Source organism: Pseudomonas sp. A6 (genome assembly GCF_052367875.1).
In the GTDB taxonomy this organism is placed as follows: Bacteria; Pseudomonadota; Gammaproteobacteria; order Pseudomonadales; family Pseudomonadaceae; genus Pseudomonas; species Pseudomonas citronellolis.
Genome location: NZ_CP198970.1, coordinates 336,578 through 392,954 on the forward strand (window position 1 = coordinate 336,578; position 56,377 = coordinate 392,954).

Sequence of the window (56,377 nt, forward strand, 5' to 3'; positions counted from 1 at the left end):
GTCAGTGATAGAGACCATGAGCCTGCCACCCTGCCCCAAATGCAATTCCGAATACACCTACGAGGACGGCGCGCTGCTGGTCTGCCCGGAATGCGCCCATGAATGGTCGGCCGATGCCGCCGCCGAAGGCGAGGGCGATGCCAAGGTGATCAAGGACGCCGTCGGCAACGTGCTGCAGGACGGCGACACCGTCAGCGTGATCAAGGACCTGAAGGTCAAGGGCTCGTCCCTGGTGGTCAAGGTCGGCACCAAGGTGAAGAATATCCGCCTGGTGGACGGCGACCACGACATCGACTGCAAGATCGACGGCATCGGCGCGATGAAGCTGAAGTCGGAGTTCGTGAAGAAGGTCTGAGCCGCTCGGGCTTCTCTTCTTCTTTTGTAGGAGCGGATTCATCCGCGATCGCCGTGCCTGGGCCCGGCCCATCGCGGACGGAGTCCGCTCCTACGTCATTTCCGGGCTCCCGTAGGATGGGTTGAGCTTGTGTTCTGCCGGGAGACATGGGTAACAGGTGTCGGGAGACATAGGTAACGCATTTAGGATCACGGAATTGCCGTATCGGGAGATCGAGCGATGCCGTGGAAGGAGTGCACACCTGTGTCCAGTCGATATGAGTTCGTTCTCCTGGCAGAACAGCCTGATGCCAACGTGCGGGAGCTGTGCCGGCGCTTCGAGATCAGTCCGAAAACAGCCTACAAGTGGCTTCGACGCTACCAAGAGCAAGGCGAACCGGGATTGCTGGATAAGTCCCGGCGTCCCTTGAGTTGCCCCCGCCGTAGCAGCGAGGACCTGGAGCACGCTGTCCTGGCCTTGCATGAGGCCTATCCCGCCTGGGGCGGCCGCAAACTGCGCAGCCTGATGTCGGGTGACGAGTCTGCACGTCCGCATCACAGCACGCTCGATGCGATTCTGCGCCGGCATGGCCGGCCGTTGCGTTATGGGGCCGACGCCGGCCCTGCCGCGACATCGCGCTTCGAGCACGAGGCGCCAAACGACCTCTGGCAGATGGACTTCAAGGGGCACTTTGCGCTGTTCGGCCAGCGCCAGCATTGCCATCCATTGACGCTGCTCGATGACCACTCACGCTTTGCCCTGTGCCTGGCGGCCTGTGCTGACGAGCGGCGTGAAACGGTCCGCCAACAACTGATCAGGGTATTCCGGCGCTATGGCCTGCCCCGGCGCATTACCAGCGACAACGGCCCACCCTGGGGCTCAACCCGTCGCGGCGGCCTCTCGGCTCTGGAAGTCTGGTTGATGCGCTTGGGCATCAAGGTCGGACACAGCCGGCCTCACCATCCGCAGACCCAAGGCAAGCTCGAACGCTTCCATCAGACGCTCAAGCGCGAGCTGCTGCACGACGCGCACTTCCGCACCCTGGAGCAATGCCAGGCGGGTATGGACCGCTGGCTGGAACAGTACAATCAGCAACGTCCGCATCAGGCGCTGGGCCAGAAGCCGCCCTTGACGCGTTACCGGAGCAGCCCCAGGCCATACCCGGAAAAGTTGCTGGAAGTGGAGTACGAGCCCGGAGAGCGGGTGCTGACGGTACATACCAAGGGCCAGATTCGCCTCGATGGCCGAATGGTATTCGTCAGCGAAGGTCTGGCGGGTGAGCGAGTCGCCATCCGCCCCGCCAAGGAGGATGGCGTACTCGACATCATTTTCATCAACAAAACGGTCCGGCAGGTCGACCTCAGGCAGCCGGAGTGACCATGGGAAACCGTTACCCATGTGTCCCGACAGGCGTTACCCATGTGTCCCGACAGGCGTTACCTATGTGTCCCGGCAGAACACTTGCGAAACCCATCCTACGAAAAGCGCCTCGGCGCAGTCGTGTAGATACCGTGTCACCTAGCCTCGAGCAAGGGCCAGTTCCACATTGTATGGCTGGCCCGACTTGAGGACGCCATAGGCGATCTGCAGCAGCTTGCGCATGGCAGCACAGATGATCTGTTTACCCGCTTTGCCTTTCTCCTCGAGCCGTAAACGCAGTGCCCGTATCGCCTGGTTATGGCTCATGGCACAGATGGCTGGCATGAACAGGCCTGCCCGCAAGAGGCGTGAGCCGATCTTTGAGATCCTCACCTGGCCCTTGTGTTGGCCGGATTCCCTGAGCCTCGGATTGAGTCCTGCAAAAGCCACGACCGCCCGGGCACTCTCGAAGCGGCTGATTGATCCAAGTTCGGCCAGCAACAGGGCTGCAGTTTTGTCGCTGATACCCTCGATACTCGTCAGCAGATCGCGCTTGCCCCGCAAGTCAGGATCGTTGTCGATATGTTGGCGAATCGCTTCCAGCGTCTGTTCAATCTGCTGTTCCAGATGGGCCGAGACCGACAGGATCGACTCTTTCACCACGTCGCTCTTGGCGGTTTCCAGGCGGTTGATTTCCATCTGGAACAGCTCCTTGAGCTCTTCGTAGCGCCGTACCAGCGCACGGAGTTGCCGCACGCTCACCGGGTCCGGCTGCCAGAGCTGGAGATCCTCGGCATGCCGAGCGCCGTAGAGGGCGATCAACTTGGCGTCGACCTTGTCGGTCTTGACCCGTTGCAACTGGCTTTGCGCATAGCTGGCGATACGTGCCGGATTCATCACGCAGACACGATATCCCCGGGCCAACAGATAATCGCCCAGAGCTTCGTGATAGATGTTGGTGGCTTCCATCACCACCCACGCCCCTGGCTCGGCATGTTTTTGCAGCCACTGGTCAAAGACGCTGAAGCCCGACTGATCGTTGCTCAGATTGCCTTTGGTGCGGTATTTGCCATTGCTCTGCAGAACCGCAATGTCGAAAGTTTTCTTGGCGATATCCACGCCAACTACGATGGCCATAACTCCTGCTACCTCTTACAGCTTTACATCATCAGCACTCCACTCCATCCAACCTTGCCTATACGAGCTACCACCGGGGTGGGGCTCCAGATACCGTTCGGACTCACGAGTGGATTGGGAAGGCAGGAGACTATCTACAGTGCAGGCTCGTAGCCTAGGAGCGGACACGTCTTCCTGGTCTTCCTTCCGGTGATCAGCCGGAGACTACCCGCCGTTATGGCGGGTCGTCGACATACAAGGAGCGGGCCCTGCCCGCGAATCGCGCGCAGGGCGCGCTCATACATGGGCGCGGTTACGATCATTCCGCCGGCTGCAGGTCCTGGCGCAGCAGCTCCAGGGCTTCGCGCGGGCCGCCGGAGACGATCTGGGTGGGCACCGCCAGCATCAGGTTCAGCGGCAGGCCGAAGGCTTCCAGGACGTTGCCGTCGCGGTCGCGGCCGGGCTGCTGGCCGAGCCATTCCGGGTACTTGCGGCGCATGCGCTCGACGTAGCTGCCGGCGTCCGGCAGGTAGCCGTACAGCGGCTTGCCCAGGGCCGCGGCGTAGCCGACCTCGAAGCAGGTGCCGCTGTCCGGCTCGCTGCCGCGGAACGACGCCAGGTTGGCCAGCACGCAGTCGGCCTCGGCGATCAGGCGCAGGTTGGCGCGGTAGATCCAGATCGCCTGCTGGTGCGGCTCGGTGATTTCCGCCGGCACCTGGACGTCCAGCGGGAACAGCCCCTCGAACCCGTATTCCGCGCACAGCGCCTTGAGCTGCGCGCCGTGCCCGGCGGCGTCGGGGCGGAACACGTCGGGGCCGGCGAGGTAGATCTTCAGCATGGTCACAACCCCATGAACGACAGCATCAGGAAGGTGGCGAAGAGCACGAAGTGAGTCATGCCCTCGATGGCGTTGGTCTTGCCGTCGTGCAGGTTGAAGCCCGCCACCATCAGGGTGATGAACATCATGCCGGTCTGCAGCGGCGTCATCGCCATCTGGATCGGCTGGCCCTTGAACAGCGCCAGGGCCTCGATCACCGGCACGGTGAGGATCACCGTGGACAGCGAGGCGCCCAGGGCGATGTTGACCACCGGCTGCATGCGGTTGGCCAGCGCGGCGCGCAGCGCGGTGAGGATTTCCGGGCTGGCGGAGATGGCCGCCACCAGCAGCGCCGGGACGATCGGCGGCACGCCGCTGCCTTCCAGGCTGACGTCCAGGGCCTTGGACATGACCTCGGCCAGCGCGCCGATCAGCACCACCCCGGCTACCAGCAGGGCCATGGACTGGCGCGTGCTGCCCTGGGCCTCGTGGCCGTGCTGCTGCTCGCCGTGCACCGCGTAGTTGTAGGCGAAGAAGTAGCTGTGCTGGCCGGTCTGCATGCGCAGGAACAGGCCGTAGAGCATGACCATGCAGCCGATGGTGAACAGCGAGTAGAGCTTCCACTGCGCCGCCGGGATCAGCTCCGGTACCACCATGGAGATGCCTACCGCGGTGAGGATCATGGTCACGTAGGTCTTGCCCGAGTCGTCGTTGTACGACTGCTCGCCGTGCTTCAGGCCGCCGAGCAGCGCGGCCAGGCCGAGGATGCCGTTCATGTCCAGCATCACCGCGGCGTAGATGGTGTCGCGGGCCAGGGTGGGGGAGTGGTTGTGGCCCATCATGATGGCCAGGATGACCACCTCCACCAGCACCGCGGCGAGGGTCAGGATCATGGTGCCGTAGGGCTCGCCGACCTTCTCCGCAAGAATCTCGGCATGGTGCGCCACGCGCAGCGAGACGCTGATGATCGAGGCCAGCAGGACAGTGGCGACCACCCCGGCCAGGGTCTTGCCGCCTTCGAGCAGGCTGTGTTCCAGGGGGTAGACCAGCACCGCCAGGAGCAGGGCGAGGAGGAGGAATTTCTCGTCTTTGAGCAGGCGCAGCATCGTCGGGGGACATCCGTTCCATGGGATAGAGGCGCCCATCTTAGGCCTTGCCCGGGGCCTTGCCCACCGTCGCCGGGGCGCACCAGCAGGTGGCATGGGCGCACCAATGCAAGACGCGCATGGGACCGCCGCACAGGGCGCGGCCGCCTGGCGCGCGGCACCTGTCCACCTGGTCAGGTTATTGCATTGGGCGAAGCGCCCCGGAGGGCCATGCACCTTCCGGCCCCGACACTGCATCGACAGGAGCGTCCCCGCACCATGAAGAACAAGACCCTGAACACCCTGCTGCGTGGCCTGGCGTTGGCCATGGGCCTTGGCGCCAGCCTCGGCGCGGCGGCGGCCGAACCGCTGAAGGTCGGCTTCGTCTACGTCGGCCCGGTGGGCGACCACGGCTGGACCTACCAGCACGAGATGGGCCGCCGCGAGCTGGTGGAACACTTCGGCGACAAGGTGCAGACCAGCTTCGTCGAGAACGTCGCCGAGGGCGCCGACGCCGAGCGGGTGATCCGCAACATGGCCAAGGACGGCTACGGGCTGATCTTCACCACTTCCTTCGGCTTCATGAACCCCACCGCCAAGGTGGCCAAGCAGTTCCCCAAGGTGACCTTCGAGCACGCCACCGGCTACAAGCGTGACAGGAACCTCGGCACCTACCTGTCGCGCTCCTACGAGGGCCGCTACGTCGGTGGCTACCTGGCGGCGAAGATGACCAAGACGCACAAGATCGGCTACATCGCCTCCTTCCCGATCCCCGAGGTGATCCGCGACATCAACTCCATCCAGCTGGCGCTGAACAAGTACGACCCCCAGGCCGAGCTGAAAGTGATGTGGGTGAGCACCTGGTTCGACCCGGGCAAGGAGGCGGACGCCGCCAACGCGCTGATCGACCAGGGCGTGGACGTGATCTTCCAGCACACCGACAGCCCGGCGCCGATCCAGGCCGCCGAGCGCCGCGGCGTGTACGCCGTGGGCTATGCCTCGGACATGCAGCACTTCGGGCCGAAGACCGTGCTGACCTCCATCGTCAACGACTGGGGCCCGCACTACATCAAGGCCACCCAGGCGGTCATGGACGGCAGCTGGAAACCGCAGGACTTCTGGGGCGGCCTGGCCGAGGACACCATCGTCCTGCCGCTGAACAAGGACGTGCTGCCGGCCGACGTGCAGACCGAGGCGAGCAAGCTGATCGCCGACATCAAGAGCGGCGCCTTCCATCCCTTCACCGGGCCGATCAAGGACCAGAGCGGCAAGGAACGCATCGCCGCCGGCGCCGTGGCCAGCAACGCCGACCTGGCCGCGATGGACTACTACGTAGAAGGCATCAAGGCCGAGCTGCCGAAATGACCCGGTGAACCCCTTCTGTAGGAGCGAGCTTGCTCGCGAACAATCCCGGCCATGGCACCGCCGGTTGATTCGTTCGCGAGCAAGCTCGCTCCTACGAGAGGCCTGCACGAGACCGACCATGGACCGCCTACCCATCATCGACATCGCCCCGCTCTACGCCGCCGACCGCTCCGCCTGGGCCGAGGTGGCCCGGCAGGTCGACGCCGCCTGCCGCGAATGGGGCTTCTTCTACATCCAGGGCCACCCGATCCCGGCGCAACGCTTCGCCGAGCTGCTGGAGGCCGCGCGTGGCTTCTTTGCCCAGCCGGCCAGCGAGAAGCTGAAGATCGACATCACCCAGAGCAGGAACCACCGCGGCTACGGCGCCATCGCCACCGAGCAGCTGGACCCGGCTCTGCCCAGCGATTTCAAGGAAACCTTCGACATGGCCCTGCACCTGCCGGCCGACCACCCGGACGTGGTCGCCGGCAAGTCCTTCTACGGGCCCAACCGCCACCCGGACCTGCCGGGCTGGGAGGCGCTGCTGGAAGGGCACTACGCTGACATGCTGGAGCTGGCCAGGACCGTGTTGCGCGCACTGGCCATCGCCCTGGAGATAGAGGAAGACTTCTTCGACAGGCGCTTCGAGCAGCCGGTCAGCGTGTTCCGCATGATCCACTACCCGCCGGCCGCGGCGCGGCAGAGCGCCGACCAGCCGGGTGCTGGCGCACACACCGACTACGGCTGCGTGACCCTGCTGTACCAGGACGACGCCGGCGGCCTGCAGGTGCAGAACCGCCAGGGCCAGTGGATAGACGCGCCGCCCATCGAGGGCACCTTCGTGGTCAACATCGGCGACATGATGGCGCGCTGGAGCAACGACAGGTACCGCTCGACCCCGCACCGGGTGATCAGCCCCCAGGGCGTGGACCGCTATTCGATGCCGTTCTTCGCTGAGCCGCACATGGACATCGCCATCGAGTGCCTGCCGGGCTGCTTCGACGCCGACAACCCGCCGAAGTACCCGCCGACCACCTGCGGCGAATGGCTGACCTCGCGCTTCGCCGCGACCTACGCCTACCGCCGCGGGGAAGAGGTGAAGGCATCGTAGGGTACAAGCGGACACGGCTTCCCGTAGGAGCGAGCTTGCTCGCGAACGGATTGACCGGCGGCGTCATGGCCGGGATTGTTCGCGAGCAAGCTCGCTCCTACGAAGAGCAGTTGCCCCGTAGGATGGGTTGAGCGAAGCGATACCCATCGCCACGACTTGGTTCCGCATTGTTCGGAACTGGCCTTGGCATTAGCGAGGCTCGAGGGAGGAAACGGCCCGGATCAACCGTGGCGCCGGGCACGAGGCCGGTGTATCGGCGTATAACCGCGAACGGTTATACGCCCTACGCCACGGGCGGGCTGGGTGTAGGGCGGATAACGTTCGACGTTATCCGCCGTTTGACCGTGATCCCACGCGTGCTTCGGGTTCGGCTTCGGAGCACCTGTTTCCGGGCGCTCGGGGTTCGGCTGAAACGCCGGGCCGACCTGCCGCGTTACCTCAGGCTGGCTCGACCAACAGCACCGCGCCATCCTGCCCGGTGACCTTCACCTGGGCGCCGGCCGGCAGGTCCGGGCCGCTGACCAGCCACAGGCTGTCGCCGACGCGGATCTTGCCGCGGCCGCCGATGATGGCGTCATGCAGGGCGAACTGCCGGCCGACCAGCTCGCTGCCGCGGCGGTTCAGGCCGCTGGCGGCTTCGCCGGCGCCCGGGCGGTGCTGGTAGCGCCACCAGAAGGCCACGGTGAGCAGCGCCAGGATGCCGAAGGCGAGGAACTGCCAGGTCCAGGCCAGGCCCGGGGCGAAGAAGGCGAGCACGCCGGTGGCCGCGGCGGCGATGCCGATCCACAGCAGGTAGCCGCCGGCGCCGAACACCTCGAGGATCAGCAGCAGGGTGCCGAAGGCCAGCCAGTCCCAGAAGCTCAGGTGCTGCAGGTAATCCCACATGGCTCAGCCCCGGCCCTTGGCGCCGGGCGCCCCGTCGCCGAAGGTGGCCTTGACGATCTCGCCGATGCCGCCCACCGCGCCTATCACCTGGCTGGCTTCCAGCGGCATCAGCACTATCTTGCTGTTGTTCGAGGCGGCCAGCTGGCCGAGGGCGTCGACGTATTTCTGCGCGACGAAGTAGTTCACCGCCTGCACGTTGCCGCTGGCGATGGCCTCGGAGACCACCTGGGTCGCCCGCGCCTCGGCCTCGGCCTGGCGCTCGCGGGCCTCGGCTTCGAGGAAGGCGGCCTGGCGCTGGCCCTCGGCCTTGAGGATCTGCGCCTGCTTCTCGCCCTCGGCGGTGAGGATTTCCGCGGCGCGCTTGCCCTCGGCGTCGAGGATCTGCGCGCGCTTGAGGCGCTCGGCCTTCATCTGGCTGGCCATGGCTTCCACCAGGTCGGCCGGCGGGCTGATGTCCTTGATCTCGATGCGGGTGACCTTCAGGCCCCAGGGCGCGGTGGCCTCGTCGACGGTGCGCAGCAGGCGCTCGTTGATGGCGTCGCGCTGGCTGAGCATGTGGTCCAGCTCCATGGAGCCGAGCACGGTGCGGATGTTGGTCATCACCAGGTTGCGGATGGCGTTCTCCAGGCCGCTGACCTCGTAGGCCGCGCGCGCCGCGTCGACCACCTGGTAGAAGCACACCGCGTCGATCTGCACGATGGCGTTGTCGGCGCTGATGGCTTCCTGCGGGGGGATGTCCAGCACCCGCTCCATCATGTTGATCTTCTGCCCGACGCGGTCCATCACCGGGACGATGATGTTCAGCCCCGGCTTGAGGGTGCCGGTGTAGCGGCCGAAGCGCTCCACCGTCCACTCGTTGCCCTGGGGTACCACCTTGAAGCCCATGAACACGATCGCCACCGCGAGGATGACGAAGAGGATCAGGACACTGCCGGTTTCCATTTGCTGCACTCCTTGGTCGATTCGGACTTCCGTGGCGCCCGGCCCCCGGAGGGGCGGGGCAAGCGGGCAAAGCTAACGCTTTCCCGTGTCATCCCGCGAGCACATCGGACTCGGAGATTTCCTATTTCTGCTCGCTCTGCGGCGTCACCCGCAGCACTTCCTCGATGGTGGTCAGGCCCGCGGCGACCTTCTGCGCGCCGGACAGGCGCAGGCTGCGCATGCCTTCCTTGAAGGCCTGGCGGCGCAGCGGGATGAGGTCGGTGTCGGCGGTGATCTGTTCCTTCAGGCTGTCGGTCAGCAGCATGATCTCGTACACCCCGGCGCGGCCACGGTAGCCGGTGTCGCGGCACTCCAGGCAGCCCACCGCCTGTTGTGCGCCGGTGGGCAGCGGGGCGTTCCAGGGCCGCGTCAGCTCCTGCCAGTCGCTCTCTTCCAGCTCCAGCGGCGCCTTGCAGTGCGGGCACAGGGTGCGCACCAGGCGCTGGGCCATGACGCCGAGCACGGTGGCGCGGATCAGGTAGTAGGGCACGCCCAGTTCGAGCAGGCGGGTGATGGCCGTGGGCGAGTCGTTGGTGTGCAGGGTGGAGAGCACCAGGTGCCCGGTCAGCGCCGCCTGGATGGCCATCTCGGCGGTCTCCAGGTCGCGGATCTCGCCGACCATGATGATGTCCGGGTCCTGCCGCAGCAGGGCGCGCACGCCGCTGGCGAAGGTCAGGTCGATGTTGTGCTGCACCTGCATCTGGTTGAACGAGGGCTCGATCATCTCGATCGGGTCCTCGATGGTGCAGACGTTCACCTCGTCCGTGGCCAGTTGCTTGAGCGTGGTGTAGAGGGTGGTGGTCTTGCCCGAGCCGGTGGGCCCGGTGACCAGGATGATGCCGTTGGGCTGGTTGGTCATGCTCTGCCAGCGGCGCAGGTCCTCGGGGGAGAAGCCCAACTGGTCGAAGCTCTTGAGCAGCACCTCGGGGTCGAAGATCCGCATCACCATCTTCTCGCCGAAGGCGGTGGGCAGGGTCGACAGGCGCAGCTCCACCTCGGCGCCGTCCGGGGTCTTGGTCTTCACCCGGCCGTCCTGGGGCTTGCGCTTCTCGGCGACGTTCATGCGGCCGAGGGACTTCAGGCGGCTGACCACCGCCATGGTGACCTGCGGCGGGAACTGGTAGACGTTGTGCAGCACGCCGTCGATGCGGAAGCGCACCGTGCCCTGCTCGCGCCGCGGCTCGATGTGGATGTCGCTGGCGCGCTGCTGGAAGGCGTACTGGAACAGCCAGTCGACGATGGTGACGATGTGCGCGTCGTTGGCGTCCGGCTCCTGGTCGCTGGCGCCCAGGTTGAGCAGCTGCTCGAAGTTGCCCACGCCGCTGGTCTTCATGTCCTGGGCGGAGGCGCCGCTGACCGACTTGGCCAGGCGGTAGAACTCGGTGGTGAAGCGCTGGATGTCCTGCGGGTTGCACACCACGCGCTTGATCGGGCGCTTGAGCACGTGGGTCAGGTTGCCTTCCCAGCTGTGCACGAAGGGCTGGGCGCTGGCGATGGTGACGCTGTCCGGCGCCACCGCCACGGCGAGGATCCTGTGGCGCTGGGCGAAGGCGTAGGACATCAGCGGGGTGACCGCGGCGACGTCGATCTTCAGCGGGTCGATGCGCAGGTAGGGCTGGCCGGAATACTCGGCCAGCCAGTGCACCAGGGTGTCGAGGTCCAGGTGGCGGCCGGGGCGGTGCTGGTCCGGCACCTGCTGGGCGGCGAGGAATTCCAGGGGATGCTGCTGGTTCTTCACCGCGCTGCGGCGGATCGCCAGGCACTGCTCGGCGTCGTTCTGCGCGACGCGGCCCTGGGCGACCAGCTCGTGGAGGATATCGGCCAGGTCAAGCCAGCGATCCTGGGCGGGCGAAGCGAAGACGGACATTCGGACTCCCTGCGTTCGTGTGTGCCGCGGACGGCTGCGGGTGGAGCTGGTCTGAGTCCGGCCCGCGCCGTCGGGTTCCCCAGCTTATTTCAAAAGCGCCTTCCAGGGCTTGAGGGTCAGCACAGTATGGGCCTGGGCGGCGAGAGCATCCAGGTCCGCGCTGTCGCGCCGGTGCAGGGCCTGTTCCAGCTTGGCCAGTTCGCCGTAGAGGCGGTCGGCCTCGGGCAGGTCGAGCACGCCGCGGGCCAGGCGCAGCCACACCAGCAGGCGTTGCAGGCGCGGCAGTTGCTCGGCGAGCAGTTCCGGCTGCTGCTGGGCGCGGGCCAGGGGCAGGCCCTCGGCCTCCTCGGCGAGCAGGCGCGGCAGCCATTTGCCCAGGGCCGCGGCGCCCTGGCGGTCGCCGCGCTCGTTGCGGCCTTCCTGCCAGGCGCGGGCCAGCAGCCAGCGCGAGGCCTGCAGGGAGAACAGGCCCCAGCGCGTCTGGCCGAGTTCGGCGCGGAAGGCTTCCGGCGCCTGCTGGCGCGCGGCTTCGTCGGCTTCGCCCTGTTCGATGCGCGGCCGCCAGTCGCCGATCAGCGCGTCCAGCGCGGTGCGCAGCTCGCGGCTGCTGGCGCGCGGCGCGGCCTGGCCGAGGCTGCCGAGCAGGGCGCGCAGGTCCACCAGCTGCTGCAGCCACTCTTGCAGCAGGCGCCAGTGGCCGTTGAAGCGGTACTGCTCGGCCAGGCGCTGGCTGCTGCCCAGCAGCGACCAGGCGATGGCGGCGAAGGCGCCGTCCAGCGGGGTTTCCGCCAGCAGCTTCTGGGTGTCCGGGTGCACCGTGTAGCTGGCCGGGTCGAACAGCCGGTAGCCGCGCTCGGCCTTGCTGATGTCGCAGGGCATCAGCGGCAGGTCGGCGGCCAGCTCCGCGGCCAGTTCCAGCAGCGCCGCGGGCTCGCCCTGGCGCAGTTCCAGCTCCAGCTCGCAGATTTCCTCTTCCTGCTGGTCGGCGACGACCTTGCCCAGGTCGAGGGCGGCTTCGATCGCCACCTTGGTCTTGCCGCGGCCCCAGGCGATCTCGGCGCGCTGGCGGGTGAAATCGGTGCTGAAGATCGGCTGCAGCTGCTGCTTGTCGAGGTCGGCCAGGGCCGCCGGCCAGCAGCTGTCGTCGAGCTTGCCCAGGTCCAGCTCGGGCTTGTCCAGGTACCAGTCCCACTCGTTGCGCTCGGACAGCCCGGCGACGCTGTGGCCGCGGCTCTTCAGCGTCTGAATGTACTGCTCGCCGTCGCGGCGCAGGCGCAGCGCGACCTTGGCCCGGGCCAGGTCGCGGCCGGGGGTGTCGTAGTACTGGTTGTACAGCTCGCTCTGCTGCCAGCCGGACTTGTTGCGCTTCTTCAGCAGCGGGTGGTCGCGCAGCGCCTCGAGGGTCTCGCGGCTGGCGCGCAGCTTGATTTCGGTTTCTTTCTGCATGGCGGAGTCCGGGAAGGAAAGGGTAGACGGGCCCGCAGGGCCTGGCGCGGGGGCGTTCGTCGAAGCCCGTTAGTGTACAGGACAGCACCCCGTCGGCGCTGTTCCGGCGAAGGATGGCGGTTCAACTGACGGCCATCCTGGGCCATGATGGGCACAACGCTTCCGGAGACGCCCATGCCCCTGCCGAGCCTGAAAGACCGTTTCGCCCAGTTGCTCGCCCTGCCGTCGGTGAGCTGTACCCAGCCCGCCCTGGACCAGTCCAACCGCCCGGTGGTGGAGCTGCTGGCCACCTGGCTGGGCGACCTGGGTTTCGCCTGTGAACTGCAGGAGATCGCCCCGGGCAAGTTCAACCTGCTGGCGAGCCTGGGCAGCGGCCCTGGCGGCCTGGTGCTGGCCGGGCACACCGACACCGTGCCCTACGACGAGTCGCTGTGGAAAAGCGACCCGCTGCGCCTGGACGAGCGCGACGGCCGCTGGTACGGCCTGGGCAGCTGCGACATGAAGGGCTTCTTCGCCATCGCCATCGAGGCGTTGCTGCCGCTGCTGGAGAAGCCCCTGCGCCAGCCGCTGCTGATCCTCGCCACCTGCGACGAGGAAAGCTCCATGGCCGGCGCCCGCGCTCTGGCCGAAGCCGGCCGGCCCCTGGCGCGCGCCGCGGTGATCGGCGAGCCCACCGGGCTGCGGCCGATCCGCCTGCACAAGGGGGTGATGATGGAGCGCATCGACATCCTCGGGCAGAGCGGCCATTCCTCCGACCCGAGCCTCGGCCACAGCGCCCTGGAGGCCATGCACGCGGCCATCGGCGAGCTGCTGGCGCTGCGCGCGCAGTGGCAGAAGGAATTCAACAACCCGCAGTTCGGCGTACCGCAGCCGACGCTGAACCTGGGCTGCATCCACGGCGGCGACAACCCCAACCGCATCTGTGGCCAGTGCGCCCTGGAGTTCGACCTGCGGCCGCTGCCGGGGATGGACCCGCAGGCCCTGCGCCGGGCCATCGGCGAGCGCCTGCGGCCCCTGGCCGAGCGCTTCGCGGTGCGCCTGGACTACCAGCCGCTGTTCCCCGCCGTGCCGCCCTTCGAGCAGGCCGCGGACAGCGAGCTGGTGCGCCTGGCCGAGCGCCTCAGCGGGCATTCGGCGGAAGCGGTAGCCTTTGGCACCGAAGCACCGTATCTTCAGCAGCTTGGTTGCCAGACTCTGGTCCTGGGCCCCGGCGACATCGCCTGCGCCCACCAGCCGGACGAACATCTGGAACTCGCTCGCATCCCGCCGACCGTGGAACTGCTGCGCGGCTTGATCCAGCATTACTGCCTGTAACCGCCCTGAAGAGGAGAAACCCGTCGATGTGCATGCGACGACGATAACCGCCGCTCCCGCCGCCCTTGCCGGCCATTCGCACTCGACAATCCTTCATCGCCCGCTCACAGGCCACCTGGACAATGCAAGACTACGTCACCTGGTTACGTCACGCTTCTCCCTACATCAACGCCCACCGGGACTGCACCTTCGTGGTCATGCTGCCCGGCGAGGGCGTGGAAGACCCGAACTTCGGCAACATCGTCCATGACCTGGTGCTGCTGCACAGCCTGGGCGTGCGCCTGGTGCTGGTCCACGGCTCGCGCCCGCAGATCGAGGCGCGCCTGGCCCAGCGTGGGCTGGCGCCGCGCTTCCACCGCGACCTGCGGGTGACCGACGCGCCCACCCTGGAATGCGTGATCGACGCCGTGGGCAGCCTGCGCATCGCCATCGAGGCGCGGCTGTCCATGGACATGGCCGCCTCGCCCATGCAGGGCGCGCGCCTGCGCGTGGCCGCGGGCAACCTGGTCACGGCGCGGCCGATCGGCGTGGTCGAGGGCATCGACTATCACCACACCGGCGAGGTGCGGCGCATCGACCGCAAGGGCATCGGCCGCCTGCTCGACGAGCGCTCCATCGTGCTGCTCTCGCCGCTGGGCTACTCGCCCACCGGGGAAATCTTCAATCTCGCCTGCGAGGACGTGGCCATGCGCGCGGCCATCGAGCTGGACGCCGACAAGCTGATCCTGTTCGGCGGCGAGCGCGGCCTGCTCGACGAGGACGGCAAGCTGGTCCGCGAACTGCGCCCGCAGCAGGTGCCGACGCACCTGCTGCGCCTGGGCAACAGCTACCAGGCCGAACTGCTCGACGCCGCCGCCCAGGCCTGCCGCGCCGGGGTGCGGCGCAGCCACATCGTCAGCTACACCGAGGACGGCGCGCTGCTCAGCGAGCTGTTCACCCGCACCGGCAACGGCACCCTGGTGGCCCAGGAGCAGTTCGAGCAGCTGCGCGAGGCGGGCATCGAGGACGTCGGCGGCCTGCTGGAGCTGATCCGCCCGCTGGAAGAGCAGGGCATCCTGGTGCGCCGTTCGCGCGAGGTGCTGGAGCGCGAGATCGAGCAGTTCAGCATCGTCGAGCGCGAGGGGCTGATCATCGCCTGCGCGGCGCTCTACCCCATCGCCGATTCCGACGCCGCCGAGCTGGCGTGCCTGGCGGTGAACCCGGAATATCGCCACGGCGGGCGCGGCGACCAGCTGCTGGAGCGCATCGAGAAGCGCGCCCGGGCCCTGGGCGTGAAGACCCTCTACGTGCTCACCACCCGCACCGCCCACTGGTTCCGCGAGCGCGGCTTCCAGCCCAGCAGCGTCGAACGCCTGCCGGCGGCGCGGGCGTCGCTGTACAACTACCAGCGCAATTCGCAGGTGTTCGAGAAGAGCCTGTAGTTCAGCGCCCTCTGCCTTTCGTAGGAGCGAGCTTGCTCGCGAATGAACCCCGCTGCGGAATCCGTTCGCGAGCAAGCTCGCTCCTACAGGGGAAGGGCGTGGTTAGGGCGGTGTAGGAGCGGATCTTATCCGCGAATCGCGCCGGGATGTCCGGCTATCGCGGACAAGGTCCGCTCGGGGGAGGAATACCGTGCCTCCCGGCAATCTGTAGGAGCGGGCCCTGCCCGCGAATCGCGCGCAGGGCGCGCTCCTACAGGGAATGACGCGGGTGGGGGGGTAGGAGCGGATCTCATCCGCGAACCGCGCCGGGACGTCCGGCTATCGCGGGCAAGGTCCGCTCCGGGGGCTTAAACGCCGATCACCCCGAGGATACTTGCCTGGTAGGCCGCCACGAAGGTGTCGAAATCCCCTTCCGGCTGGCGTTCCAGTTCTTCCTGCTCGGCCAGGGAGATCTTCGCCATGGCCTCGAAGGCTTCCTGCTCGATGGCCGGCAGCGGTTGGGCGAGGGTTTCCGCGTGTTCGCGGCTCTTGCGCAGGGCGAAGGCGGTGAAGCTTTCGCCGCGCTCGCGCATTTCCGCCAGGACCTGCGCGGACGGCGTGCGCTCCGGATCGGCCACCTTCTCGCGCTGCTGCGCCAGGCTCTGCGCGTGGGCGTCGCCGCCGGTGGCGCGGTCGAGCAGTTCGGCGATGGGCGCGATGCGCTCCAGCAGCTCGCAGGCCCAGGCCTGCAGCGCCACGGTCTGCCCGCCGCGCTGCAGGTGCAGCCCCGGACGGCGGCCTTCCTTGACCACCTTGAGGAAGTTGCTGGTGGCCGCGCTGCATTCGCCGTCGGCCAGCAGCGGGCTGTCCTGCAGCGCGCAGTAGAGCAGGAAGGCGTCGAGGAAGCGGCCCTCGGCGGCGTCGATGCCCAGCGGCAGGAAGGGGTTGATGTCCAGGCAGCGCGCCTCGACGTACTGCACGCCGCGCGACTCCAGGGCCTGGATCGGCCGCTCGCCGCTGTAGGTCACGCGTTTCGGGCGGATGCTGGAGTAGTACTCGTTCTCGATCTGCAGCACGTTGGTGTTCAGCTGCACCCACTCGCCGTCCTGCTTGGTGCCGACCTTCTGGTAGGGCGGGTAGGGCGTGCCCACTGCGCTGCGCAGGCTCTCGACGTAGCTGTCGAGGTCGTTGTAGCAGGGCGTCAGGCCGGCCTGGGCGTTGTTCTGGTAGCCCAGGTCGCTCATCCGCAGGCTGGTGGCCCAGGGCAGGTACAGGGTGTGCTCGTCGAACTGCTGCAGCTGGTGCGGGCGGCCGCGCAGGAAACCGGCGTCCAGCGCCGGCGAGGCGCCGAACAGGTACATCAGCAGCCAGCTGTAGCGGCGGAAGTTGCGGATCAGGGCGATGTAGTGCGCCGACTGGAAGTCGCGCAGCGCCATGCCGCCGTCCTCGTGGCGCTGCAGCAACTGCCACAGCCCCTCGGGCAGCGAGAAGTTGTAGTGGATGCCGGCGATGCACTGCATGGTCTTGCCGTAGCGCAGCGCCAGGCCCTTGCGGTAGACGTACTTGAGGCGGCCGATGTTGGAGCTGCCGTAGCGCGCGATCGGGATGCTCTCTTCGTCGGGCAGCTCGCAGGGCATCGACGGGCTCCACAGCAGCTCGCCGTCCAGGCGCTGGCTGGCGAAGCGGTGGATGCTCTCCAGGGACGCCAGGGTCTGCTCGACGCCGGTGCTGGTGGGGGTGATGAACTCCAGCAGCGCCTCGGAATAGTCAGTGGTGATCTGCGGGTTGGTCAGGGCCGAGCCCAGGGCCTTGGGGTGCGGGCTCAGGGCCAGGCGGCCGTTGCCGTCGACGCGCAGGCACTCGCGCTCGATGCCGTGCAGACACTGGCTGAGCAGGGGCAGGTGGGCAGCGTCGCCGAGCAGCGCCAGGCGGCGGGAGAGTAGGTCGCTCAATTTGATGTCCTTCACGCGGCAGTCGCCCCACTATGGGGGTGGACCGGGCGGTCTACAAGGGGGAGGGCGGCCGGCGTTGTCGCCTGGCGGGCTGCGACTCACCGGAGCCCGCGTGGCACGCGGGCTGCCGATGGTCAGGATAGAGCAGGAAAGGGGCGACGGCTTACAGCTGGGCGAAGGTGCCTTGTCCCTTGGCGACCAGCTTGTCGCCCTGGAACACGTCCGCCTCCACCACCAGCGAGCGGCGCCCGGCGTGCAGGACCTTGGCCACGCAGCGCACCTCGCCTTCGGCGACGGCGCGGATGTAGTTGATCTTGCATTCCAGGGTGACGCTCTGGCGGTCGAAGCCATGGGCGCTGGAGCAGGCCAGGCCCATGGTTACGTCCATCAGCGAGAAGATCGCCCCGCCGTGCATCACGTTGCCGCGGTTGCGCAGGTGCTCGGCCATCTTCAGGCTCACTTCGGCCTCGCCATCGCCCAGGCGCACCGGCTCAAGGCCGATGTTCTCGCTGAAGGCGCTGATCATGACGTCGCGGCTGGGCATCTCGCTCATGGGGCTTCCCTACTTCTTCTTCAGTTGCTTGGCATTGGCGAACAGCGCGGCCATGGCGTTGTTCGCCGGGGCCTTCTCCTGCTGCCGCGGGGCGCTGCGCTCGCCACGCTGGCCGCCGTTGCCACGGCCGCCGCCGCGCGGGCCCTCGACCTTCTCGCCGGGGGTGTCGCCCATGCGCATGGACAGGCCGACGCGGTTGCGCGGGATGTCCACTTCCATGACCTTGACCTTGACGATGTCGCCGGCCTTGACCACTTCGTACGGGTCCTTGACGAACTTCTCCGACAGCGCCGAGATGTGCACCAGGCCGTCCTGGTGCACGCCGATGTCGACGAAGGCGCCGAAGTTGGTGACGTTGGTCACCACGCCTTCGAGCACCATGCCCGGCTTGAGGTCCTTGAGGCTCTCGACGCCGTCCTGGAACTCGGCGGTCTTGAACTCCGGGCGCGGGTCGCGGCCGGGCTTGTCGAGTTCCTTGAGGATGTCGGTGACGGTGGGCAGGCCGAACTGCTCGTCGGTGAACTTCTTCGGGTCCAGGCGCTTGAGGAAGGCCGAATCGCCGATCAGCGAGCGGATGTCGCGGCCGGTGTCGGCGGCGATGCGTTGCACCAGCGGGTAGGTCTCCGGGTGCACCGCCGAGGCGTCCAGCGGGTTGTCGCCGTTCATCACGCGGAGGAAGCCGGCGGCCTGCTCGAAGGTCTTCTCGCCCAGGCGGCTGACCTTCTTCAGGTCGTCGCGGGACTTGAACGCGCCGTTGGCGTCGCGGTGCGCCACGATGTTCTGCGCCAGGGTGCTGTTGAGGCCGGAGATGCGCGCCAGCAGGGCGGCGGAGGCGGTGTTCACGTCCACGCCCACGGCGTTCACGCAGTCTTCCACCACCGCGTCCAGGCTGCGCGCCAGTTGCAGCTGGGACACGTCATGCTGGTACTGGCCGACGCCGATGGACTTGGGCTCGATCTTCACCAGCTCGGCCAGCGGGTCCTGCAGGCGGCGGGCGATGGAGACGGCGCCACGCAGCGACACATCGAGGTCGGGGAATTCCCGGGCGGCCAGCTCGGAGGCCGAGTACACCGAGGCGCCGGCCTCGCTGACCATGATCTTGGTGCACTTGAGCGCCGGGTATTTCTTGATCAGTTCGGCGGCCAGCTTGTCGGTCTCGCGGCTGGCGGTGCCGTTGCCGATGGCGATCAGTTCCACCTGGTGCTTGGCGCACAGCGCGGCGAGCACGGCGATGGTCTGGTCCCACTGGTTCTTCGGCGCGTGGGGGTAGACGGTGGCGGTGTCCAGCAGCTTGCCGGTGGCGTCGACCACCGCGACCTTGACGCCGGTGCGCAGGCCCGGGTCCAGGCCCAGGGTGGCGCGCGGGCCGGCCGGGGCGGCCAGCAGCAGGTCGTGCAGGTTGCGGGCGAAGACGTTGATCGCCTCGAGATCGGCGCCTTCGCGCAGCTCGCCCAGCAGGTCGGTCTCCAGGTGGGTGTAGAGCTTGACCTTCCAGGTCCAGCGCACCACTTCGCCCAGCCACTTGTCGGCGGCGCGGCCCTGGTTGGAGATGCCGAAGCGCTCGCCGATCATCACTTCGCACGGGTGGCTGGTGCCCGGCAGTTCCTCGCCGACCTTCAGCGCCACGCTCAGCACGCCTTCGTTGCGCCCGCGGAAGATCGCCAGGGCGCGGTGCGAGGGCGCGCCCTTGAAGGGCTCGTCGTGCTCGAAGTAGTCGCTGAACTTGGCGCCTTCGGTTTCCTTGCCCGGCACCAGGCGGGCGGTCAGGGTGGCGTTGTCCTTGAGGAACACGCGCAGGCGGTCGAGCAGGGTGGCGTCCTCGGCGAAGCGCTCCATGAGGATGTACTTGGCGCCTTCGAGCACGGCCTTGATGTCGGCGAAGCCCTTCTCGGCATCGACGAAGCGCGCGGCTTCGCTTTCCGGGGCCAGGTTCGGGTCGGCGAACAGCGCGTCGGCCAGCTCGCCCAGGCCGGCTTCCAGGGCGATCTGGCCCTTGGTGCGGCGCTTCTGCTTGTACGGCAGGTAGAGGTCTTCCAGGCGCGTCTTGGTGTCGGCCAGCTTGATCTCGCGGGCCAGCTCGGGGGTCAGCTTGCCCTGCTCCTCGATGCTGGCGAGGATGCTGGCGCGGCGCTCGTCCAGCTCGCGCAGGTAGCGCAGGCGCTCTTCCAGCAGGCGCAGCTGGGTGTCGTCGAGGCTGCCGGTCACTTCTTTGCGGTAACGGGCGATGAAGGGGACAGTGCTGCCTTCGTCCAGCAGGGCCACGGCGGCGGCCACCTGCTGCGGTTGAACACGGCCGGAGGGCAGTGCGGAGAGCTCTTCGGCGATACGGGTGTTGATGCTGTCCATGAATCCACCTGGTGAAACCAACGAGAATACGGGGTGTGGCGCTAGCGCCGGCCGGCTCGCTCGGGCGTCCGGCAGGCGTCTATGACAACGCCCCGCCGCAAAAGCGCCGCATTATACCCAGGCAAAATCGCGCGAGAGGGCGGTCGGTCGGGGAAAAATCTGCTAACAATGGACAATCCGTGGCCAACCGAGGCTGGGCGATAATTGCCGGCCTGACCCGAACCTGGAGTTTCTATGTCGAACCCGTCCACCCTGCCCGAAGGTGAAAAGATCCTCATCGTCGACGACGACGCCCGCCTGCGCCGCCTGCTGGAGCGCTTCCTCGACGAGCAGGGCTACCGCGTGCGCGCCGTGGAGAACACCGAGCAGATGGACCGCCTGCTGGCCCGCGAGCTGTTCCAGCTGGTGGTGCTCGACCTGATGATGCCCGGCGAAGACGGCCTCTCGGCGTGCAAGCGCCTGCGCGAGGCGAACAACCAGATCCCGATCATCATGCTCACCGCCAAGGGCGACGAGTCCAGCCGCATCCAGGGCCTGGAGCTGGGCGCCGACGACTACCTGGCCAAGCCGTTCAACCCGCGCGAGCTGCTGGCGCGGATCAAGGCCGTGCTGCGCCGCCAGGCGCCGCTGGTTCCGGGCGCCCCGGCCGGCGAGGACGAGGTGGTGACCTTCGGCGACTACGAGCTGTACCTGGCCACCCGCGAGCTGAAGAAGAACGGCGGCGAGGTGCACATGCTCACCACCGGCGAGTTCGCCGTGCTCAAGGCGCTGGTGCAGCACGCCCGCGAGCCGCTGACCCGCGACAAGCTGATGAACCTGGCCCGCGGCCGCGAGTGGGACGCCCTGGAGCGCTCCATCGACGTGCAGATCTCGCGCCTGCGCCGGCTGATCGAGCCCGACCCGTCCAAGCCGCGCTACATCCAGACGGTGTGGGGCGTGGGCTACGTGTTCGTGCCGGACGGTAATGCCCGCAAATGATCCTCCTGTAGGCGCGAGCCCGCTCGCGAACCGACTCCGCAACGGGGCGGGTTCGCGAGCAAGCTCGCTCCTACGTTCCGTGCTCTGTGGTAGTTCATCTTGAAAACCCCGCCCTGGTTCCCGCAAAGCTTCTTCGCCCGCACCCTCTGGCTGGTGCTCATCGTCGTGCTCTTCTCCAAGGCGCTGACGCTGGTCTACCTGCTGATGAACGAGGACATGCTGGTCGACCGCCAGTACAGCCACGGCGCGGCGCTGACCGTGCGCGCCTACTGGGCCGCCGACGAGCGTTCGCGCGAGGCCATCGCCAGGTCCGCCGGGCTGGCCTGGGTGCCCCACGAGAACGGCCAGCCGGAAGAACAGCACTGGCCCTACAGCGGCATCTTCCAGCGGCAGATGCGCACCGAACTGGGCCCGGACACCGAGACGCGCCTGCGCATCCACCACCCGTCCATGCTCTGGGTCCACGCGCCCAACCTGGGCGACGGCTGGCTGGGCGTGCCGCTCTACCCGCACCCGCTGCGCGGCCAGCAGATCTGGAGCGTGCTCGGCTGGTTCCTCGGCATCGGCCTGCTGTCCACCGCCGCGGCCTGGATCTTCGTGCGCCTGCTCGGCCAGCCGCTCAAGCGCCTGGTGGTGGCCTCGCGGGAGTTCGGCAAGGGCCGCAGCGTGCGCCTGCCGCTGGGGCAGGACACACCCAGCGAGATGGCCGAGGTGTACCGCGCCTTCAACCAGATGGCCGACGACGTCGAGCAGGCGGCGCGCGAACGCGAGCTGATGCTGGCCGGGGTGTCCCACGACCTGCGCACGCCGCTGACGCGCCTGCGCCTGTCCCTGGAGCTGATGCCCGAGACCGAGCGCGAAATGGTCGAGGACATGGTCCGCGACATCGAGGACATGGACCAGATCCTCGACCAGTTCCTCGCCTTCATCCGCGACGGCCGCGACGAGCCGGTGGAGGCGGGCGACCTCAACGAACTGACCCGCGAGGTGGTGGCGCCCTACAACCAGGGCGAGGAGCACGTGCGCCTGAGCCTGCAGCCGCTGCCGCCGTTCCCGCTGCGCCGGGTATCGATGAAGCGCCTGCTCGGCAACCTGATCGGCAACGCCCTCAACCACGGCGGCGGCAACGTCGAGGTGGCCAGCCACCTGGCCGGCGGCGACGGCGCGCCCTACGTGGTGCTGAGCGTGCTGGACCGCGGCGCCGGCATCGACCCGCAGGAGCTGGACAGCATCTTCAACCCCTTCATCCGCGGCGACAAAGCCCGCGGCGGCAAGGGCACCGGCCTGGGCCTGGCCATCGTCAAGCGCATCGCCGCGCAGCATGGCGGCAGCGTGGAACTGCGCAATCGCGAGGGCGGCGGGGTGGAGGCGCGGGTGTGTTTGCCGCTGGGGTTGATGTTGCCGCGGGGGGCTTCCTGAGCGGCGGTATCCCCGACGGGTGTAGGAGCGGGCCCTGCCCGCGATTCGCGCGCAGGGCGCGCTCCTACAGGGTGGCTGCTACGTAGGGCTTGGGGCTAGCCTGGGACGGCGGTGCACTGGATGGGCTCCGCACCCTCTCCCCGGCCCTCGGCTGCGCGCCCCGCCCTGAAGGGAGAGGGGGCTTGTTCGTGCCGAGAGAGGTGATGGTTTCAGCCGGAAACCGCTGGCGCTGCCGGCTGACTTAGGAGTACCCAAGCGCTCCGAACGGTCCCCTCTCCCTTCAGGGCGGGGCGCGCAGCCGAGGGTTAGGGAGAGGGCGCTCTAGAATTCAGCACCAGAGTCTCGAGCAAGCACCGTCCGCGATCTGTTGATCCTGACGCCGGCACTACCAGCTCAACCCCTTGGTATCCAACCGCCCCACCTTCCCATAAGGCCAAGCTCTATTCTGCGCCCCATGCCCACTCGGCAGCCCGTGGTACAGCGGAACCCCCAGCGGCTTCAGGTACTCCACGAAAATCTCTTCCAGGCTATGCGCCACGTTCTTGCGCGGGCAATCGGTGAAGGTGCCCAGCACCACCGCGCCCAGGCTCTCCGCATCGATGCTGTTGAGCAACTGCCAAAGGCTGCGCTCCAGCCGGTAGTAAGGCTCGCCCACATCCTCCAGCACCAGGATGGCGCCGGCAGGAGCATGCTGCGCGGCTACCGTGCCGGCGGTGCTGGCCAGGGCAGTGAGGTTGCCGCCGATCAGCTCGCCCTCGACGGCGCCTTTCGGGCCGCTCAGGTGAGTGCAAGGCAGATGGCGGTCCTCGCCAGCCAGCAAGCGGCTGACAGAAGCCAGCGAGGCCAGGCGCTCGCGCTGTTCGCTGGGGGCGCTCAGCGGCTGCAGGCCGAGGGCGCTGGCCACCGGGCCGTGGATCGCCGGTAGGCCGTGGCGGTGGAAGGCGCTGAGCAGGATGGAGATGTCCGAGAAGCCTATCAGCGGCCGCGGCGAGGCCGCCCGCAGCCGCGCCCAGTCCAGCCCGGGCACCAACTGGGCGCAGCCGTAGCCGCCGCGCAGGCACCAGACGGCGCTCACGTCCGGCAGCTCGAAGGCGCGGTGGAAGTCCTCCAGGCGCTGTTCGGCGCTGCCGGCCAGGTAGCGGTAGCGGGCTTCGGCGTGCTCGCCCAGGTGGTAGTCGATGCCCAGCACCTCCAGCTGGCGCAGGGTGGCCTCGAAGACCTCCTCGGCGATGGAGGAGGCCGGGGCGACCAGGGCGATGCGGCCTTCGAAGGGCGACCAGGTCAGGTCGGAGGAGCGGGGGGATTTGGGCATAAACGAAATCCGGGACGGCGTGACGAACGATATTGTAGGAGCGAGCTTGCTCGCGAACGGAGTTTCCCGGTCACAACGGTGAATGAGGTCACCTCCGTACCCTCTCCCCAGCCCTCTCCCTGAAGGGAGAGGGGGCCGTTCGGAGTGGCCTGGAAGGCTGGCACCATCCTCAAACCCCGTCAGCGGCTCCATCACGAACAGCGCTTGCGCTGGCCCGAAGGGGAATAGCCCAGAAACGGCGTAAGTGGCGAGATGGCCGCCCGGCTCACCCTTTGCCCTTAGTCCTGACCATATGCGGCCCGGCATTCTTCTCCAGGTACTCGATGATCACCCCGGCGATGTCCTTGTTGGTGGTGGTCTCGATGCCTTCCAGGCCCGGCGAGGAGTTCACCTCCATCACCAGCGCGCCGTGGTGCGAGCGCAGGATGTCCACGCCGGCCACCTTCAGGCCCATGATCCGCGCCGCTCGGATCGCGGTCATGCGCTCCTCGGGGGTGATCTTGATCAGGCTGGCGCTGCCGCCGCGGTGCAGGTTGGAGCGGAACTCGCCGGGCGCGGCCTGGCGCCGCATCGAGGCGATCACCTTGTCGCCCACCACGAAGCAGCGGATGTCGGCGCCGCCGGCTTCCTTTATGTACTCCTGCACCATGATGTTGTGCTTCAGCCCCATGAAGGCCTCCAGCACCGACTCGGCGGCCTTCTGTGTCTCGGCCAGCACCACGCCGACGCCCTGGGTGCCTTCCAGCAGCTTGATCACCAGGGGCGCGCCGCCGACCATCTGGATCAGGTCCGGCACGTCGTCCGGGGAGTGGGCGAAGCCGGTGATCGGTAGGCCGATGCCCTTGCGCGAGAGCAGCTGCAGCGAGCGCAGCTTGTCGCGGGAGCGGGCGATGGCCACCGACTCGTTGAGCGGGAACACGCCCATCATCTCGAACTGCCGCAGCACTGCGCAGCCGTAGAAGGTGACCGAGGCGCCGATGCGCGGGATCACCGCGTCGAAGCCTTCCAGCGGCTGGCCGCGGTAGTGGATCTGCGGCTTGTGGCTGGCGATGTTCATGTAGGCACGCAGGGTGTCTATCACCACCATTTCATGCCCGCGTTGTTGCCCGGCCTCCACCAGCCGACGGGTGGAATACAGGCGCGGGTTGCGCGACAGCACGGCGATTTTCATTGGGCACCTGAAAGGGCGGGGGTAACCATGATGAGGGGTTTGTCCTGGACGTAGGTCAGCGCCGGGTTGACCACCAACTGGCCCTGGACCAGGGCCTTGGAACCGAGCAGCACGCGGTAGCGCATGGTCTTGCGGCAGGCCAGGGTGAATTCCACCGCCCAGGCGTGGTCGCCCAGGGCCAGGGTGGTGCGGATCACGTAGCGCGTCTGGGCCTGGCCGTTGGAGCTCTTGATGGTCTTCATCGTCACCAGCGGCGCCTCGCAGCGGTGGCGGCGCTGCACCTGGGTGCCCAGGTGGGCGGTGAAGCGCACCCAGTCGCGGCCGTCACGCTGGAAGGTGGCGATGTCGCTGGCGTGCAGGCTGGAGGTGCTGGCGCCGGTGTCGATCTTCGCGCGCAGGCCGACGATGCCCAGGTCGGGAAGGGCGATCCATTCGCGCAGGCCGATCACTGACAGGTGGTCGAAGGTCTTCAAAAGGAGCCATCCCAGGGTTTTGCGGCATTCTAGCAGGGCCATCGGCGCCCGCCAGGGGCCTGCCGGGAACGCCGGGCCGAGGGTAGACTGGCCAGGTTGCAGAAGTGTGGATGAAGCCGTGAGCGAGAAAGACGACGACAGGGTACGCCTGGACAAATGGCTGTGGGCGGCGCGTTTCTACAAGACCCGCGGCCTGGCCAAGGCGGCCATCGAGGGCGGCAAGGTGCATTGCCGGGGCGAGCGCTGCAAGCCGAGCAAGGAGCCGAAGGTCGGCGAGGAATACGTGCTGCGTACCGGGTTCGACGAGCGCACCGTGGTGGTCAAGGCGCTGTCGGGCGTGCGCCGTGGCGCGCCGGAGGCGCAGCTGCTCTACGAGGAAACCGCCGAGAGTGTGAAGCGCCGCGAGGACGCGGCGGCCATGCGCAAGGCCGGCGCCCTGGGCGTGCAGACCGACGGCCGGCCGAGCAAGAAGCAGCGCCGCCAGCTGCTGCACTTCCTCGACGACCGGGAATAACGGAAACCCCCGCCGTGGCGGGGACTCCGGAGGGCGCCTCAGGCGGCGATCACGCTCAGGCGGTTGAGCAGCGGCACCTTCGCCAGCAGGGCGAACAGCGGCTCGGTCAGGCGCACCAGGCCGGCGCTGGCCCAGGCGGCGAACGGGGTGAAGCAGCTCCAGGCCACGGCCAGCAGGGCCATCTGCACGCCGCCTATATAGTCGTCCTGGCCCCAGTGGGCGCCGGCCACCAGGCGCGGCAGCATGAACAGCAGGGCCAGGGCCCAGACCACCAGCCACTGCACGGCATTGCGGGCGAACAGGCTGAGGAACAGCGCCCACACCAGCAGCACCGAGGCGTGGTCGCCGGGGAAGCTGCGCGCCGACTCGTCCTTCACCTCGAAGAGGGTGTCCTGCCAGCCGCGGAAGAAGTCTTCCAGGCGCACGGCGTCCGGGGCGATGGCCGAGATGCTGGCGTGCTGCCAGCCCAGGTGGTGGGCGATCTTGGCATAGAGGGTGCGGACGATCATCAGCACCACCATGGTCACCACCATGCCGAAGGTCGCGGCGCGCACCTGGCCGGCCTTGAAGATCCAGTCGCCGCGGATCAGCAGCAGGAGCAGGATGACGCCGACCAGGAGGTCGAACGGCCGGGTGCTGGCCACCGCCCAGACGTTGCGCCAGGCCTCGTTGGTCGCCAGCGGCGCGTTGAGGGCGTGGAACAGGCTGAAGTCGAAGAAGTCGATGGCGGCGCGGGTCGGCGTCCACAGCCAGAGCAGCAGCAGGACCAGGGCCAGCGCATGGCAGGCGATGAACGGGCGCCACGACCAGGTGGCTTGGAACGGCGAAGCTTTCTCCATAGAATCGATTCCCCCTTACTGAACCGGGCGGCTGTCGCAAAGCGCGCTTTATAGGCCTTTGCCATCAGCTTGTCATGTATTTGTGCCTCAGCCAGCGTTGTGCCCAGCATGTCCCAGATCGATCAAAGTCAGCGTTTCCTCTTCGACAACACCGACGTTCGCGGTGAAATGGTCGCGCTCGAACGCAGTTTCGCCGAAGTGCTGGCCAAGCACCCCTACCCGCAGCCGGTGGCGCAGCTGCTGGGTGAGATGCTCGCCGCCGCGGCGCTGCTGTGCGGCACCCTGAAGTTCGACGGCCTGTTGGTGTTGCAGGCGCGCTCCAGCGGCGCCGTACCGCTGCTCATGGTGGAATGCTCCAGCGACCGCGAAGTGCGCGGCCTGGCCCGCTACGACGCCGAGGCCATCCGCGACAGCGCCGGCCTGCTCGACCTGATGCCCGACGGCGTGCTGACCATGACCGTGGACCCGAAGAACGGCCAGCGCTACCAGGGCATAGTGCCGCTGGAGGGCGCCTGCCTGGCGGACTGCCTGTCGTCCTACTTCGCCACTTCCGAGCAGCTGCCCACGCGCTTCTGGCTGGGCGCCGACGGCCGCCACGCCCGCGGCCTGCTGCTGCAGCAACTGCCCGCCGACCGCCTGAAGGACGCCGAGGATCGCGAGGCCAGCTGGCAGCACCTGACCACCCTGGCCGACACCCTCAACGTCGAGGAACTGCTGGGCCTGGACAACGAGACCCTGCTGCACCGCCTGTACCACGAGGAAGCGGTGCGCCTGTTCGAGCCGCAGCCGCTGGTGTTCCGCTGCAGTTGCTCGCGCGAGCGCTCGGCCAACGCCCTGGTCAGCCTCGGCAAGGAAGACGCCGAGCGCCTGCTGGGCGAGCTGGGCGGCGAGATCACCGTCGACTGCCAGTTCTGCAACCAGCGCTACGCCTTCGACGGCAGCGACATCGCCCAGCTGTTCGCCGGCGGCGGCAGCGCGGCGCCGTCACAAACCCGCCATTGATCGGCGCTATCGGGGCGATAGCCGAACCATTGACGCCCTCGCCGGATCAGAGGCTGCACGAGAACCGTTCTTTTCTGGCATAATCCCGCGACTTTTTTCCGCTGTAGTGGAAATTAGAAGTCACTACGCAATGTTTGGAGGACTCGGCTCCGGCCGATGGGGACCCACATGACGCAAGCCAACAAAGCCGTGTACACCGATATCAGCGTTGCCCAACTGGTCGAGGAAGCCATTCGCCGCGGCGAAGGTCGCCTGGCCGACAACGGCTCGCTGGTGGTGGAAACCGGCCACCGCACCGGCCGCTCGCCTGCCGACCGCTTCATCGTCGAAGAGCCCGGCAGCAAGGACTCCATCGCCTGGGGCGCGATCAACCGCCCGTTCCCGGCCGACAAGTTCGACGCCCTCTGGGAGCGCGTCCAGGCCTTCAACGGCGCCCAGGACCACTTCGTTTCCCACGTGCATGTAGGTTCGGCCGCCGATCACTACCTGCCGGTCAAGATGACCACCGCCACCGCCTGGCAGAACCTGTTCGGCCGTCAGCTGTTCATCAACCCGGAAACCTACAACCCGGCCGGCCGCGACGAGTGGCAGGTGCTCAACGTGGCCAACTTCGAGTGCGTGCCCGAGCGTGACGGCACCAACTCCGACGGCTGCGTCATCCTCAACTTCGCCCAGAAGAAAGTGCTGATCGCCGGCATGCGCTACGCCGGTGAAATGAAGAAGGCCATGTTCTCGGTGCAGAACTACCTGCTGCCGGAAAAGGACGTGCTGCCGATGCACTGCGCCGCCAACATCGGCGAAGCGGGCGACGTGACCCTGTTCTTCGGCCTGTCCGGCACCGGCAAGACCACCCTGTCGGCCGACGAAAGCCGTTACCTGATCGGTGACGACGAGCATGGCTGGGGCGAAGGCGTCGTCTTCAACATCGAAGGCGGCTGCTACGCCAAGTGCATCGACCTGTCCGAGAAGAACGAGCCGGTCATCTGGAAGGCCATCAAGTTCGGCGCCGTGCTGGAGAACGTGGTCCTCGACGAGGAGCGCACCCCGGACTACGCCGACGACCGCCTGACCCAGAACTCCCGCGCGGCCTACCCGCTGGAGCACGTCGAGAAGCGTTCGGAAGCCAACCTGGGCGGCGAGCCCAACGCGGTCATCTTCCTGACCTGCGACCTGACCGGCGTACTGCCGCCGGTGTCGATCCTGAACAACGAGCAGGCGGCCTACCACTTCCTCTCCGGCTACACCGCGCTGGTCGGTTCCACCGAAATGGGTTCGGGCGGCGGCATCAAGTCGACCTTCTCCACCTGCTTCGGCGCGCCCTTCTTCCCGCGCCCGGCCGGCGTCTACGCCGAGCTGCTGATCAAGCGCATCAAGGCCTTCGGCTCCAAGGTCTACCTGGTCAACACCGGCTGGACCGGCGGTGGCTACGGCGTCGGCAAGCGCTTCAACATCCCGACCACCCGTGGCGTGATCGCCGCCATCCAGAGCGGCGCTCTGGTCGGCGCCGAGACCGAACACCTGGACATCATCAACCTGGACGTGCCCAAGGCCGTCCCGGGTGTCGAGACCAACCTGCTCAACCCGCGCAACACCTGGGAAGACAAGGCCGCCTACGACGAAGCCGCCAAGGGCCTGGCCGGCAAGTTCATCGAGAACTTCAAGAAGTTCGAAGTGAGCGAAGCCATCAAGAACGCCGGCCCGCAGCTGTAAGCGCGCCCGTTCGCCGAAAGAGCCGCCTCCGGGCGGCTTTTTCATTGGCCGACCCCTGTAGGAGCTTGTCCGCGATAGCCGGGCGTATTGGCGGGCTTCGCGGATAAGATCCGCTCCTACGCCGCCCCACCCACGCCATTCCCCTGTAGGAGCGCGCCCTGCGCGCGAATCGCGGGCAGGGCCCGCTCCTACAGGTTGCCGGGGAGCACGGTATTCCTCCCTCATAGGAGCGGATCTTATCCGCGATCGCGGACAAGGTCCGCGCCTACCTTAGCCCCGTAGGATGGGTTGAGCGAAGCGATACCCATCGCCACGACCGCATGGGTTTCGCAAGCTCAACCCATCCTACGAAAAGCGCCTCGGCGCAGCCGGTAAGACAGTACTCCTGCGGGGGCTACCTTAGGAGCGTACTTTCCGATGAACCGGAATCGGGTCGTTCGCGAGCAAGCTCGCTCCTACAATGGCTACCCCTAGCATGGCGTTTCCACCCATGACCGGTAAGGGAGATACCCGCATGCACGACACCCTCGAACGCGTCTTCGGTTTCCGCCAGTTCCGCCCCGGCCAGGAGGCGGCGGTCAGCGCCGTGCTGGGCGGGCGCTCGGCGGCGGCGATCTTCCCCACCGGCTCCGGCAAGTCGCTGTGCTACCAGTTGCCGGCGCTGCTGCTGCCGCACCTGACCCTGGTGGTGTCGCCGCTGATCGCACTGATGCAGGACCAGTTGGCCTTCCTCGCCCGCCACGGCATCGCCGCCGCCAGCATCGACTCGGCGCAGAGCCGCGAGCAGGTGGCGCAGACCATGGCCCGCGCCCGCAGCGGCGAGCTGAAGGTGCTGATGATTTCCGTGGAACGCCTGAAGAACGAACGCTTCCGCAACTTCATCAGCGAGGTGCCGATCTCCCTGCTGGTGGTCGACGAGGCCCACTGCATCTCCGAGTGGGGCCACAACTTCCGCCCCGACTACCTGAAGCTGCCGGCCTACCAGAAGCAGTTCCGCATCCCCCAGGTACTGCTGCTGACCGCCACCGCGACGCCGGCGGTGATCGCCGACATGCGCGCCAAGTTCGCCATCGCCGAGGCCGACGTGGTCACCACCGGCTTCTACCGCGCCAACCTAAACCTGCAGGTGGAGCCGGTGGCCAGCGCCGCCAAGCGTGCGCGCCTGGTGGAGTGGCTGGGCGCGGGGCCCGGGCAGCCGAGCATCGTCTACGTGACCCAGCAGAAGACCGCCGAGGACATCGCCGCGCACCTTTCCGAGCGCGGCATCCCGGCCCGCGCCTACCACGCCGGGATGGACCACGCCGAGCGCGAGGCCATCCAGCAGCGCTTCATGGCCGGCGCGCTGAACTGCATAGTCGCGACCATTGCCTTCGGCATGGGCATCGACAAGAGCGACATCCGCAACGTGGTGCACTTCGACCTGCCCAAGTCGGTGGAGAACTACAGCCAGGAGATCGGCCGCGCCGGGCGCGACGGCCAGCCCTCGGACTGCCTGGTGCTGGCCAACCGCGACAGCCTCAGCGTGCTGGAGAACTTCGTCTACGGCGACACCCCCGAGCGCGAGGGCATCCGCAGCGTGCTGGCGGAAATCGCCGCGGCGCCCAACGGCCAGTGGGAGCTGATGCTGACCGCGCTGTCGGACCAGTCGAACATCCGCCAGCTGCCGCTCAAGACGCTGCTGGTGCAGCTGGAGCTGCGCGGCATCATCGCCCCGCGCTTCGCCTACTTCGCCGAATACCGCTTCAAGAACCTCATCGAGCCCGCGGCGCTGCTGGGCCACTTCGAAGGCGAGCGGCGGCAGTTCGTCGAGGCCATCCTCGACACCTCGGCGCGGGCGCGCACCTGGTCGACCCTCGACTTCGACGCCCTCTACCAGCGCCACGGCGCCGAGCGCGCGCGGGTGGTGAAGGCCCTGGACTACCTCCAGGAGCGCGGCTGGATCGAGCTGGAAAGCAAGCAGATGACCGAGGTCTACGCGGTGCGCGAGGCGGGCTTCGACATGGATGCGCTCAGCGACGAGCTGTACGCCTACTTCAAGCGCCACGAGGCCAGCGAGATCGCGCGCATCGGCGCCATGCTGGAACTGTTCGCCAGCGACCAGTGCCTGAGCCGTCGCCTGGCCCGCTACTTCGGCGACGAGCGGGCGCCGGAGCACTGCGGGTACTGCTCGGTCTGCGCCGGCCGCATCGCCCACCTGCCGGAGCCGCCGGCCCTGCCGCCGCTGGACGGGCAGACGCTGCAAAGCCGCTGCGCCGCCTTCCTCGACAAGTACCAGGGCGCCCGCGGCATGCCGCCCAGCGCCGACTGCGTGACGCGCTTCCTCTGCGGCATCAGCGTGCCGGCCTTCACCCGCCTGCGGGCGCGCACGCTGCCGGGCTACGCGGCGCTGGAGGACTACCCCTACGCCCAGGTGCGCGCCTGGGTGATGGCGCAGCTGGCGCAAGGGTAACGCCGGGGCGGCTCCACCCATCCTAGGGTGGGGCGCCGGCCGGTGGTGGCCCTTGTAGGGTACGGGGGAGGAAATTCCTCCTAGACTCAGCAAGGCGTTGTCCGCCACCCGGCCGAGGAGCCCCCATGTCTGTCGAGCACCTGGATGTCCTGATCGTCGGCGCCGGCCTGTCCGGTATCGGCGCCGCCTACCACCTGATGAAGCACTGCCCGGGCAAGACCTTCGCCCTGCTCGAGGGCCGCGAGGCCATGGGCGGTACCTGGGACCTGTTCCGCTACCCGGGCATCCGCTCCGATTCGGACATGTACACCCTGGGCTACAACTTCAAGCCCTGGACCGATGCCAAGGCCATCGCCGACGGCCCCTCGATCCGCCACTACATCGAGGAGACCGCGCAGGAAAACGGCATCGACGGCAAGATCCGCTACCGCCACCGCGTGCTCAAGGCCGACTGGAACAGCGACAGCGCGCGCTGGCAGCTGACCGTGCAGCGCGGCGACGAGCCGGAACCTGTGCGCATGAGCGCGCAGTTCCTGCTGATGTGCACCGGCTACTACCGCTACGAGGCCGGCTACACCCCGGAATTCAAGGGCCGCGACAGTTTCCGCGGGCAGATCATCCACCCGCAGCTGTGGCCGGAAGGCTTCGACTACGCGGACAAGCGCGTGGTGGTCATCGGCAGCGGCGCCACCGCCGTGACCCTGGTGCCCTCGCTGACCGACAAGGCGCGCCACGTCACCATGCTGCAGCGCTCGCCGTCCTATGTGATCAGCCTGCCGCAGAAGGACCCGATATCGAACTTCCTGCGCCGCTTCCTCCCCGAGACCTGGGTGTACCGCCAGGCGCGGGCGCGCAACGTGACCATGCAGATGGTCTTCTTCCTGTTCGCCAAGACCTTCCCCAACCTGGCGCGCAAGGCCCTGCTGGGGCTGGCCAGGCACCAACTGGGCAAGGACTTCGACATGCGCCACTTCAGCCCGCGCTACAAGCCGTGGGACGAGCGCGTGTGCTGCGTGCCCGACGGCGACCTGTTCAAGGCGCTGCGCAAGGGCAAGGCCTCGGTGGTCACCGAGCACATCGACGGCTTCTGCGACAAGGGCATCCGCCTGAAGTCCGGGCAGGTGCTGGAGGCCGACGTCATCGTCACCGCCACCGGCCTGGACCTGGTGATGTTCGGCGGCGCGGAACTGGCGGTGGATGGCAAGCCGTTCCAGGTCAACCAGAGCATGGGCTACCGCGGCATCATGCTGCGCGATTTGCCCAACCTGGCCGCGGTGGTCGGCTACACCAACGCCAGCTGGACGCTCAAGGCGGACCTTTCCAGCGAGTACTTCTGCCGCCTGATCAACCACATGGACGCCATCGGCATGCGCCAGTGCACGCCGCGCGCCGGCGCCGGGCAGGTGAAGGAGGAACCCTTCCTCAACCTCAACTCCGGCTACATCCAGCGCGCCGCCGACAAGATGCCCAAGCAGGGCGACCGCACGCCCTGGAAGCTTTACCAGAACTACGCCCTGGACCTGGCGCTGCTGCGCCACGGCAAGGTGGAGGACGGCTACCTGACCTTCACCTCGCCGCGCGTCCAGCAGGATGACGAGGCCTCGTTGCAGGCGGTGTAGCGATTCGATGATTCCTATCGGGAAAACCGCCTGAAGCCTGCGCCCGGGCGGTTTACCATGGCGGACATTTTTCGCCGTCAACGAAAGGAGTCCCCATGCATATCGACGAAGCCATCCGCAGCCGCCGCGCGGTCAAGGGCTACGACCTGGCCTTCAGCCTCAGCCGCGAGGAGAAGGACGAGCTGCTGCAGTTGGCCATGCTCGCGCCCTCGGCCTTCAACCTGCAGCACGTGCGCCTGGTCGAGGTCAGCGACGCGCAGCTGCGCGCGCACATCCGCGAAGTGGCCTGGGGCCAGGCCCAAGTGACCGACGCCTCGATGCTGGTGGTGGTCTGTGCCCAGCTCGACAGCTGGGAGCAGAACGCCCGCCGCGTGTGGGAAGGCGCGCCCCAGGAGGTGCAGGACTACATGGCCGGCGCCATCGACACCTACTACCGCGGCAAGCCCCAGGTGCAGCGCGACGAGACCATGCGCAGCTGCGGCCTGATGGCCCAGACGCTGATGCTCGCCGCCCGCGGCAAGGGCCTGGACTCCTGCCCCATGGACGGCTTCGACTTCGACGCCGTGGGCAAATTGATCAACCTGCCGGAGAACCACGTGATCGGCCTGATGGTCGCCGTCGGCAAGCAGACCGTGGCGCCCAAGCCGCGGGTGGGCAAGCTGGCGCTGGACGAGGTGGTGATTCGCGATCGGTTCTGAGGTTTGCCGATGGCCAATGAACGCGCCCTTGGGCGCGTTCTGCTTTTTTGTAGGAGCGAGCTTGCTCGCGAACGGAGTTTGCCGGATGCATTGGTGTTTCGGGGGGACTCCGTTCCCTCTCCCCAACCCTCGGCTGCGCGCCCCGCCCTGAAGGGAGAGGGGGCTGTCCTGAGCGGCGTGTCGGTCAGGCGCCATCCTCCCACCCCTAACCTCACCCCGTCATTCCCGCGAACGCGGGAACCCAGAGACTTGGGGGCTCGGTGTAGCGCGCCGCACCGAGTCTGCGGAGATTTTTTGTTTCGCCCCCTCGGGCGAGTCCCTTTTGTCAAACGCCACAAAAGGAACCAAAAAGGCTTGCCCCAACATACGGGCCCGACAGAGTCGGGCTACCCTCGCGAACTCCCCCGCCACGGAGGCCCGCCCCGAGGGTACGTCCCTGTAGCCCGCGGGGCTCTCGCGACATCCATGTCGCATGACCTCCTGAGCGCCGGTTTCGCTCGGCCTTCTGAAGGGGCGTTTCGGTGCGCTCGGCTATTCCTCTGGAAGTCCAAGAGCAAACGCCGCTTTTGCTTTTGCTTTTCGTAGGAGCGAGCTTGCTCGCGAACCCAACCACCCGTCACTGGGTTCCCGCGTTCGCGGGAATGACGAGGGTGGGGCTAGGCGTTCCAGGATGACTCCAAACTCCCCACCCACTCCGAACAGCCCCCTCTCCCTTCAGGGAGAGGGCTGGGGAGAGGGTGCTCTTACCCCCGACACCTACGCCACCGGCAAACCCCGTTCGCGAGCAAGCTCGCTCCTACAGTCATGATGGCATCGGCACGCCGGCCAACGGCGTATAACCGTGAACGGTTATACGCCCTACGCCCTCGGCGCAGCCTCCAGCATCCGCCCCACCAGCCACTGCAGGGCCACGTCGCGCTCGCGCTGGGCCAGGTACACCAGCTCCAGGTGGAACTGCCCGACGTCGAAGGGCAGTTCCAGCACCTGCAGCGGCAGCAGCCTGGCGAAGTATTCGGCCAGGCGCGTCGGCAGCACCGTCAGCAGGTCGGTGCCGGCCACCAGTTGCGCGGCCTGCAGGTAGTTGGGGGTGACGTAGGCGATCTGTCGCTTCAGGCCCTGGCTGGCCAGCCACTGGTCGACCATGCCCTTGGTCTGCCCGCCGGATACCCACAGGTGGCGCTCGTTCAGGAAGCCGTCGAGGTCCAGCGGGCCGTTCACCCGCGGATGCCCGCGGCGTGCCAGCAGGCGCAGCGTCTCGCTGGCCCAGGGGCGGCGGGCGAAGCGCGCCGGGATGTCCTCGAAGCGGCCCAGCACCAGGTCCAGGTGGCCCTTGTCCAGCGCCTCCACCGGCAGGCTCGGGGCCAGGTGGCGCACGTCCAGGGCCACGCCCGGCGCCTCCGTGCCCAGGCGCTGCAGCAGCGCCGGCATGCACAGCAGCTCGGCGTAGTCGGTCAGCGCCAGGGTGAAGCGCTGGCGGCTGCGCGCCGGGTCGAAGCGCTCGGTGCCGCTGAGGCTGTGGAGGATGCGCTGCAGCGACTCGCGGATCGGCGCCTCCAGCTCCAGCGCCCGCGGCGTGGGCTGCATGCTGCGGCCGATGCGCACCAGCAGCGGGTCGTCGAGCAGCTCGCGCAGGCGGCCCAGGGCGTTGCTCACCGCCGGCTGGCTCAGGGCCAGGCGCTCGGCGGCGCGGGAGACGCTGCGCTCGCGCAACAGGGCGTCGAAGACACGCAGCAGGTTCAGGTCGAAGGTATTTATATTCATCAGCTAAATACTGCGCATCACAAGACTAAATTTCAAAAATAATCCGATCTTCCCTAAGGTGACTGTCACTTTTTTGCTCGAACGCCCGTTTGATAACAAGAGGAAGACCATGAGCCAGACTCCCCCGATTCGCAGCGCCGCGGTGATAGGCGCCGGCACCATGGGCCGCGGCATCGTCATGTGCCTGGCCAACGCCGGCGTGCAGGTGCAGTGGCTGGACAACAACCCGCAGATGCTGCTGCAGGCCCAGGGCGCGGTGGCCGACACCTACGCCCACAACGTGCGCCAGGGGCGGATCGACGAGGCGGAGGCAGCGGCGCGCCGCGCGCGGATTTCCCCGGCGGACAACTACACCGCGATCCGCGAGGCGGACCTGGTGATCGAGGCGGTCTACGAGAACCTGGAACTCAAGCAGGCGATCTTCCGCGAGCTGGACGCGGCGCTGAAGCCCGTGGCGATCCTCGCCAGCAACACCTCCTACCTCGACGTCGACGCCATCGCCGCTGTGACCAATCGCCCGTCGCAGGTGCTCGGCCTGCACTTCTTCAGCCCGGCGCACATCATGAAGCTGCTGGAGATCGTGCGCGGCGCGAAGACCGCGCCCGCCGTGCTGGACGCCGCCCTGGAGCTGGGCCGGCGCATGGGCAAGGTCAGCGTGGTGGCCGGCAACTGCCACGGCTTCATCGGCAACCGCATGCTGGAGAAGTACGTGCAGGAGTCGCGCCGGCTGATCCTCGAAGGCTCGCTGCCCTACCAGGTGGATGCCGCGCTGCAGGGCTTCGGCTTCGCCATGGGCCCGTTCCGCATGTTCGACGTGGTCGGCATCGACCTCGAATGGCGCGCCCGCGAGCTGGCCGGCAAGGGCCAGGACGCGCCCACCGTGCAGGTGGACAACCGCCTGTGCGAGATGGGCCGCTTCGGCCAGAAGAGCGGCAACGGCTTCTACCACTACGAACCCGGCAGCCGCCAGGCCGAGCACGACCCCGAGGTCGACGCCCTGGTGCTGCGCGAGTCCGAGCGCCTGGGCTACGCGCGCCGCGACATCGGCCCGGAGGAAATCCTCGAGCGCTGCCTGCTGGCGCTGGTCAACGAAGGCGCGAAAATCCTCGACGAAGGCATCGCCAGCCGCAGCGCCGACATCGACACCGTCTACCTCAACGGCTACGGCTTCCCCGCCGACAAGGGCGGGCCCATGGCCTGGGCCGACGCCCAGGGCTTGCCGACCCTCCTCGCGCGCCTGCGCGACCTCGCCGGGCAGCACGGCGCGCACTGGCAGCCGGCCGCGCTGATCGAGCGCCTGGCCGCCAGCGGCGGGCGCTTCGCCGACGTCCACAAGGAGCACCACGCATGAGCTACCAGGCGCCCCTGCGCGACATGCGCTTCGTCCTCCACGAACTCTTCGACGCGACCGCTCACTGCGCGCTGCTGGGCAACGGCCTGGACCGCGAGCTGATCGACGGCGTGCTGGAAGAGGGCGCGCGCTACACCGGCGAGGTGGTGGCGCCGCTGAACCGCAACAGCGACGAGCAGGGCGCGACCCTGCACGACGGCGCGGTGACCACCCCGGACGGCTTCCGCGAAGCCTACAAGCAGTACTGCGACAACGGCTGGGCGAGCATGACCGGCCCGGTCGAGTTCGGCGGCCAGGGCTTCCCGCAGCTGGTGGCGGCGAACTTCCACGAGATGCTGATGGCCGCCTCGCTGTCCTTCCGCGTCTATTCCGGGCTCACCGAGGGCGCCGTGCTGGCGCTGTACAAGCACGGCAGCGCCGAGCTGCAGCGTGACTACCTGGCGAAGATGGTCAGCGGCGTGTGGACCGGCACTATGTGCCTCACCGAGCCCCAGGCCGGCACCGACCTGGCGCTGCTGCGCACCCGCGCCGAGCCGCGCGCCGACGGCAGCTACTCAGTCAGTGGCAGCAAGATTTTCATCAGCGGCGGCGAGCAGGACCTGTCGGAGAACATCGTCCACCTGGTGCTGGCGCGCCTGCCGGATGCCCCGGGCGGGGTGAAGGGCATCAGCCTGTTCCTGGTGCCGAAGTTCATCGCCAACCCGGACGGCACGCCCGGTGCGCGCAATGCGCTGAGCTGCGGCGCCATCGAGCACAAGATGGGCATCAAGGGCGCCTCCACCTGCGTGATGAACTTCGACGGCGCCACCGGCTGGCTGCTGGGCGAGGCCAACCAGGGCCTGGCCTGCATGTTCACCATGATGAACGACGCGCGCTTCCAGGTCGGCTTGCAGGGCCTGGGCATCGCCGAGCGCAGCTTCCAGGGCGCCTTGAGCTACGCCCGCGAGCGCCTGCAATCGCGCGCGCTGACGGGACCTGCGCAGCCGCAGAAGGCCGCCGACCCGATCATAGTGCACCCCGACGTGCGGCGCATGCTGCTGACGCAGAAGACCCTCACCGAGGGCAGCCGCATGCTCGCCGCGCTCTGCGCCCGCGAGCTGGACCTGGAGCACGGCCACCCCGAGGCCGAGGGCCGCAAGGCCGCGGCGAAGCGCGCGGCGCTGCTGATCCCGCTGGTGAAGTCCTTCTTCACCGACATGGGCCAGGAAGTGGCCAGCCTTGGCGTGCAGGTCTACGGCGGCCACGGCTACATCCGTGAATGGGGCATGGAGCAACTGATGCGCGACAGCCGCATCACGCAGATCTACGAAGGCACCAACGGCATCCAGGCGCTGGACCTGATCCGCCGCAAGCTGCTGGGCGACGGCGGCGCCGAGATGGCCGCGCTGCAGGCCGACCTGGCGGAAACCTGCGCCGCGCTGGCCGCCCACGCCGAGCTGGAACCCATGGCCGCGGTGGTGCGCGAGCGCATCCAGGAATGGCGCGGGCTGACCGCCGACGTGCTGGCCGCCACCCGCCGCGATGCGCAGGAGATCGGCGCCATGTCGGTGGACTACCTGCAATACAGCGCCTACGTGCTGCTCGCCGGGCTCTGGCTGCGCGCCGCCGGTACCGCCCAGGTGGCGCTGGACGCGGGCAGCGGCGAGGGCGACTTCTACCGCGCCAAGCTGGCCAGCGCCGACTTCTACCTGCGGCGCATCCTGCCGCGCGCCAGCATGCACCGCGAGGCCCTGCTGGGCGGCGCCGGCTGCCTGATGGCGCTGGACGAGGCGCACTTCGCCTTCTGATGGCCGGGCGGCCGCCCCGGCTCGCCGGGGTGGCCGCCATGCCGGGCCGGGTTAAACTTGCATCGATTCAGCCCGATGACGAGAAACCACCCATGTACGAATGGCTCAACGCCCTGCCCAAGGCCGAACTGCACTTGCACCTGGAAGGGACCCTGGAGCCCGAACTGCTGTTCGCCCTGGCCGAACGCAACCGGGTGAAGCTGCCCTGGGCCGACGTCGAGACCCTGCGCAAGGCCTACGCCTTCAGCAACCTGCAGGAATTCCTCGACCTCTACTACGCCGGCGCCGACGTGCTGCGCAGCGAGCAGGACTTCTACGACCTGACCTGGGCCTACCTGCTCAAGTGCAAGGCGCAGAACGTCATCCACGTCGAACCCTTCTTCGACCCGCAGACCCACACCGACCGCGGCATCCCCTTCGAGGTGGTGTTGCGCGGCATCCAGGGCGCGCTGAAGGACGGCGAGCAGCAGCTGGGCATCAGCCACGGCCTGATCCTCAGCTTCCTCCGTCACCTGTCCGAGGAAGAAGCCTTCAAGACCCTGGAGCAGGCCATGCCCTTCCGCGACGCCTTCGTCGCCGTGGGCCTGGACAGCTCCGAAGTGGGCCACCCGCCGAGCAAGTTCCAGCGCGTGTTCGACCGCGCCCGCGCCGAGGGCCTGCTGACCGTGGCCCACGCCGGCGAGGAAGGCCCGCCGGAATACATCTGGGAAGCCCTGGACCTGCTCAAGGTCCAGCGCATCGACCACGGCGTGCGCGCCATCGAGGACGAGCGGCTGATGCAGCGCATCATCGACGAGCAGATCCCGCTGACCGTCTGCCCGCTGTCCAACACCAAGCTGTGCGTGTTCGAGCACATGGGCCAGCACAACATCCTGGCGATGCTGGAGCGCGGGGTGAAGGTGACGGTGAACTCGGATGATCCGGCTTACTTCGGGGGGTATGTGACCGAGAACTTCCAGGCGTTGTATGAGCACCTGGGGATGACGAAGGAGCAGGCGCAGCGGTTGGCGCAGAACAGCCTGGATGCGCGGTTGGTGAAATGAGCGGGCGGCGGATAACGCCCTGGGCGTTATCCGCCCTACGCTCTTCGTAGGAGCGGATTTATCCGCGATTGGTGCGGTGGATCGGCCATCGCGGACGGAGTCCGCTCCTACGTCCGTGCTTTCCTGGAACCGTTCGCGGTTATCCGTCGTCGGGTGTTGGCACCCCCGCGCAGCGCAGGAAGGCCGCCAGGCACGGGTTGTCGTTGTGCGGGCTCCAGGCCACGCCGTAGTCCACCAGCGGCGAGCCTTCCAGGCTGCGGAAGGCGGCGCCGGGCAGCTGCATCTTGCGCATCGAGTCCGGCACCAGGGCCACGCCCAGGCCCTCGGCCACCAGGTTGACGATGGTCTGCTGCAGGTGCGGCTCCAGCTGGATGCGTGGTTCGAATCCACTGTCCCGGCAGCACTGCATCACCGCTTCGTGCAGCGCCGGCGCGGTGCTGTGGGGGAAGCTGATGAACGATTCTTCCGCGAGGCTCCCCGCTGCCACCTGGGCGTTCGCAGCTAGCGGGTGCGCGCTGGGCAGCACCGCGCACAGCGGCTCGCGCAATAGCGTGCGGTATTGCAGCTGGCCGCTCCCGTGGGCCGGGAAGGTCAGGGCGACGTCGGCCTCGCCGGCTTCCAGCGCCGGGCCGAGGTCGCGCGGCAGTACTTCGTTGAGCACCACCTTCACCTGTGGATAAGCGTCGCTGTAGCGCTTGAGCAGGGTCGGCAGCAGCGTCCAGGCGGCGACCATGGTGAAGCTCAGGCGCAGTTCGCCGCGCTCGCCGCGGGCGCTGGCCTGGGCCGAGCGCACCGCCAGGTCGAGGCCGGCCAGCAGGCTCCTGCAGTGCTGCTGGAACTCGCGGCCGGCGGCGGTCAGTTCCACCGAGCGCGAGTGGCGGGCGAACAGCGGGGTGCCCAGTTCGGCCTCCAGCGCGGCTATCTGCCGGCTCAGCGGCGGCTGGGTCAGGTGCAGGGCCTCGGCGGCGCGGCCGAAGTGCAGGTGTTCGGCGAGGGCGAGGAAGTAGCGCAGCTGGCGCAGTTCGATCATCGATGCGTTTCCGGAATCGATCGGGCTCGTAACAAGCATTGGACGGTATCGATGCGGCAATCCTATGCTCGCCAGCCTTCCTATAACAACGCCTTGCCGAGCTTGCCATGCACACCGTGATCGCCGTCGTCCTGCCCATCTTCGCGCTGATCCTGGCCGGCTGGCTGGCGCGCCGCAGCAACCGCCTGGGCGAAGGCGCGGCGTCGGAGATCAACAAGCTGGTGGTCTGGCTGTGCCTGCCGGCGCTGCTGTTCAAGGTCACCGCCACCTCCACCTGGGCGGAAATCTGGCAGCCGGGCTTCCTCGCCGCCTTCACCGCCGGCTGCCTGCTGGTGTTCGTCGCCACCCTGGCCTGGCGTATGTGGCAGGGCCGCGAGCTGCCGGCGGCGAGCATCGACGGGCTCAGCGCCTCCTATGCCAACACCGGCTACATGGGCATTCCGCTGTGTCTGCTGGTGTTCGGCCAGGACGGCCTGGAGCCGGCGCTGATCGCCTCGCTGCTGGTGGTCTGCGTGCTGTTCGCCGTCGCCGTGGTGTGTATCGAGGTCGGCCTGCAGAGCGAGAAGCACGTCGGCCGCGCGGTGCTGGTGGTGAGCCGCGCGCTGCTGAAGAACCCGCTGGTGGTCTCGCCGATCATCGGTGGCCTGTGGGCCGCCAGCGGCCTGGGGCTGGCCGAGCCGGTGATGCATTTCCTCGACCTGCTGGCGGCGGCCACCACGCCCTGCGCGCTGATCTCCCTCGGCCTGTTCCTGGCGCAGAAGCAGGAGGGGCCGCAGGTCGGCGCCTGGCCGCTGGTGCTGGTCAAGCTGGTGGGGCAGCCGCTGCTGACCGGCGTGCTGGCCTACAAGGTGTTCGCCCTGCCGCCGTTGTGGGCGGATTCGGCGTTGTTGCTCAGTGCACTGCCGACCGGTACCGGGCCGTACATGCTCGCCGAGTACTACAAGCGCGAGGCGCCGGTGGTTTCGCGCAGCATTCTGTTGTCGACGCTGGGGTCGTTGGTGACCTTGTCGCTGTGCCTGTTGTGGATTGCGCGTTGAGCGGGGTGGTTTTTTAGGTTATTCCCCTTCGGGCCAGCGCAAGCGCTGTTCGCGATGGAGCCGCGTCCCGCGTGCGCGGGAATGACGGGATCGAGGGTCGTGTTTCCAGGTGTCATTCCCGCGAACGCGGGAACCCAGTAGACAGAGCTGGAACGGAGAGAAAAAAACCGGGCCTGCCAAGCACGGGGCTGGCAGGCCCGTTCGCAAACCGCTTGGCGCCGGCGCGGGGAGGGGACCCCGCGTGGCGCCGGACGCGCCCCTCAGGCGTATGGCCCGAATTGCGTCAGGGTTGCGATCAAGCCGGTTCGGCAAGCGCGCCAGTCGCGCGCACGGATCGTTGGCGGCCGGAAATCCGGTGGGCGTCGCCGGCCGGCGCGGTGCCCTTGTCGTAGGGCCTGGCCAGCAGCATGTAGAGCACGCCCGCGCCCAGCACCACGGCGGTGGTGAGGATCATCGAGTAGTTGATGTACCAGGGCGCGTCGGGGCTGCGCGGCCAGACCATGTTGGCGATGGCGCCGGCGCCGTAGACCAGCGCGGCGACGTTCACCAGCGTGCCCCAGGGGCCCAGGCTGAACTGGCCGCCGGGCACCCAGCCCTTGGCGCGGGCGATCAGCGCGGCGACCACGATCAGCTGGAAGGCGACGTAGATGCCGATGGCGGCGAAGCCGACGATGGTGGCCGTGGCGTCGGCCATGAACAGGCCCAGGCAGACGATCGCCGCCGGCACCACGCCGCTGACGATCAGCGCGGCGGACGGCACGTGGTTGGCCGACAGGCGCTGCAGCGCGCGGCTGCCGACGATCATCTCGTCACGGGCGTAGGCGAACAGCAGGCGGCTGGCGGCGGCCTGCAGGCTGAGCACGCAGGACACGAAGGACACCAGCACCACCGCCATCACCAGGCGCGAACCCAGCGGGCCGAAGGCGTTGGCCAGGATGGTAGCGACCGGGTCGGTGTCCTCGCCGGCGAGCACCTTGTGCATGTCCGGCACCGAGAGGATCAGCGCCAGGCAAGCGAACATCGCGGCGGCGCCGCCGATGTAGATGGTCATGCGCATGGCCTTGGGGATGCGCTTGCCGGGGTTGGGGGTTTCCTCGGCGACGTCGCCGCAGGCCTCGAAGCCGTAGTACTGGAACAGCCCGGCCAGGGAGGCGGCGAGGAACGCCGGCAGGTAGGAGCCCTGCGCCGCGCCGAGGCCGAAGGTGTCGAACAGCACGCTGAACGGCTGGTGGCGCTCGAAGATCAGCAGGTAGCCGCCGACCAGGATGGCGCCGACCAGTTCGCAGAGGAAGCCGAACATGGCCACCCGCGCCAGCAGCTTGGTGCCCACCAGGTTGAGGCCGGTAGAGACCAGGATCAGCGCCAGGGCGATGTAGATGCTGACGTTGGCGTCCGGGGCGAAGCCCAGCAGCGCCGCCAGGTAGGGCCCGGCGCCGACCGAGACGCCGGCGATGGTGGCGCACAGCGCCCAGGCGTACACCCAGCCGACCATCCACGCCCAGCGCTTGCCCACCAGGCGCCGCGCCCAGGGGTAGACGCCGCCGGAGATCGGGAACTGCGAGACCACCTCGCCGAACACCAGGCACACCAGCAGCTGGCCGAGGCCGATCAGCAGGTACGACCAGAACATCGGCGGGCCGCCGGCGGCCAGGCACAGGCCGAACAGGGTGTAGACGCCGACGACCGGCGACAGGTAGGTGAAGCCCAGGGAGAAGTTCTCCCACAGGCTCATGCTGCGCTCGAAGTTCGAGCTGTAGCCGAGGGCGGCGAGCTGCTCGGCATCGGAATCGGTTACGCCAGCGGCACGCTTGGCAGGGGACCCACTCATCGTTGTTTCCTCTCAGGGGGTAATGGGCAGTGGCGGATTGTCCGCGGTGGAGCTTGCGCATCCGCCGCTGCCCTCTACGGGCTCATTGTCGTTATGGAAAGCGCGGCGCTTATTTGCCGTCGTCGTACTGCGAGAGCCACTCCACCGCGGCGTCGCGGTAGCGGGTGAAGCCCTTGTAGTCCACCAGTTCCTGGTTGAGGGACTTGAGCACGCGATGCATGCGCCTGGCCCAGACGGGGTTGCTGGCGATGTCCTGCAGGCTCAGCAGGTAGGTGCGGATCGGGAACACGATGGCGTTGCTGCGCGGCAGACGGTGCAGCGGCTGCAGCTCGATGCGCAGGTAGACCTTCTCGCCGGCGTTCTCGGCGGTCACCGTGGTGCGGTCCGGGGCCCAGTCCGGCAGGCTCTCGGCGGAGACGTCCAGGCGCGGGTTGACCGTCAGCGACCAGTTCAGGCGGCGCACCGGGTGGCCGTTGCGCAGGCGCAGGAGGAACTTCAGCGCGCGGTCGAGCATGCCGGTTTCCTTCACCAGCGGCACCGGGCCGTGGTACTCGTGCCAGGCCATGCCCAGGTTGAAGCGCAGCGAGTAGTCGGCGCGCTGGGTGGCGATGCCGGCGCCCCAGTACAGGGTGCCGTCGCGCTCTTCCTGCAGCACCCAGTCGCCCTGGGCCTGGCGGGTGATGTATTCCATCGGCTCGTAGGGCAGGGTGGCCGGGTCGCCGAAGGTGAAGGTGTCGTCGATGCCCAGCAGCTTGTTGGTCCAGTGCCAGCGGGTGCCGTCGCGCTCCAGGGCGAAGTACTCCGGGTAGTCCTTGGCGTAGGACTCCATGATCAGCTCCAGCAGGTCCCACTGCGCCTCCATCATGTGCGGCGCCGAGACGTAGTGCATGCCCGGGTCCTTCTCCAGGGTGATGGCGCGGTCGCGGCATTCGCTGATGTAGTGCTCGTCGATGTCGAACACCGCGCGGAAGGCGCCGTCGCCGACGGAAACGTGGGGTTCCAGGTTCATCGAGTACATGTACTCGTCGTCCGGGAAGGGGAAGGGCGCGCGGGCGATGCACGCGGGGCTGTTGGCGTAGGTGTAGTCGTCGCGGTAGGTTTCGTCGGGGCGGAATTGGATGGTCATGGTCGTTCTCCGGCTCAGCAGTCGATGACCAGCCGCGAGCACTTGGCGCGCGACACGCAGGGCATGATTTTCTTGTTGGCGGCCTTGTCCTCGTCGGACAGCCAGTCGTCGGTGTGGAGGATTTCGCCGTCCAGCTCCAGGACGTTGGTCTCGCACATGCCGCAGGCGCCGCCGCGGCACAGGTAGGGAATCTCGTGGCCGGCGGCCTCGGCGGCCTCCAGCAGGCTCTGGTCGGGCGACACCTCGATGGTCGCGCCGCTGCGCGCCAGGGTGACCTTGAACGGCTCGCCGGAACTGCCCTGTTCGAGGAAGCGCTCGTAGTGGATGTGGCTGTCGGTCCAGCCGTGGGCGTGGGCCGCGTCTATGGTGGCCTGGATCATGCCCTCGGGGCCGCAGACGTACACGTCGCTGCCCAGCGGGCGGTCGGCCAGCACGGCGGAGATGTTCAGGCGCTCGCCACGGTCGTCGCGGTACAGGCGCACGGCGTCGCCGTATTCGCGCGCCAGCTCCTCGCCCAGGCGCGAGTGTTCCGCGCCGCGCACCGCCAGGTGCACTTCGAACGGGGTGCCGCGCAGGCGCAGCTCGGCCAGCTGCGAGCACACCGGGGTGATGCCCACGCCGCCGGCGATGAACAGGTGCAGGCGCGCGTGCTTGCTCAGCGGGAACAGGTTCACCGGGCGGAGGATTTCCAGCTCGTCGCCTTCCTGCACCGCATCGTGCATGCGCCTGGAGCCGCCACGGCCGTCTTCCACGCGGCGCACGGCGATCTGGTAGGCGCTGGCGTCGTAGGGCGAGCTCATCAGCGAGTAGGCGTTGCGGTAGGTGCCGCCGTCGTGGGGGATCAGCACCACCACGTTGCTGCCGCCGGAGAAGGGCGTGAGCTGGCCGCCGTCGCGCGGGACCAGGGTGAAGCGCTTGATCTCCGGGGTCACCTGCTCGATGCGGGCGACGCGGACGTTGAGGGTTCCGCTGGACTGGCTCATGTGTCGAGCTCCTCGGCTGCCGGCAGTTCGCCGGGGACTTCGGCGTCGGCCTTGACCGCCTGGAAGGCGGCGAGGCGGCGGGAGTAGTGGTCGCGGACCACCAGGGTGCGGGCGCAGTGCGGGCAGGCGAAAACGCGCTGGGTGACGTTCTCGGTGTAGCCGTCGCAGTGCACGCACCAGACGCGGCGCACGAAGGAGCCGCAGTGCTCGCGCAGCACTTCGTCCCGGTTCAGGTTGATGGCGTCGGCCGCCTGCATGGCGGTGCCGATGAAGCTTTCCGAGCCGGCCAGGTACAGGCGGGTGCCCATGCGCGACTGGCCGAGCAGAGCATGCAGGCCGTCGACCAGCGAGCGGTTGCTCGGGTAGACGCTCAGCTCGACGTCGGCGAGGTCGCGCAGCGCGGCCAGGTGGTCCTGCCCGGAGAAGGATTCGGTGGAATAGAGCACGCGGATGGGCGCGCTGCGCGGCATTTCGGCCAGCAGCCGGAGCATGGCGCTGCCGCCGCTGCCTTGCCCGGCGACTATGTGGTTGCTGCCGGCGAGCGGGCGCAGGTCGTCGTAGACCGGCCTGCTCTTGATACCTGTGATGAGCATTGTTGTTGTGCCTCCAGAACTGCCGGCAACCCCGGTCGGGGATGCCTGGCGCGATTCGAGGACCCGTGCACGGTCACGGGTCGATGGAGGTGGAGCACAGGGTGTGCCAAGAAATTAAGTTGTTGAAAATGAAGAGATTGTTGTTTTTTAGGGGAGGGAATGTAAGCAGAAATGACAAGGGGGGATAGGCAGAAATGCAGCGTTGGTGGGGGTGGTTATCCTGGGGCGGCGGTGTGTTGGTTGGGGGCCGCCCCTCTCCCTAACCCTCTCCCTGAAGGGAGAGGGGACCGTTCGGAGTGCTCGGATATTTCAGAGTCAGCCGGCAGCTCCGGCGGTTTCCGACTGAAACCATTCCTTCTCTCGGCACGGACAAGCCCCCTCTCCCTTCAGGGCGGGGCGCGCAGCCGAGGGCTGGGGAGAGGGTAGGGAGGTCAGCGCAATGCCAATGCACCCGGCAAACGCCATTCGCAGGCAGGGCCCCTACGTTGCAGGTGAGCACGGCTTCTCGTAGGAGCGAGCTTGCTCGCGAACCGCATGGCACCGCGTTTGTTCGCGAGCAAGCTCGCTCCTACAAGAGCAGCCTGCCGCTCAATCCCTCTGCAACTTCCGAATCAACGTCCCGACATCGATCCCCAGGTGCTGCGCCGCCTTGCGCTTGCTGCCGCACAGGCGCACGGCCTGGAGGATCACCTGGCGCTCGAAGCGCTGCACCTGTGCCTTGAGCGGTTCGTCGGCGCTGGCGAAGGGCAGCGGTTCTTCCTCCCCGGCGGACACGGCCTGGCCCAGCAGCTCCGGCGGCAGGTGCTGCTCTTCGGCGACGTCGTCGGCCAGCACCGCCAGGCGTTCGAAGATGTTCACCAGCTCGCGGATGTTGCCCGGGAAGTCATGGCCCAGCAGGCGCTGGCGACAGGCCGTGGACAGCCGCAGGGGCGGCTGGCGGTCGCGGTTGATGCGGGCCAGGAGGATGTCCATCAGCACCGGCAGGTCGTCGCAGTGGGCGCGCAGCGGCGGGATGTCCACCGGCAGCACGGCCAGGCGGTAGTAGAGGTCGGCGCGGAACAGGCCGGCGGACACCTGCGCCTTGAGGTCCTTGTTGGTGGCGGCTATCACCTGCACCTGGACCTTCTTCGCCAGCGGCGAACCCACCGGCTGGATGGTGCCGTCGTCGAGGAACTTGAGCAGCTTGGCCTGCACCTGCAGGGGGATCTCGCCGATCTCGTCGAGGAACAGCGTGCCGCCGGCGGCGCTCTCGATGTAGCCACGCTTGCCTTGCTGCAGCGCGCCGGTGAAGGCGCCGCGCTCGTAGCCGAACATCTCCGACTCGAACAGCGTCTCGGGGATGCTCGCGCAGTTCACGTCGACGAAGGGCCGGTCGCCCCAGCCGGCGGCGCGGTGGATGTGCCGGGCGATGGCGGTCTTGCCCACGCCCGGCTCGCCGAGCAGCAGCAGGCGGGCGCGGCGGCGGAAGGCGCGTACGCCCATGTCGGCGATGTCCGAGAGCAGCGGCGACATGTGCAGCGCGTTGTCCTGGGGGTCGCCCAGGCTCGCCGGGCTGTCCGCCAGCGACGGCGCCGGGGCGCCGCGGCCGGCGCTTTCGCGCGCTTCGTATTCGCGCTGGATCAGCAGCGTGTAGGGCTTCTCGTAGGCGCCGGCGGGCACGCTCTGCAGGCGGGTGAGGAACAGCCGGCCGTCGCGCGAGCGCGTCAGCGCGCTCTTGCCGCCGCGGCGCACGGCCTGCAGGAAGTCGTCGAACTGCAGCGCCGAGCGCTGGTAGAAGTCGCTGTCGGCCAGGCCCAGCACGTCCTGGCGTGCCACGCGGTTGATGCGCTCGGCGGCCAGGTTGAGGAAGCGTACCCGGGAGTCGCCGTCGCAGACGATCAGCGCCTCGCCGAAGCCGTCGAGCAGGGCGTGCAGCGCCGGCGCCTCCAGCAGCGCGGCGAGCATCTCGGCGCTGACGTTGACCGAGGAGCGCATGCCCATGCGCATCGGCGCGAAGAAGCCCTCGCCGCTCATGGGTGCAGCTCTGCCGGCCGGCGCTCGACGCTGTCCGGGCGCAGCACCACCACGCGCCAGGCCTGGTCCTCGCGGATCAGGATGCGCGAGCAGTGGCTGTCGAAGGCGCGGTAGCGGCCGTACTGGTCGGGCAGCTCCAGGCGCTGCCAGGTGCGCTCGGGCAGCGGCAGGCGGTCGAGGGTGGCGGCCACGCCGGCGGCGCGGGTGATGCCGAACACCTGCTCGAAGGCGGCGTTGCGCCATTGCGGCTGGGCGGCTTCATCGATCACCAGCACCGCGTCGGGCACCGCGTCGAACACCCGGCGCAGGGCCTCGATGCGCTGCTCGGCGTCGTGTTGCATGCGCAGCTCCTGGCTGACGTCGCGCAGGCTGCCCCACATGCGCAGCAGGCGGCCGTTGTGGATGCTGGCGCGCACGTCGTTCTCCACGTAGGCCGGCGAGCCGTCGTGGCGGCGGTCCACCGAGAGCGCGCCGTCGACGTGGAAGTCGGCCTCGATCAGCCGCCGCACGAATTCCTCGTTGGCCGGGCTGCGCGGCCAGTACAGGCGCACCGGCTGCTGGCCGAAGTCGACGTCGGCGGGCATCTCGTAGATGGCCGCCATGGCGCGGTTGCACATGCGCCAGTAGGAGCGATTCTCGAACACCTGGCGGACGATCTCGTCGGGCGTCTGGCGCACGTCCACCGGCTCGGCGAACTCGATGCACCAGTAGGCCACCTTGGCGCTGTAGAGCATCTGGCTCATGACTTCGTTGGCGTTCTGCAGCTCGCCCAGGCGCCGGCTGATGCCGCCCAGGGGCATTTTCACCAGGTGCAGGCGCGCCGGCTCGCCGTCGCGCCACTGCAGCACGCCGCTGGCCAGCACCGGCAGCAGGCCGCCGTTGTGGCGGATCAGCGTCAGCTCCAGGTCCTGCACCCGTTCGTCGGCCGGCGGGTTGGCGAAGAGCTGCTGCAGGGCGCGCACCGAATCGGCGGTGTAGACCTGTTCCATGCCCTGGCCGTGGAGCGCGCCGGGCGGGTAGCCGAGCTGGTCGCTCTGCTCGGCGGAGACGTCGAGGAAGCGGCCATCCGCGGCGATGCTGTCGGCCAGCAGCAGGCCACGGTCGAGCAGCAGGCGTAGCGGGTCCATCTGGGATTCTCCATGGGGGATGACGGGGCCGGCGCGGTGGCGCGGGCCAGTCGTCTACCCAGGCAGGTTGCATGCCAGGACGGAGCGCCCGTGACATGGGGGCCGGCGGCCTGGCGCCGTGGCGACTGTATGCAGAAATGCAGCGCCGTTTGCGTTTGCGCAGCGTCTTCGCAGAAGGGTAGCGCCTCCCCGGGGAAGGCGTAAGACAGGACTTTGGCCTAGTACACGTCGATTAACATGGCATGTTAATCTGATGCGCATTCTTCCGCGGAGGAGTGGACGATGATCGCCGTACGTGACGCCTGGGCGGCCGGGCTTCTGAAGTTGCAGAACTGGCCACGCAACCTGCTGGCCGGGGTCATCGTCGGGGTGGTCGCGCTGCCCCTGGCCATGGCCTTCGCCATCGCCTCCGGGGTCAAGCCCGAGCAGGGCCTGTACACGGCCATAGTGGCGGGCATCGCGGTGTCGCTGTTCGGCGGCAGCCGGGTGCAGATCGCCGGGCCCACCGGCGCCTTCATCGTCATCCTCGCCGGCATCACCGCGCGCTACGGCGTCGACGGCCTGCAACTGGCCACGCTGATGGCCGGGGTCATCCTCCTGCTGCTGGGCATCACCCGCCTGGGCAGCGTCATCAAGTACATCCCCGACCCGGTCATCGTCGGCTTCACCGCCGGCATCGGGGTGATCATCTGGGTCGGCCAGTGGAAGGACTTCTTCGGCCTGCCGGCGGTGGGCGGCGAGCACTTCCACCAGAAGCTCTGGCACCTGTTGCAGGCGCTGCCGCAGCTGCACCCGGCGACCACCCTGCTGGCCCTCTTAGGCCTGGCCGCGGTGCTCTACGGCCCGCGCCTGCCGTACCTGGGGCGGGTGCCGGGGCCGTTGCTGGCGATGGTGCTGGTCAGCGTGCTGCAGGCGCTGTTCCAGTTCGATGGCGTGGCCACCATCGGCAGCGCCTTCGGCGGCATCCCCCGCGGCTTGCCGGTGCCGAGCCTGCCGGAGATCAGCCTGCCGCGGATGCTGGAACTGATCGGCCCGGCCTTCGCCATCGCCATGCTCGGGGCCATCGAGTCGCTGCTCTCGGCAGTGGTCGCCGACGGCATGGCCGGCACCCGCCACGACTCCAACCAGGAGCTGGTCGGCCAGGGCATCGCCAACCTGCTGGCGCCGCTGTTCGGCGGCTTCGCCGCGACCGGCGCCATCGCCCGCACCGCCACCAACATCCGCAACGGCGGCAACAGCCCGATCGCCGGGGTAGCCCACGCGGCGACCCTGGTGCTGATTATCCTGTTCCTCGCCCCGCTGGCCTCGAGCATCCCGCTGTGCGCGCTGGCGGCGATCCTCTTCGTGGTGGCCTGGAACATGAGCGAGGCCCGCCACTTCGTGCGCATGCTGCGCCGCGCGCCCAGGGCCGACGTGGCCATCCTGCTGATCACCTTCGGCCTGACGGTGTTCAGCGACCTGGTGATAGCGGTGAACATCGGGGTGATCCTGGCGATGCTGCTGTTCATGCGGCGCATGGCTTCCTCGGTGGAGGTGCTGCAGCAGGGCAGCGCCGAGCTGCGGGGCGAACTGCAGGGCGCGCTGCCGCCGGGCGTGCTGGTCTACACCATCGAGGGGCCGCTGTTCTTTGGCGCGGCGGAAACCTTCGAGCGTGCCCTGGCGCAGACCCGCAGCGATCCGCAGTTGCTGGTGATCCGGCTAAGGCGGGTGCCGTTCATGGATATCACCGGGATGCAGACGTTGGAGGAGATGATCCAGCAACTGCGCAAGCGCGGGGTGACGGTGAAGCTCTGCGAGGCCAACCAGCGGGTGCGGCACAAGCTGGTGCGGGCGGGGATCATCGAGGCGGTGGGTAGGCGGAATTACCATGCCAGTTTTGCCATGGCGCTGGCGGCCTGCGAGGGGCGGGAGGAGGAGGGGGTTTCTTCGTAGGGAGGATTCGGCGCCGCCTGGGAGCAATCGCGGACGGAGTCCGCTCCTACGCCCGTGCCTCCCTGGGACCGGTCTCGCCAGCGCTTTTCGTAGGATGGGTTGAGCCTGCGAAACCCATGCAGTTGCGGTGATGGGTATCGCTTCGCTCAACCCATCCTACGAAAAGCCATGCTTCCTGGAACCGTAGGAGCGGACTCCGTCCGCGATCGAGCCGGCAGGCTGCTCCGGACTGGCCGGCGGCCCTCAATCCTGCCCGCCCACCTTCGGTTGCGTGGCATAGCTCACCCCGTGGCTCTCCAGGTAATCGCGGATCAGCTGGCGAACCACCTGGGACGGTGTCAGGTCCTGGCTGGCGCAGAGTTCCTCGAAGGCCTTCTTCTTCACCGGGTCGATCAGGACGGTCAGGCGGGCGGTGCGGTTTTCCATGGGTTCTACTTGTTCGGTTCGCGGATGTTAATCAAATTCTAATGCCCCATCCGCGCCCCTGTCATGGCGCCGTCCGCCGCAGCCGCCGCTGGCTCACTGTTCGCCGCGGATGTACTGCTCCAGCTGCTGGATCAGCTGGGCCTGCTCGGCGATGGCTTCCTTGACCAGGTCGCCGATGGACAACAGCCCCACCAGCTGGCCGTTCTCCACCACCGGCAGGTGGCGCAGGTGGCGCTCGGTCATGATGCTCATGCAGGTGTCGACGTTCTGCTGCGAATCCACCGTGACCACCGGCGAGCTCATGATGGCGCTGACCGGGGTGCCCACCGAGCTGCGGCCCTGGAGGATCATCTTGCGCGCGTAGTCGCGTTCGCTGACCACGCCCACCACCTGGCCGTTGTCCACCACCGGCAGGGCGCCGACGTTCTTCACCGCCATCACCCGCAGGGCGTCGAGCACCATCTCGTGTGGGCCTATGGTGTGCACCTGCTGGCTCTGCTTGGCGTGGAGGAGCTGTGCGACGGTCTTCATGCTGGATGTCCTTCTGCTGTTGTGCGCAGGGCCGATGCCCCGGTGTGGCCACAGGATCGGCAAGCGAGGCTTCCCGCACAATGCTGGAAACGGCATCGCCCCCATAGGAAAACGTCATGACCTTCCTTCTGACTTATAGCCAAATGCGCCGCGCCGCGCGACCGCCGAGGCTTTGCGCGGGCCCGGCGAGGCCGTAGCATTGAGGCCTGCCGCACCCCGCCTGCCGAGACCGCACCATGCACGACGACGACATCGACCTCCCCGAGCCGGAGCACGAGCACCTGCTCGACCACGAGTGGGACGAGGATTCCCCGGAGGATTTCGAGCACGACGCCACCGGCCTGCGCGACGAGCCCGAGGACGCTGAGGACGACTGGGACGACGAGGACAGCGACGCCCACTGGCACGACGACTGAGGCGCGCCGGCGCTCACTGCGAGGTGATGCGCCGGTACTCGTTCTGGTACTGGTCGAACGGCAGGTTGCTGCGCTGCAGCTTCTGCAGCTGGCGCTCCTGGTTCTCCACCGCCACCACCGGCTTGGCCGCCGCCTCCCGGCTGGCCACCGACTGGCCGGGCGCCGGGGCCGGCGCGGGGCGGGCCGGTTGCTCGGCCGGCGTGCTGGCCGGCATCGGCGCCTCCGGTAGCGGGTCGCGCTTGGCGATGCGCTGGGCGCTTTCGACTTCCTCGATGATCGCCTTGGAAATGTCCTTGAGCTGGCCTTCCAGCGCAGCCGGCTCGGCGGAGTCGGTCTCGTAGCGGCGCGAGCCCATCAGCCGGCCGCTGGGGCCGTCGGTGAAGCGCACGTTGACGCGCAGGCTGCCCTTGCCCAGGCCGTCGCCGTCGGCCTGCTGGCGCAGGCGGTCGACTTCCACCACCAGCAGCGTCGCCGGCAGCGCGGTGGGGCTCACCGCGCCGGCCTGCTCGCCCAGCTGGTAGTCGGACGAGGCCGCGCGGTCCGTGAGGATGCGCCGCCAGGCGCTGGTCAGCCGCGTCCAGCCCGGCGTCGCGGTCACGCTGGGGTCGCCCTGGAAGTTCACCAGCAGGCGGTTGCGGGTGTCGGCATAGGTGCTGATGGGGGAGAGCGCGTCGGCGCGCTTCACATCCGCCGCGCAGCCGGCCAGGCCGGCCACGAGGAGCAGTACGAAACAGGTACGCACGATGGCCTCCTTGGAAAATGCGCGGGCCGGGAGTTGCAAGTCTAGTCGGTGCTTTGGCGCTTGCAGGGCGCGGCGGCACATTTCCGTCGCCCGGCTGTTGGCCTGGCAACAGCGCATCAGCAGCTTGCCCGGCCGCGGACAGGACGATAACCCGGCGCCTGTTGCAAGTTCATGATCCGCAAGGCTTTCCGGCACTGGCACGGTTGCTGCTCCGGCCCTGGTGGAAGCCGCGTGGCGCCTGGCCGCGCGGCATGCAATCGCGCAACTCTCGGAGAGCAGAACCATGAGCCAGCAACCCATCCGCTTCGCCTACTGGGTGCCCAACGTCAGCGGCGGCCTCGTCGTCAGCAACATCGAGCAGCGCACCAGCTGGGACTTCGACTACAACCGCCGGCTGGCGCAGAGCGCCGAGAAGGCCGGCTTCGACTACGCCCTGTCGCAGATCCGCTTCACCGCCGGCTACGGCGCCGAGTACCAGCACGAGTCGGTGGCCATCAGCCACGCGCTGCTGGCGGCCACCGAGAAGCTCAAGGTCATCGCCGCCATCCTCCCCGGTCCGTGGAACCCGGCGCTGGCGGCCAAGCAACTGGCGACCATCGATCAGCTGACCGGCGGGCGCATCGCCGTGAACATCGTTTCCGGCTGGTTCAAGGGCGAGTTCCACGCCATCGGCGAGCCCTGGCTGGAGCACGACGAGCGCTACCGCCGCTCCGAGGAGTTCATCCGCGCGCTCAAGGGCATCTGGACCCAGGACAACTTCACCTTCAACGGCGACTTCTACCGCTTCCGCGACTACAGCCTCAAGCCCAAGCCACTGCAGCGCCCGCACCCGGAAATCTTCCAGGGCGGCAGCTCGCGGGCCGCGCGCGACATGGCCGCGCGGGTGTCGGACTGGTACTTCACCAACGGCAACACGCTGGAAGGCATCAAGGCCCAGGTCGACGACATCCGCGCCAAGGCCGCGGCCAACGGCCACGCGGTGAAGATCGGGGTGAACGCCTTCATCATCGCCCGCGACACCGAGGTCGAGGCCCGCGCGGTGCTGCAGGAGATCATCGACAAGGCCAACCCCGAGGCGGTCAACGCCTTCGGCCACGAGGTGAAGAACGCCGGCGCCGCCAGCCCCGAGGGCGAGGGCAACTGGGCGAAGTCCAGCTTCGAGGACCTGGTGCAGTACAACGACGGCTTCAAGACCAACCTGATCGGCACCCCGCGGCAGATCGCCGAACGCATCCTCGCGCTCAAGGCGGTGGGCGTGGACCTTGTGCTCTCCGGCTTCCTGCACTTCCAGGAAGAGGTGGAGTACTTCGGCGAGAAGGTCCTGCCGCTGGTGCGCGAGCTGGAGGCCGAGGCGCAGCGCAAGGCTGTTGCCTGACGGGCAACTGTTGGCTGCCGGACAGTGCTTCAACAAACAGTGTCCGGCCAGCGACTCGGCTGTCTTTGCTATCCAGTAAGTAGTTGATTTATAGGAAGAAAATTTCGGGCATGGATCGTGCTCAACCAGGACAGGGCCCGCTGCCGGGAGGTCCCGGCCCCACACGGGCCACTGTTCGCCACGAGGAAGACCATGTCCGTTTCTGCTGCCTATCCGATCAACCGCCCCGCCGCGCGGATCATCCGCGACGACGCCGAGGCCCTCCGCGTCGCCCACGAGGTCGCCGAGCTGCTGCTGGCCGGCGCTTCCGAGCGCGACCTCAACCGCTTGGTGCCGGTGGAGATCGTCGACGCCTTCTCCAACAGCGGCCTGTGGGGCATCACGGTGCCGCGCGAATACGGCGGCGCCGAGGTGTCCCACGCCACCCTGGCCCAGGTCATCGCCATCGTCTCGGCGGCCGACCCGTCCCTGGGGCAGATCCCGCAGAACCACTACTGCCTGCTGGAAGACATCCGCCTGCAGGGCACCGAGGAGCAGAAGCGGCACTTCTTCGCCCTGGTGCTGGAAGGCCACCGCTTCGCCAACGCGCTGTCGGAAACCGGCGGCAAGAACGTGCAGGACATCCGCACCCGCCTGGTCGCCGAGGGCGACGGCTACCGCATCGACGGCCGCAAGGGCTACTGCACCGGCTCGCTCTACGCGCACTGGCTGGGCGTGCTGGCGCTGGACGAGCAGGACCGCGCGCAGCTGGCCTTCGTCCCGCGGGAAAGCGCCGGGCTGACGGTGGTGGACGACTGGGACAGCATCGGCCAGCGCACCACCTCCAGCGGCAGCGTGCTGCTGGACGGCCTGCGCGTGCCGGCCTTCCACCTGTTCCCCAGCTACCGCTCCTACGAGAGCCCGACCCTGGCCGGACCCTTCGCCCAGATCACCACCGCCGCCATCGACGCCGGCATCGCCCGCGCCGCGCTGCGCGACACCATCGCCTTCGTCCGCGAGCAGGCGCGCCCGTGGATCGATGCGGGGGTGGAGAAAGCCAGCGAGGACCCGCTGACCATCATCCAGGTCGGCGGCCTGGACATCCGCCTGGAAGCCGCCGAGGCCCTGCTGGAACGCGCCGGCCGCGTGCTCGATGCCGGCAAGGCGGCGCCCGACGAGGACAAGGTGGCCGCCGCCTCCCTG

At 68.1% G+C, this 56,377-nt stretch carries 47 protein-coding genes (1 of these 47 only partly in view); 22 read left to right on the plus strand and 25 right to left on the minus strand.

The features are described from left to right. Positions 1–16: 16 nt before the first annotated feature. Together ACTWJ5_RS01465 and ACTWJ5_RS01470 are read left to right on the plus strand one after the other, a co-directional pair. Entirely contained in the window at positions 17–355 is a 339-nt protein-coding gene (locus ACTWJ5_RS01465; RefSeq protein WP_074978193.1) for a zinc ribbon domain-containing protein YjdM, read from the plus strand. A 219-nt stretch (positions 356–574) separates the two neighbouring features. Continuing rightward, positions 575–1,711, plus strand: a complete 1,137-nt coding sequence (locus ACTWJ5_RS01470; RefSeq protein WP_135499969.1) for an IS481 family transposase — start codon at positions 575–577, stop codon at positions 1,709–1,711. 141 nt (positions 1,712–1,852) lie between these two features. Here the strand turns inward: ACTWJ5_RS01470 and ACTWJ5_RS01475 are convergent, their stop codons facing one another. The 3 genes from ACTWJ5_RS01475 to ACTWJ5_RS01485 form a co-directional block, all read right to left on the minus strand. Then, positions 1,853–2,830: an IS110 family transposase gene (locus tag ACTWJ5_RS01475; RefSeq protein ID WP_444436200.1), complete on the minus strand. Its 978-nt coding sequence runs from the start codon at positions 2,828–2,830 to the stop codon at positions 1,853–1,855. Between the two features lie 298 nt (positions 2,831–3,128). After that, on the minus strand, positions 3,129–3,647 hold the full coding sequence (locus ACTWJ5_RS01480; RefSeq protein WP_074978190.1) for a nucleoside 2-deoxyribosyltransferase: 519 nt from the start codon (positions 3,645–3,647) through the stop codon (positions 3,129–3,131). Positions 3,648–3,649: 2 nt separating this feature from the next. Continuing rightward, positions 3,650–4,732, minus strand: a complete 1,083-nt coding sequence (locus tag ACTWJ5_RS01485; protein WP_256513822.1) for a calcium:proton antiporter — start codon at positions 4,730–4,732, stop codon at positions 3,650–3,652. A 258-nt stretch (positions 4,733–4,990) separates the two neighbouring features. Here ACTWJ5_RS01485 and ACTWJ5_RS01490 point away from each other — a divergent pair, with 258 nt between their 5' ends. Together ACTWJ5_RS01490 and ACTWJ5_RS01495 are read left to right on the plus strand one after the other, a co-directional pair. After that, the gene (locus tag ACTWJ5_RS01490; RefSeq protein WP_249918151.1) at positions 4,991–6,076 is read left to right on the plus strand and encodes a BMP family ABC transporter substrate-binding protein; all 1,086 of its coding nucleotides are present in this window, start codon (positions 4,991–4,993) and stop codon (positions 6,074–6,076) included. A gap of 118 nt (positions 6,077–6,194) precedes the next feature. After that, the gene (locus ACTWJ5_RS01495) at positions 6,195–7,166 is read left to right on the plus strand and encodes an isopenicillin N synthase family dioxygenase (RefSeq protein ID WP_444437327.1); all 972 of its coding nucleotides are present in this window, start codon (positions 6,195–6,197) and stop codon (positions 7,164–7,166) included. Between the two features lie 438 nt (positions 7,167–7,604). On the opposite strand, the gene ACTWJ5_RS01500 is transcribed toward ACTWJ5_RS01495, so the two are convergent. The 4 genes from ACTWJ5_RS01500 to ACTWJ5_RS01515 all read right to left on the minus strand — a co-directional run bounded on the left by ACTWJ5_RS01500 (position 7,605) and on the right by ACTWJ5_RS01515 (position 12,345). Further along, positions 7,605–8,051: an NfeD family protein gene (locus tag ACTWJ5_RS01500; RefSeq protein ID WP_116424642.1), complete on the minus strand. Its 447-nt coding sequence runs from the start codon at positions 8,049–8,051 to the stop codon at positions 7,605–7,607. A gap of 3 nt (positions 8,052–8,054) precedes the next feature. Further along, complete coding sequence (locus tag ACTWJ5_RS01505) at positions 8,055–8,993, minus strand: SPFH domain-containing protein (RefSeq protein ID WP_043269777.1); 939 nt, start codon at positions 8,991–8,993, stop codon at positions 8,055–8,057. 121 nt (positions 8,994–9,114) lie between these two features. Continuing rightward, positions 9,115–10,899, minus strand: coding sequence for a GspE/PulE family protein (locus ACTWJ5_RS01510; RefSeq protein ID WP_116424643.1), 1,785 nt, complete (start codon positions 10,897–10,899; stop codon positions 9,115–9,117). Positions 10,900–10,983: 84 nt separating this feature from the next. Continuing rightward, complete coding sequence (locus ACTWJ5_RS01515) at positions 10,984–12,345, minus strand: CYTH domain-containing protein (RefSeq protein WP_256513828.1); 1,362 nt, start codon at positions 12,343–12,345, stop codon at positions 10,984–10,986. A 174-nt stretch (positions 12,346–12,519) separates the two neighbouring features. On the opposite strand from ACTWJ5_RS01515, the gene argE reads away from it, so the two are divergent. Together argE and argA are read left to right on the plus strand one after the other, a co-directional pair. Beyond that, positions 12,520–13,659, plus strand: coding sequence for an acetylornithine deacetylase (argE, locus tag ACTWJ5_RS01520; RefSeq protein WP_074978173.1), 1,140 nt, complete (start codon positions 12,520–12,522; stop codon positions 13,657–13,659). 122 nt (positions 13,660–13,781) lie between these two features. After that, positions 13,782–15,080, plus strand: a complete 1,299-nt coding sequence (argA, locus tag ACTWJ5_RS01525; protein ID WP_116424646.1) for an amino-acid N-acetyltransferase — start codon at positions 13,782–13,784, stop codon at positions 15,078–15,080. A 347-nt stretch (positions 15,081–15,427) separates the two neighbouring features. On the opposite strand, the gene gshA is transcribed toward argA, so the two are convergent. From gshA to ACTWJ5_RS01540, 3 genes are all read right to left on the minus strand, one after another. After that, a complete protein-coding gene (gshA, locus tag ACTWJ5_RS01530) occupies positions 15,428–17,011 on the minus strand; it encodes a glutamate--cysteine ligase (RefSeq protein ID WP_444437328.1) in 1,584 nt (527 codons plus the stop codon). Between the two features lie 163 nt (positions 17,012–17,174). After that, positions 17,175–17,564 carry a PaaI family thioesterase gene (locus ACTWJ5_RS01535; protein ID WP_074978168.1) on the minus strand — a complete coding sequence of 130 codons (390 nt, stop codon included), beginning with the start codon at positions 17,562–17,564 and terminating at the stop codon, positions 17,175–17,177. 9 nt (positions 17,565–17,573) lie between these two features. Next, positions 17,574–19,910 (minus strand): Tex family protein, encoded by a 2,337-nt coding sequence (locus ACTWJ5_RS01540; RefSeq protein WP_444437329.1) that lies wholly within the window; start codon positions 19,908–19,910, stop codon positions 17,574–17,576. Between the two features lie 234 nt (positions 19,911–20,144). Here ACTWJ5_RS01540 and ompR point away from each other — a divergent pair, with 234 nt between their 5' ends. Together ompR and ACTWJ5_RS01550 are read left to right on the plus strand one after the other, a co-directional pair. Next, positions 20,145–20,888 (plus strand): osmolarity response regulator transcription factor OmpR, encoded by a 744-nt coding sequence (gene ompR, locus ACTWJ5_RS01545; protein ID WP_109935050.1) that lies wholly within the window; start codon positions 20,145–20,147, stop codon positions 20,886–20,888. Between the two features lie 99 nt (positions 20,889–20,987). Beyond that, positions 20,988–22,307, plus strand: a complete 1,320-nt coding sequence (locus ACTWJ5_RS01550) for an ATP-binding protein (RefSeq protein ID WP_074978160.1) — start codon at positions 20,988–20,990, stop codon at positions 22,305–22,307. A gap of 385 nt (positions 22,308–22,692) precedes the next feature. Here ACTWJ5_RS01550 and ACTWJ5_RS01555 read toward each other — a convergent pair whose 3' ends face one another. The 3 genes from ACTWJ5_RS01555 to rimB all read right to left on the minus strand — a co-directional run bounded on the left by ACTWJ5_RS01555 (position 22,693) and on the right by rimB (position 25,263). After that, positions 22,693–23,619 carry a S66 peptidase family protein gene (locus tag ACTWJ5_RS01555; RefSeq protein WP_444437330.1) on the minus strand — a complete coding sequence of 309 codons (927 nt, stop codon included), beginning with the start codon at positions 23,617–23,619 and terminating at the stop codon, positions 22,693–22,695. Between the two features lie 265 nt (positions 23,620–23,884). Continuing rightward, positions 23,885–24,790 (minus strand): 30S ribosomal protein S6--L-glutamate ligase, encoded by a 906-nt coding sequence (gene rimK, locus ACTWJ5_RS01560; RefSeq protein ID WP_009614960.1) that lies wholly within the window; start codon positions 24,788–24,790, stop codon positions 23,885–23,887. Further along, positions 24,787–25,263, minus strand: coding sequence for a retropepsin-like aspartic endopeptidase RimB (gene rimB / locus ACTWJ5_RS01565; protein ID WP_261747173.1), 477 nt, complete (start codon positions 25,261–25,263; stop codon positions 24,787–24,789). The genes rimK and rimB overlap by 4 nt, the downstream gene beginning before the upstream one ends. Positions 25,264–25,381: 118 nt before the next feature. Between rimB and hslR the strand changes: the two genes are divergently transcribed. Then, on the plus strand, positions 25,382–25,777 hold the full coding sequence (hslR, locus tag ACTWJ5_RS01570; RefSeq protein WP_249918144.1) for a ribosome-associated heat shock protein Hsp15: 396 nt from the start codon (positions 25,382–25,384) through the stop codon (positions 25,775–25,777). Between the two features lie 38 nt (positions 25,778–25,815). Here the strand turns inward: hslR and ACTWJ5_RS01575 are convergent, their stop codons facing one another. Beyond that, complete coding sequence (locus ACTWJ5_RS01575) at positions 25,816–26,616, minus strand: phosphatase PAP2 family protein (RefSeq protein ID WP_249918143.1); 801 nt, start codon at positions 26,614–26,616, stop codon at positions 25,816–25,818. 108 nt (positions 26,617–26,724) lie between these two features. Between ACTWJ5_RS01575 and hslO the strand changes: the two genes are divergently transcribed. The 5 genes from hslO to ACTWJ5_RS01600 all read left to right on the plus strand — a co-directional run bounded on the left by hslO (position 26,725) and on the right by ACTWJ5_RS01600 (position 34,094). Next, a complete protein-coding gene (gene hslO, locus ACTWJ5_RS01580) occupies positions 26,725–27,618 on the plus strand; it encodes an Hsp33 family molecular chaperone HslO (RefSeq protein ID WP_009614970.1) in 894 nt (297 codons plus the stop codon). A 168-nt stretch (positions 27,619–27,786) separates the two neighbouring features. After that, positions 27,787–29,328: a phosphoenolpyruvate carboxykinase gene (locus tag ACTWJ5_RS01585; RefSeq protein ID WP_444437331.1), complete on the plus strand. Its 1,542-nt coding sequence runs from the start codon at positions 27,787–27,789 to the stop codon at positions 29,326–29,328. A 514-nt stretch (positions 29,329–29,842) separates the two neighbouring features. After that, a complete protein-coding gene (locus tag ACTWJ5_RS01590; protein ID WP_444437332.1) occupies positions 29,843–31,777 on the plus strand; it encodes a RecQ family ATP-dependent DNA helicase in 1,935 nt (644 codons plus the stop codon). A 125-nt stretch (positions 31,778–31,902) separates the two neighbouring features. Continuing rightward, a complete protein-coding gene (locus ACTWJ5_RS01595; RefSeq protein ID WP_444437333.1) occupies positions 31,903–33,396 on the plus strand; it encodes a flavin-containing monooxygenase in 1,494 nt (497 codons plus the stop codon). A 95-nt stretch (positions 33,397–33,491) separates the two neighbouring features. Beyond that, entirely contained in the window at positions 33,492–34,094 is a 603-nt protein-coding gene (locus tag ACTWJ5_RS01600; RefSeq protein WP_444437334.1) for a nitroreductase family protein, read from the plus strand. Positions 34,095–34,952: 858 nt separating this feature from the next. On the opposite strand, the gene ACTWJ5_RS01605 is transcribed toward ACTWJ5_RS01600, so the two are convergent. Beyond that, complete coding sequence (locus ACTWJ5_RS01605; RefSeq protein ID WP_444437335.1) at positions 34,953–35,855, minus strand: LysR family transcriptional regulator; 903 nt, start codon at positions 35,853–35,855, stop codon at positions 34,953–34,955. Positions 35,856–35,964: 109 nt separating this feature from the next. On the opposite strand from ACTWJ5_RS01605, the gene ACTWJ5_RS01610 reads away from it, so the two are divergent. From ACTWJ5_RS01610 to ACTWJ5_RS01620, 3 genes are all read left to right on the plus strand, one after another. Then, positions 35,965–37,206, plus strand: a complete 1,242-nt coding sequence (locus tag ACTWJ5_RS01610; RefSeq protein WP_444437336.1) for a 3-hydroxyacyl-CoA dehydrogenase NAD-binding domain-containing protein — start codon at positions 35,965–35,967, stop codon at positions 37,204–37,206. Next, the gene (locus tag ACTWJ5_RS01615) at positions 37,203–38,993 is read left to right on the plus strand and encodes an acyl-CoA dehydrogenase C-terminal domain-containing protein (RefSeq protein WP_444437337.1); all 1,791 of its coding nucleotides are present in this window, start codon (positions 37,203–37,205) and stop codon (positions 38,991–38,993) included. Before ACTWJ5_RS01610 ends, ACTWJ5_RS01615 begins: the two co-directional genes overlap by 4 nt. A 92-nt stretch (positions 38,994–39,085) precedes the next feature. After that, positions 39,086–40,036 carry an adenosine deaminase gene (locus ACTWJ5_RS01620; protein ID WP_444437338.1) on the plus strand — a complete coding sequence of 317 codons (951 nt, stop codon included), beginning with the start codon at positions 39,086–39,088 and terminating at the stop codon, positions 40,034–40,036. Positions 40,037–40,175: 139 nt separating this feature from the next. Here ACTWJ5_RS01620 and ACTWJ5_RS01625 read toward each other — a convergent pair whose 3' ends face one another. Beyond that, complete coding sequence (locus tag ACTWJ5_RS01625; protein WP_444437339.1) at positions 40,176–41,066, minus strand: LysR substrate-binding domain-containing protein; 891 nt, start codon at positions 41,064–41,066, stop codon at positions 40,176–40,178. A gap of 107 nt (positions 41,067–41,173) precedes the next feature. On the opposite strand from ACTWJ5_RS01625, the gene ACTWJ5_RS01630 reads away from it, so the two are divergent. Then, positions 41,174–42,103 (plus strand): AEC family transporter, encoded by a 930-nt coding sequence (locus ACTWJ5_RS01630; RefSeq protein WP_249918133.1) that lies wholly within the window; start codon positions 41,174–41,176, stop codon positions 42,101–42,103. A 295-nt stretch (positions 42,104–42,398) separates the two neighbouring features. Here the strand turns inward: ACTWJ5_RS01630 and ACTWJ5_RS01635 are convergent, their stop codons facing one another. The 6 genes from ACTWJ5_RS01635 to ACTWJ5_RS01660 form a co-directional block, all read right to left on the minus strand. After that, the gene (locus ACTWJ5_RS01635) at positions 42,399–43,931 is read right to left on the minus strand and encodes an APC family permease (RefSeq protein WP_444437340.1); all 1,533 of its coding nucleotides are present in this window, start codon (positions 43,929–43,931) and stop codon (positions 42,399–42,401) included. A 109-nt stretch (positions 43,932–44,040) separates the two neighbouring features. Then, positions 44,041–45,057, minus strand: a complete 1,017-nt coding sequence (locus tag ACTWJ5_RS01640; protein WP_074978116.1) for a heme-dependent oxidative N-demethylase family protein — start codon at positions 45,055–45,057, stop codon at positions 44,041–44,043. Positions 45,058–45,071: 14 nt separating this feature from the next. Then, positions 45,072–46,040, minus strand: coding sequence for a PDR/VanB family oxidoreductase (locus ACTWJ5_RS01645; RefSeq protein WP_444437341.1), 969 nt, complete (start codon positions 46,038–46,040; stop codon positions 45,072–45,074). Further along, positions 46,037–46,633, minus strand: a complete 597-nt coding sequence (locus ACTWJ5_RS01650; RefSeq protein WP_444437342.1) for a dimethylamine monooxygenase subunit DmmA family protein — start codon at positions 46,631–46,633, stop codon at positions 46,037–46,039. Before ACTWJ5_RS01650 ends, ACTWJ5_RS01645 begins: the two co-directional genes overlap by 4 nt. Before the next feature lie 588 nt (positions 46,634–47,221). Next, positions 47,222–48,646 (minus strand): sigma-54 interaction domain-containing protein, encoded by a 1,425-nt coding sequence (locus ACTWJ5_RS01655; protein WP_444437343.1) that lies wholly within the window; start codon positions 48,644–48,646, stop codon positions 47,222–47,224. Continuing rightward, the gene (locus ACTWJ5_RS01660; protein WP_444437344.1) at positions 48,643–49,773 is read right to left on the minus strand and encodes a PAS domain-containing protein; all 1,131 of its coding nucleotides are present in this window, start codon (positions 49,771–49,773) and stop codon (positions 48,643–48,645) included. The genes ACTWJ5_RS01655 and ACTWJ5_RS01660 overlap by 4 nt, the downstream gene beginning before the upstream one ends. 282 nt (positions 49,774–50,055) lie before the next feature. Here ACTWJ5_RS01660 and ACTWJ5_RS01665 point away from each other — a divergent pair, with 282 nt between their 5' ends. Continuing rightward, positions 50,056–51,705, plus strand: a complete 1,650-nt coding sequence (locus ACTWJ5_RS01665; RefSeq protein ID WP_074978104.1) for a SulP family inorganic anion transporter — start codon at positions 50,056–50,058, stop codon at positions 51,703–51,705. A 243-nt stretch (positions 51,706–51,948) separates the two neighbouring features. Here the strand turns inward: ACTWJ5_RS01665 and ACTWJ5_RS01670 are convergent, their stop codons facing one another. After that, the gene (locus ACTWJ5_RS01670) at positions 51,949–52,131 is read right to left on the minus strand and encodes a ribbon-helix-helix domain-containing protein (RefSeq protein WP_009615001.1); all 183 of its coding nucleotides are present in this window, start codon (positions 52,129–52,131) and stop codon (positions 51,949–51,951) included. A 93-nt stretch (positions 52,132–52,224) separates the two neighbouring features. After that, entirely contained in the window at positions 52,225–52,662 is a 438-nt protein-coding gene (locus ACTWJ5_RS01675; RefSeq protein WP_009615003.1) for a CBS domain-containing protein, read from the minus strand. 236 nt (positions 52,663–52,898) lie between these two features. Between ACTWJ5_RS01675 and ACTWJ5_RS01680 the strand changes: the two genes are divergently transcribed. Further along, complete coding sequence (locus tag ACTWJ5_RS01680) at positions 52,899–53,078, plus strand: hypothetical protein (protein WP_009615004.1); 180 nt, start codon at positions 52,899–52,901, stop codon at positions 53,076–53,078. A gap of 13 nt (positions 53,079–53,091) precedes the next feature. On the opposite strand, the gene ACTWJ5_RS01685 is transcribed toward ACTWJ5_RS01680, so the two are convergent. Beyond that, complete coding sequence (locus ACTWJ5_RS01685) at positions 53,092–53,820, minus strand: hypothetical protein (RefSeq protein WP_444437345.1); 729 nt, start codon at positions 53,818–53,820, stop codon at positions 53,092–53,094. A 283-nt stretch (positions 53,821–54,103) separates the two neighbouring features. Here ACTWJ5_RS01685 and sfnG point away from each other — a divergent pair, with 283 nt between their 5' ends. Both sfnG and ACTWJ5_RS01695 read left to right on the plus strand, forming a co-directional pair. Then, the gene (sfnG, locus tag ACTWJ5_RS01690; RefSeq protein ID WP_444437346.1) at positions 54,104–55,195 is read left to right on the plus strand and encodes a dimethylsulfone monooxygenase SfnG; all 1,092 of its coding nucleotides are present in this window, start codon (positions 54,104–54,106) and stop codon (positions 55,193–55,195) included. A gap of 192 nt (positions 55,196–55,387) precedes the next feature. Further along, positions 55,388–56,377: the 5' portion of an SfnB family sulfur acquisition oxidoreductase gene (locus tag ACTWJ5_RS01695; RefSeq protein WP_444437347.1), read on the plus strand. The gene runs 225 nt beyond the window's last position; only the first 990 of its 1,215 coding nucleotides appear in the window; its start codon is at positions 55,388–55,390; its stop codon lies off the right edge, out of view.

Excerpts from the sequence above, each read along its gene's own strand:
- ACTWJ5_RS01515 (WP_256513828.1), bottom strand. The coding sequence starts at position 12,345 with ATGCAGAAAGAAACCGAAATCAAGCTGCGCGCCAGCCGCGAGACCCTC.
- hslO (WP_009614970.1), top strand. The coding sequence starts at position 26,725 with ATGTCCCAGATCGATCAAAGTCAGCGTTTCCTCTTCGACAACACCGAC.
- ACTWJ5_RS01505 (WP_043269777.1), bottom strand. The coding sequence starts at position 8,993 with ATGGAAACCGGCAGTGTCCTGATCCTCTTCGTCATCCTCGCGGTGGCG.
- rimK (WP_009614960.1), bottom strand. The coding sequence starts at position 24,790 with ATGAAAATCGCCGTGCTGTCGCGCAACCCGCGCCTGTATTCCACCCGT.
- ACTWJ5_RS01660 (WP_444437344.1), bottom strand. The coding sequence starts at position 49,773 with ATGGACCCGCTACGCCTGCTGCTCGACCGTGGCCTGCTGCTGGCCGAC.
- ACTWJ5_RS01485 (WP_256513822.1), bottom strand. The coding sequence starts at position 4,732 with ATGCTGCGCCTGCTCAAAGACGAGAAATTCCTCCTCCTCGCCCTGCTC.
- ACTWJ5_RS01535 (WP_074978168.1), bottom strand. The coding sequence starts at position 17,564 with ATGAGCGAGATGCCCAGCCGCGACGTCATGATCAGCGCCTTCAGCGAG.
- ACTWJ5_RS01645 (WP_444437341.1), bottom strand. The coding sequence starts at position 46,040 with ATGAGCCAGTCCAGCGGAACCCTCAACGTCCGCGTCGCCCGCATCGAG.
- ACTWJ5_RS01555 (WP_444437330.1), bottom strand. The coding sequence starts at position 23,619 with ATGCCCAAATCCCCCCGCTCCTCCGACCTGACCTGGTCGCCCTTCGAA.
- ACTWJ5_RS01585 (WP_444437331.1), top strand. The coding sequence starts at position 27,787 with ATGACGCAAGCCAACAAAGCCGTGTACACCGATATCAGCGTTGCCCAA.
- ACTWJ5_RS01615 (WP_444437337.1), top strand. The coding sequence starts at position 37,203 with ATGAGCTACCAGGCGCCCCTGCGCGACATGCGCTTCGTCCTCCACGAA.
- ACTWJ5_RS01650 (WP_444437342.1), bottom strand. The coding sequence starts at position 46,633 with ATGCTCATCACAGGTATCAAGAGCAGGCCGGTCTACGACGACCTGCGC.
- ACTWJ5_RS01475 (WP_444436200.1), bottom strand. The coding sequence starts at position 2,830 with ATGGCCATCGTAGTTGGCGTGGATATCGCCAAGAAAACTTTCGACATT.
- ACTWJ5_RS01495 (WP_444437327.1), top strand. The coding sequence starts at position 6,195 with ATGGACCGCCTACCCATCATCGACATCGCCCCGCTCTACGCCGCCGAC.
- ACTWJ5_RS01620 (WP_444437338.1), top strand. The coding sequence starts at position 39,086 with ATGTACGAATGGCTCAACGCCCTGCCCAAGGCCGAACTGCACTTGCAC.
- ACTWJ5_RS01480 (WP_074978190.1), bottom strand. The coding sequence starts at position 3,647 with ATGCTGAAGATCTACCTCGCCGGCCCCGACGTGTTCCGCCCCGACGCC.
- ACTWJ5_RS01635 (WP_444437340.1), bottom strand. The coding sequence starts at position 43,931 with ATGAGTGGGTCCCCTGCCAAGCGTGCCGCTGGCGTAACCGATTCCGAT.
- ACTWJ5_RS01500 (WP_116424642.1), bottom strand. The coding sequence starts at position 8,051 with ATGTGGGATTACCTGCAGCACCTGAGCTTCTGGGACTGGCTGGCCTTC.
- ACTWJ5_RS01595 (WP_444437333.1), top strand. The coding sequence starts at position 31,903 with ATGTCTGTCGAGCACCTGGATGTCCTGATCGTCGGCGCCGGCCTGTCC.
- ACTWJ5_RS01575 (WP_249918143.1), bottom strand. The coding sequence starts at position 26,616 with ATGGAGAAAGCTTCGCCGTTCCAAGCCACCTGGTCGTGGCGCCCGTTC.
- ACTWJ5_RS01600 (WP_444437334.1), top strand. The coding sequence starts at position 33,492 with ATGCATATCGACGAAGCCATCCGCAGCCGCCGCGCGGTCAAGGGCTAC.
- ACTWJ5_RS01465 (WP_074978193.1), top strand. The coding sequence starts at position 17 with ATGAGCCTGCCACCCTGCCCCAAATGCAATTCCGAATACACCTACGAG.
- ACTWJ5_RS01625 (WP_444437339.1), bottom strand. The coding sequence starts at position 41,066 with ATGATCGAACTGCGCCAGCTGCGCTACTTCCTCGCCCTCGCCGAACAC.
- ompR (WP_109935050.1), top strand. The coding sequence starts at position 20,145 with ATGTCGAACCCGTCCACCCTGCCCGAAGGTGAAAAGATCCTCATCGTC.
- ACTWJ5_RS01540 (WP_444437329.1), bottom strand. The coding sequence starts at position 19,910 with ATGGACAGCATCAACACCCGTATCGCCGAAGAGCTCTCCGCACTGCCC.
- ACTWJ5_RS01610 (WP_444437336.1), top strand. The coding sequence starts at position 35,965 with ATGAGCCAGACTCCCCCGATTCGCAGCGCCGCGGTGATAGGCGCCGGC.
- sfnG (WP_444437346.1), top strand. The coding sequence starts at position 54,104 with ATGAGCCAGCAACCCATCCGCTTCGCCTACTGGGTGCCCAACGTCAGC.
- argE (WP_074978173.1), top strand. The coding sequence starts at position 12,520 with ATGCCCCTGCCGAGCCTGAAAGACCGTTTCGCCCAGTTGCTCGCCCTG.
- ACTWJ5_RS01640 (WP_074978116.1), bottom strand. The coding sequence starts at position 45,057 with ATGACCATCCAATTCCGCCCCGACGAAACCTACCGCGACGACTACACC.
- ACTWJ5_RS01605 (WP_444437335.1), bottom strand. The coding sequence starts at position 35,855 with ATGAATATAAATACCTTCGACCTGAACCTGCTGCGTGTCTTCGACGCC.
- ACTWJ5_RS01670 (WP_009615001.1), bottom strand. The coding sequence starts at position 52,131 with ATGGAAAACCGCACCGCCCGCCTGACCGTCCTGATCGACCCGGTGAAG.
- ACTWJ5_RS01655 (WP_444437343.1), bottom strand. The coding sequence starts at position 48,646 with ATGAGCGGCGAGGGCTTCTTCGCGCCGATGCGCATGGGCATGCGCTCC.
- argA (WP_116424646.1), top strand. The coding sequence starts at position 13,782 with ATGCAAGACTACGTCACCTGGTTACGTCACGCTTCTCCCTACATCAAC.
- ACTWJ5_RS01630 (WP_249918133.1), top strand. The coding sequence starts at position 41,174 with ATGCACACCGTGATCGCCGTCGTCCTGCCCATCTTCGCGCTGATCCTG.
- ACTWJ5_RS01490 (WP_249918151.1), top strand. The coding sequence starts at position 4,991 with ATGAAGAACAAGACCCTGAACACCCTGCTGCGTGGCCTGGCGTTGGCC.
- ACTWJ5_RS01510 (WP_116424643.1), bottom strand. The coding sequence starts at position 10,899 with ATGTCCGTCTTCGCTTCGCCCGCCCAGGATCGCTGGCTTGACCTGGCC.
- ACTWJ5_RS01680 (WP_009615004.1), top strand. The coding sequence starts at position 52,899 with ATGCACGACGACGACATCGACCTCCCCGAGCCGGAGCACGAGCACCTG.
- ACTWJ5_RS01675 (WP_009615003.1), bottom strand. The coding sequence starts at position 52,662 with ATGAAGACCGTCGCACAGCTCCTCCACGCCAAGCAGAGCCAGCAGGTG.
- ACTWJ5_RS01590 (WP_444437332.1), top strand. The coding sequence starts at position 29,843 with ATGCACGACACCCTCGAACGCGTCTTCGGTTTCCGCCAGTTCCGCCCC.
- ACTWJ5_RS01665 (WP_074978104.1), top strand. The coding sequence starts at position 50,056 with ATGATCGCCGTACGTGACGCCTGGGCGGCCGGGCTTCTGAAGTTGCAG.
- ACTWJ5_RS01470 (WP_135499969.1), top strand. The coding sequence starts at position 575 with ATGCCGTGGAAGGAGTGCACACCTGTGTCCAGTCGATATGAGTTCGTT.